General features: G+C 41.9%; 35 protein-coding genes (1 of these 35 running past the window's edge). 6 read left to right on the forward strand and 29 right to left on the reverse strand.

Annotation, left to right across the window (positions count from 1 at the left end):
* Both ABD930_RS16800 and ABD930_RS16805 read left to right on the forward strand, forming a co-directional pair.
* On the forward strand, positions 1-1501 hold a 1501-nt coding region (locus ABD930_RS16800; RefSeq protein WP_345233314.1), incomplete at its 5' end, for a methyltransferase RsmF C-terminal domain-like protein.
* Between the two features lie 35 nt (positions 1502-1536).
* The gene (locus tag ABD930_RS16805) at positions 1537-2622 is read left to right on the forward strand and encodes a LacI family DNA-binding transcriptional regulator (RefSeq protein WP_345233316.1); all 1086 of its coding nucleotides are present in this window, start codon (positions 1537-1539) and stop codon (positions 2620-2622) included.
* On the opposite strand, the gene uxaC is transcribed toward ABD930_RS16805, so the two are convergent.
* Genes uxaC through ABD930_RS16820 form a run of 3 tightly spaced genes read right to left on the reverse strand, consistent with a single transcriptional unit; the run spans position 2600 to position 6020 of the window.
* Positions 2600-4006, reverse strand: coding sequence for a glucuronate isomerase (gene uxaC / locus ABD930_RS16810; RefSeq protein ID WP_345233317.1), 1407 nt, complete (start codon positions 4004-4006; stop codon positions 2600-2602). The two genes, ABD930_RS16805 and uxaC, sit on opposite strands and share 23 nt — an antisense overlap.
* A gap of 2 nt (positions 4007-4008) precedes the next feature.
* Positions 4009-5181 carry a mannonate dehydratase gene (gene uxuA / locus ABD930_RS16815; RefSeq protein WP_345233318.1) on the reverse strand — a complete coding sequence of 391 codons (1173 nt, stop codon included), beginning with the start codon at positions 5179-5181 and terminating at the stop codon, positions 4009-4011.
* Positions 5182-5195: 14 nt separating this feature from the next.
* On the reverse strand, positions 5196-6020 hold the full coding sequence (locus tag ABD930_RS16820) for an SDR family oxidoreductase (RefSeq protein WP_345233320.1): 825 nt from the start codon (positions 6018-6020) through the stop codon (positions 5196-5198).
* A gap of 213 nt (positions 6021-6233) precedes the next feature.
* On the opposite strand from ABD930_RS16820, the gene ABD930_RS16825 reads away from it, so the two are divergent.
* Positions 6234-7241, forward strand: a complete 1008-nt coding sequence (locus ABD930_RS16825; RefSeq protein WP_345233322.1) for a PfkB family carbohydrate kinase — start codon at positions 6234-6236, stop codon at positions 7239-7241.
* A gap of 65 nt (positions 7242-7306) precedes the next feature.
* Positions 7307-7957 carry a beta/alpha barrel domain-containing protein gene (locus ABD930_RS16830; RefSeq protein WP_345233324.1) on the forward strand — a complete coding sequence of 217 codons (651 nt, stop codon included), beginning with the start codon at positions 7307-7309 and terminating at the stop codon, positions 7955-7957.
* On the opposite strand, the gene ABD930_RS16835 is transcribed toward ABD930_RS16830, so the two are convergent.
* The 3 genes from ABD930_RS16835 to ABD930_RS16845 are packed head-to-tail and all read right to left on the reverse strand — an operon-like array spanning position 7935 to position 13342.
* Positions 7935-9353: a Gfo/Idh/MocA family protein gene (locus ABD930_RS16835; RefSeq protein WP_345233326.1), complete on the reverse strand. Its 1419-nt coding sequence runs from the start codon at positions 9351-9353 to the stop codon at positions 7935-7937. The genes ABD930_RS16830 and ABD930_RS16835 overlap by 23 nt on opposite strands.
* A 31-nt stretch (positions 9354-9384) precedes the next feature.
* A complete protein-coding gene (locus ABD930_RS16840; protein WP_345233328.1) occupies positions 9385-10179 on the reverse strand; it encodes a response regulator transcription factor in 795 nt (264 codons plus the stop codon).
* On the reverse strand, positions 10172-13342 hold the full coding sequence (locus ABD930_RS16845; protein WP_345233330.1) for a ligand-binding sensor domain-containing protein: 3171 nt from the start codon (positions 13340-13342) through the stop codon (positions 10172-10174). The genes ABD930_RS16840 and ABD930_RS16845 overlap by 8 nt, the downstream gene beginning before the upstream one ends.
* Before the next feature lie 111 nt (positions 13343-13453).
* On the opposite strand from ABD930_RS16845, the gene ABD930_RS16850 reads away from it, so the two are divergent.
* Both ABD930_RS16850 and ABD930_RS16855 read left to right on the forward strand, forming a co-directional pair.
* Complete coding sequence (locus ABD930_RS16850; RefSeq protein WP_345233333.1) at positions 13454-15370, forward strand: family 43 glycosylhydrolase; 1917 nt, start codon at positions 13454-13456, stop codon at positions 15368-15370.
* 44 nt (positions 15371-15414) lie between these two features.
* Positions 15415-17298 carry a glycoside hydrolase family 127 protein gene (locus tag ABD930_RS16855; protein ID WP_345233335.1) on the forward strand — a complete coding sequence of 628 codons (1884 nt, stop codon included), beginning with the start codon at positions 15415-15417 and terminating at the stop codon, positions 17296-17298.
* Positions 17299-17448: 150 nt separating this feature from the next.
* Here ABD930_RS16855 and ABD930_RS16860 read toward each other — a convergent pair whose 3' ends face one another.
* The 23 genes from ABD930_RS16860 to ABD930_RS16970 all read right to left on the reverse strand — a co-directional run.
* The gene (locus ABD930_RS16860) at positions 17449-18603 is read right to left on the reverse strand and encodes an aldose epimerase family protein (protein WP_345233338.1); all 1155 of its coding nucleotides are present in this window, start codon (positions 18601-18603) and stop codon (positions 17449-17451) included.
* 7 nt (positions 18604-18610) lie between these two features.
* Complete coding sequence (locus ABD930_RS16865; RefSeq protein WP_345233339.1) at positions 18611-20458, reverse strand: glycoside hydrolase family 2 protein; 1848 nt, start codon at positions 20456-20458, stop codon at positions 18611-18613.
* A gap of 25 nt (positions 20459-20483) precedes the next feature.
* Positions 20484-21656 carry a cellulase family glycosylhydrolase gene (locus ABD930_RS16870; RefSeq protein ID WP_345233340.1) on the reverse strand — a complete coding sequence of 391 codons (1173 nt, stop codon included), beginning with the start codon at positions 21654-21656 and terminating at the stop codon, positions 20484-20486.
* A 502-nt stretch (positions 21657-22158) separates the two neighbouring features.
* Positions 22159-24672, reverse strand: a complete 2514-nt coding sequence (locus ABD930_RS16875; RefSeq protein ID WP_345233341.1) for a glutaminase family protein — start codon at positions 24670-24672, stop codon at positions 22159-22161.
* Between the two features lie 59 nt (positions 24673-24731).
* Positions 24732-26783, reverse strand: a complete 2052-nt coding sequence (locus ABD930_RS16880) for a beta-L-arabinofuranosidase domain-containing protein (RefSeq protein ID WP_345233343.1) — start codon at positions 26781-26783, stop codon at positions 24732-24734.
* A gap of 139 nt (positions 26784-26922) precedes the next feature.
* Entirely contained in the window at positions 26923-27600 is a 678-nt protein-coding gene (locus ABD930_RS16885) for a DUF3823 domain-containing protein (RefSeq protein WP_345233344.1), read from the reverse strand.
* Positions 27601-27619: 19 nt separating this feature from the next.
* Positions 27620-29506, reverse strand: coding sequence for a RagB/SusD family nutrient uptake outer membrane protein (locus ABD930_RS16890; RefSeq protein WP_345233346.1), 1887 nt, complete (start codon positions 29504-29506; stop codon positions 27620-27622).
* A 6-nt stretch (positions 29507-29512) separates the two neighbouring features.
* Complete coding sequence (locus ABD930_RS16895; RefSeq protein ID WP_345233348.1) at positions 29513-32713, reverse strand: SusC/RagA family TonB-linked outer membrane protein; 3201 nt, start codon at positions 32711-32713, stop codon at positions 29513-29515.
* A gap of 583 nt (positions 32714-33296) precedes the next feature.
* Entirely contained in the window at positions 33297-34697 is a 1401-nt protein-coding gene (locus ABD930_RS16900; RefSeq protein ID WP_345233350.1) for an alpha-L-fucosidase, read from the reverse strand.
* Positions 34698-34891: 194 nt separating this feature from the next.
* Positions 34892-36811: a glycoside hydrolase family 172 protein gene (locus ABD930_RS16905; protein WP_345233352.1), complete on the reverse strand. Its 1920-nt coding sequence runs from the start codon at positions 36809-36811 to the stop codon at positions 34892-34894.
* A gap of 12 nt (positions 36812-36823) precedes the next feature.
* On the reverse strand, positions 36824-37843 hold the full coding sequence (locus ABD930_RS16910) for a substrate-binding domain-containing protein (RefSeq protein ID WP_345233354.1): 1020 nt from the start codon (positions 37841-37843) through the stop codon (positions 36824-36826).
* 114 nt (positions 37844-37957) lie between these two features.
* Complete coding sequence (locus ABD930_RS16915) at positions 37958-40447, reverse strand: discoidin domain-containing protein (protein ID WP_345233356.1); 2490 nt, start codon at positions 40445-40447, stop codon at positions 37958-37960.
* Positions 40444-42912 carry a glycoside hydrolase family 2 TIM barrel-domain containing protein gene (locus tag ABD930_RS16920; protein WP_345233357.1) on the reverse strand — a complete coding sequence of 823 codons (2469 nt, stop codon included), beginning with the start codon at positions 42910-42912 and terminating at the stop codon, positions 40444-40446. The genes ABD930_RS16915 and ABD930_RS16920 overlap by 4 nt, the downstream gene beginning before the upstream one ends.
* 176 nt (positions 42913-43088) lie before the next feature.
* Positions 43089-44033 (reverse strand): BT_3987 domain-containing protein, encoded by a 945-nt coding sequence (locus ABD930_RS16925; RefSeq protein ID WP_345233359.1) that lies wholly within the window; start codon positions 44031-44033, stop codon positions 43089-43091.
* A gap of 48 nt (positions 44034-44081) precedes the next feature.
* Positions 44082-45935, reverse strand: coding sequence for a RagB/SusD family nutrient uptake outer membrane protein (locus ABD930_RS16930; RefSeq protein ID WP_345233362.1), 1854 nt, complete (start codon positions 45933-45935; stop codon positions 44082-44084).
* Between the two features lie 11 nt (positions 45936-45946).
* Positions 45947-49318: a TonB-dependent receptor gene (locus ABD930_RS16935; RefSeq protein ID WP_345233364.1), complete on the reverse strand. Its 3372-nt coding sequence runs from the start codon at positions 49316-49318 to the stop codon at positions 45947-45949.
* A gap of 114 nt (positions 49319-49432) precedes the next feature.
* Complete coding sequence (locus ABD930_RS16940) at positions 49433-50395, reverse strand: FecR family protein (protein WP_345233366.1); 963 nt, start codon at positions 50393-50395, stop codon at positions 49433-49435.
* Positions 50396-50463: 68 nt separating this feature from the next.
* The gene (locus ABD930_RS16945) at positions 50464-51006 is read right to left on the reverse strand and encodes an RNA polymerase sigma-70 factor (protein ID WP_345233367.1); all 543 of its coding nucleotides are present in this window, start codon (positions 51004-51006) and stop codon (positions 50464-50466) included.
* A gap of 174 nt (positions 51007-51180) precedes the next feature.
* Positions 51181-51492, reverse strand: coding sequence for a peptidylprolyl isomerase (locus ABD930_RS16950; protein ID WP_345233369.1), 312 nt, complete (start codon positions 51490-51492; stop codon positions 51181-51183).
* 38 nt (positions 51493-51530) lie between these two features.
* The gene (locus ABD930_RS16955) at positions 51531-52271 is read right to left on the reverse strand and encodes an MIP/aquaporin family protein (RefSeq protein WP_345233371.1); all 741 of its coding nucleotides are present in this window, start codon (positions 52269-52271) and stop codon (positions 51531-51533) included.
* A 29-nt stretch (positions 52272-52300) separates the two neighbouring features.
* Positions 52301-53386, reverse strand: coding sequence for a GTP-binding protein (locus ABD930_RS16960; RefSeq protein ID WP_345233374.1), 1086 nt, complete (start codon positions 53384-53386; stop codon positions 52301-52303).
* 9 nt (positions 53387-53395) lie between these two features.
* Positions 53396-56008, reverse strand: a complete 2613-nt coding sequence (locus tag ABD930_RS16965; protein WP_345233376.1) for a GH116 family glycosyl hydrolase — start codon at positions 56006-56008, stop codon at positions 53396-53398.
* 33 nt (positions 56009-56041) lie between these two features.
* A protein-coding gene (locus ABD930_RS16970) for a ribulokinase (protein ID WP_345233378.1) crosses the window boundary here: on the reverse strand, positions 56042-57671 show its 3' portion. The gene runs 41 nt beyond the window's last position; 1630 of the gene's 1671 nt are visible here — the last part of the coding sequence; its start codon lies off the right edge, out of view; it ends in the stop codon at positions 56042-56044.

Here is a 57671-nt window from a genome sequence, read left to right on the forward strand (position 1 = left end):
TGAGGTCCTATTGAATCCCCTATCATTATCCTATTATTTAATCCCTATTACTTACCTTGATCCCCTCTTGATTACACGCATACACTATAATAACTTGGATTTTTTTCTGGTATATCTGACAATTTCATCCTACGTTTGCGCTATGATGAGCAATTTCTTACCTTCCAGACTGGTCTCGGCCCTAAAAAATGATTTCAACATCAACGCAGAGGAATTTATCGCTAGCCACGAATTAGGTGAGCAAGTAACGTCTATTAGGATAAATCCATTCAAACCCACTGATCAGTTTAAAAATTTGGCACATATACCTTGGTGTAAAGAAGGGTATTACTTAAATACACGTCCTGTGTTCACATTAGATCCCTTGTTTCATGCAGGCACCTATTATGTGCAAGAGGCCTCTTCTATGTTTATTGCACACGTTATTCGTGCATTGGAAATTGATCAACACCCCCTTATAGCGCTCGATTTATGCGCCGCACCAGGGGGGAAAAGCACCTTGCTTAATAGCACTTTGCATGCAGACAGCTTATTAATTGCCAATGAAATTATTAAAACTCGTGTTCAAATACTTGCCAACAATCTAACGAAATGGGGAAATAGCAACACCATCGTTAGCCATAATGATCCAGCATCATTCAACCGATTACCTGGGTTCTTTGATCTCTTACTCGTTGATGCCCCCTGTTCAGGATCTGGTATGTTCAGAAAAGATCCACAAAGTATTACGGAATGGTCGGAAGATGCGGTTAAGCTTTGCAGCCAGCGCCAACAACGTATACTAGCCGACAGCTTATCCACATTAAAGGAAGAGGGAATCCTCATTTATTCTACCTGTTCTTATTCTATGGAAGAAAATGAAAACATAGCTGACTGGTTAATCGATCAGCATGGCTTGCAAAATATACCCATTCCGATAGATTCATCCTGGGGAATCGAAGAGACCAAATCATCTAAACACCATGCTTTAGGTTACCGTTTTTATCCCAGTAAAGTAAAAGGCGAAGGACTATATGTCAGTTGTTTCGTAAAAAAAAGCAACCAGCACACTTTCTCCAAAAAGAGAATAAAAACGGATACTATACGATTGGATAATTCATTGTTGAACGACTGGATAACCCCAAACGCCGCAATAGATACCATCCCCTTTAAAGACGATGTATTACTTATTCCCAAACAGTATTCAGTAGAATTCCAAAGTATAAAAAACGTATTATATTTAAAAAAAGCCGGAACAATCCTCGGAAAAATCAATCGTAATGCGCTATTACCTAACCACGAACTAGCCTTGAGCAATCTCAAAAGCGATAACATTCAACGGATCGAACTATCGCTTGAAGATGCTTTACAATACTTACGGAAAGCTGATATACCCAATAACACAACAAAAGCCGGATGGGCATTAGCTTGTTATCAGGACTACGCTCTTGGATGGGTAAAGGTTCTGGCCAATAGAATTAACAATTACTATCCAAAAGAGTGGCGTATCGTGAATCTTTAAAAAATTCGTATATTCCAAACATCAAATTGTAGGATATGGCTAACCAGAATATGACACTGCGTGATCTAGCGAAGGCTTTAAAACTCTCCACATCTACCGTATCAAAAGCCTTGCGTGATAGTTATGAAATCGGTGAAAAAACGAAGAAAAAGGTAACGAATTATGCCAAAAAAGTAGGTTATCGACCAAACACCTTGGCCAAGAGCTTAAAAGAAGGAAAAAGCAGAACTATTGGTGTTGTCATCTGCTCTATCGATAATACTTTCGTATCACAATTACTAAATGGGATAGATTATGCTTGCAATAACCGTGGTTATAGTATTATGATCATGCAAAGTAAAGAATCGCATAGCCAAGAAATCAAATGCATTGATCTACTGTATGGTCGCTCAATCGATGGCCTACTCATTTCTCCAGCCTGTGAAACGCCTGATTCAGACCATTTAACAAAATATCATAACCTAGGTTTACCCATTGTGCTTTTTGACCGCTATAGCGATGAATTGGATCTACCAAAAGTGAGCATTAATAATCTGGAAGCTTCTTATGATGCAACCTGTCATTTAATTGGGAACGGTTACACCAAAATTGCCATTCTACACAGCAATACTCGTTTAAATATTAACATTCAAAGGCTTCAAGGTTACAAAAATGCCTTAGAGGCGCATCATATACCGATAAATGAAGCTTATGTTAAACCTTGCGACTTTCATGACACGGAAATTCTAAAACAAAGCATAGAAACCGCCGTCAAGGAACTGATGGCCTTGTCTGATCCACCGACAGCTCTTTTAGCGACCAGTGATCAGATCAGTACGCAAAGCATATCCATTATTAAAAACCTTGGCTATCGTATTCCTCAAGATTTAGCACTAGTTGGCTTCACCAATACCACGCTTGCTGCCTCACTAGCTCCTCCATTAAGTACTGTATATCAACCAGCCAAAGAGATTGGCGAAATAGCAGCAAACAAATTATTAGATCTCATCGATGGTGTAGACAGGGATGACAAAAGTAGCGCAACCATATACCTCACCACTAACCTCATTGAACGTGCTTCCAGTAAACCTTTACCAAGTGCAAGCGAAAGAATAACCTTTAAAAGTCAAAATAATGCTTAGCGTTATAATAACAAATATCTTGAATGATTTTGCCTATCCAAGGGATATCTTTTGGAAGTAAACCATTATTGATATCATCTGCAAAAAGGTTGCATACCAATCTTCTAAAATATTCATGGCGTGAATACGAAAGGAAACTTCTAGAATCGGTCAGCATACCAACAAAACAAGAAATTAACCCGATATTCGATAAACTATTCAATTGATTAGTCATTCCCTGTAGCTGATCTAAAAACCACCATCCCGATCCAAATTGAATTTTACCTCGAACCCCTTCCAATTGAAAGTTTCCCGTCATAGCAGCAAAAACTTCATTGTCTGCCGGATTCAAATTATAAAGAATCGTTTTGGTTAAACTATTCTCTTGTTCCAACGCATTTAAGAAAGCAACTAGGCGTTGTCCCTGCTGAAAATCACCGATAGAATCATAACCGGTATCGGCTCCAAGCTCCTTTAATTTTCGTTCATTAGTATTACGAAGCGCTCCTAAATGAAATTGTTGTACCCATTGTTTTCTGTTATATAGCTTACATAGTTCTTGTAACACGAATCCGGTGAATGCGTCTTGTTGCTGCTGAGCATTCTGGTCCTCTTTATTAAGGATCACCTCTTTAAAGACTCGATTCAATTCACTACGATTAAAATTTATAGATGGCATGCAAGCTAACCCGTGGTCAGCTATTCGACAACCATGATCATGAAAATAATTCACGCGTTGCTGCAATGCCTCCAAAAGTGTATCTAAATCTTGTATTACGATTCCCGAAACTTCACTAAGGCTTTGTACATAAGCACGATAACTTTCCCCTTGCGCTAATGCAAATATTTTGTCTGGTCTAAAAGAAGGAAGCACCTTTGTCTCAAAACCTGAAGCTGCAATTCGTTGATGATCTTTTAAATCACTCGTAGGATCATCCGTTGTACCCACCATTTCTACATTAAAATGTCGTATTAATCCCTTTGTGGTAAAATGAGGTAACTGAAGTAAGTCTCCCGTTAGCGCATACACTTCATCAGCATTTGTCGATGAAAGCATTTTATGGTACCCAAAAGGATTTTTGAGCTCCATATGTGTCCAATGGTAAAGTGGATTCCTTACGGTATAGGGTACACATGCTGCCCATGTTTTAAATTTCTCCTCATCAGAAGCGTCACCCGTAATGTATCGTTCCTCTATTCCTAATACACGCTGTGCGCGCCATTTATAATGATCGCCTGCTAACCATAGTTGCGTAATATTTTCAAAAGTTTGATTACTCGCCAAAGTATCTGGCGGCAAATGCGAATGATAATCTATAATGGGTAGCTCTTTAGCGTACTGATGATACAACTCCTTGGCAATGGCAGATTGTAAAAGAAAATCTTCTCCGATAAAATTCTCCATAATTAACGACCTAAGATACCCAACTCTAATCCTCTCAACTCAGCTAGGCCTCTTAACCTGCCTATTGCAGAATATCCTGGATTAGAAACTTTAGTTAAATCATCCAACATTTGATGCCCATGATCTGGTCGGAATGGAATAGAGAAATCACGTAATTGATTTTCTTCCGTCAGCAATTTCATCACAGCATACATGTCTACATCGCCATCCAAATGATCAGCTTCATAAAAATTGCCATCTGTATCTTTCTTCACATTTCTCAAATGGGCAAAAAAGACCTTGTGCTTTACCGCTTCAAGTATATTAGGGACATCGTTTGCCATTCCTGCTCCTAAAGAGCCTGTACAGAAACAAATTCCATTAAAATCGCCTGATTCTTTTTCGATGATAAAGCATAAATCTTCTTTGGTACTCACAATACGTGGAAGTCCCAAAATTGGGTATGGAGGATCATCTGGGTGAATCGTCATATGAATTCCCTGTTCTTCACATACATCAGCAATAGCTCCTAGGAAACGTAAAAGATTATCCCTTAGGCCTTCCTTACCTATGGTGTTATAAATTGCTATACTATCTTGTAAATCTTTTATGCTAATCGGATCTTCTGAGGGAATCCCCATTAAAATCACCTCACTTAGACGTTCCAACTCCGTTTCAGTATACTGATTAAAACGTGTTTTTGCTTGCTCTACAATAGCCGTCGGATAATCAGATTCTGCTCCTTCCCGCTTTAGAATAAAGCAATCGAAAACCGCTAAATCTGTCCAATTAAAATAAAGTGCCTTTGAGCCATCCTTCATTACCAAATCAAGCTGCGTTCTCGTCCAGTCAAGCACCGGCATAAAATTGTAACAAATCGTTTTGATGCCACAAGCCCCTAAATTACTTAAGGTCTGCTTATAATTTTCTAGGTATGTGGCCGCATCGGCTCGATTCGTTTTAATTGCTTCATGTATGGGCACGCTTTCTACCACTGTCCAAACCAAGCCTTCACGCTCGATCAGCTCTTTCCGTAATTTTATTTCCTCAATAGGCCAAACTTCACCATGAGGAATGTGATGTAAAGCAGTCACAATCCCAGTAGCACCCGCTTGTTTCACGTCTTGCAAAGAAACAGGATCATTGGGGCCATACCAACGCCAGCTTTGCAGTAATTTTTTATTTTTTACTGTCATGATTTACTGTCCATTTAAACGCCACAATACGTATTAAAACCGCCATCTACTATAATACTGGTACCATTTACAAAGGCAGAAGCATCACTTAACAAATAGACTAAGGTTCCTTTAAGCTCCTCTGGGTTGCCTAATCGTCCATAAGGTGTTCCGCTAATGAATTTCTCCGCTCTACTGGTATAAGAGCCATCAGGATTGGTTAATAAGGTTCGATTTTGTTCGGTTAAAAATACGCCAGGCGAAATAGCGTTAACGCGTACGCCATCTCCATAACGCTGAGCCAACTCAACTGACATCCATTTGGTAAAGCCTTCAATAGCAGTTTTAGCCATCGTGTACCCTAATACCCGTGTTATCGGCCGATGTGCAGAAAGCGAGGAAATATTAACGATAGACCCTTTTCCTTTTTCAGCAATCACTTTGCCAAAGATAAACGTTGGAATAACGGTACCAAATAAATTTAAATCGACCGCTTTTTTGGTATCTTCGATTTTTGCATCGAAGAGATTCTGATCTGGCGAAATAGTAGCCCCTGGAATATTTCCTCCGGCTGCGTTGACTAAACCATCGATGGTACCAAATCTTTCTATTATCCTATCTTTTGCCTCCAGCAGTTGCACTTCGTCCATGGCATCTGCTAATACCGCGAGCGCTTCCCCTCCAATAGCTTCTATCTGTTCAACAACGGATACTGCTCGTTCTTTATTTCTACCCATGACCACTACCTTAGCCCCAGCTTCAGCCGCAGCTAAGGAAAAATGCTTCCCTAGAACGCCGGTAGCCCCAGTGATAACGATAACTTTATCCGTTAGGGAAAAAGGCGATTTACTACTACTCATGTATATTCTTCTTTAATTTGTTATTTTGATTCTTTGGTTCTTATTCAACAACGCTTTTGAAGCATAGATTATGTCTTCAATTTTAACAAATTAAATAGCTATTTCCATATTTTAGTGCAATTAATTTACGATATCGATTGCGTAATTTCTACAAAAGATATATTACTAAGAATAATAAAATAGTTATTTTCGACAAATAAAGTATCTCAACCAATGAATTTTAATCCCAATTTTAAAATTGCCGTTTTTGGTGAATTACTCCTGAGAGTAAGCACACAAACCGGGCATTTTATTAATAATAGTGAGGGTATTGCTGTATATACGGGTGGCTCAGAGGCTAATGTGGCCTCTTCCTTGGCTTGTATGGGTTCAGAAACGTCTTATATTAGCTGCATTCCTGATAATCAACTTAGTCGTCAGGCATTAGAGAGCTTAGCAGAACGGGGCGTTAATACTGATCGTTGTATAGTTGCGGGTGACCGACTTGGACTTTATTTTTTATTATCGGCAAATGGCCTTAGTAAGGGGGAAGTGGTGTATGATAGAAAGTATTCTTCTTTCAGTCAATTGCAACCCAGCACTATTGATTGGGATACGTTATTCGAAGGACATTCCTGGTTACATTGGACAGCTTTAACGCCAGCCCTAAACGAACGTATGCCCATCATTTGTGAAGAAGCCCTGAAAGCAGCAAAACGAATGGGGTTGATTATATCGGTAGATCTTAATTATCGTAATAAGTTATGGAACTATGGCAAATCACCCGTGGAGGTTATGCCACAATTCGTCGACTATTGTGATGTAATTATGGGAAATATTTGGGCAGCGCATACCATGCTTGGTACTGCAATAGATCAATCATTAAACAGAGAAACGCCTCAGAATATTTATGTTGAACAGGCCAGCGCTTCTGCAAAAGAGGTATTTGCGCGGTTTCCAGCATGTAAGCACCTAGCCTATACTTTCCGATTTATGGATAATCCTAATCATAATTTACTTTATGGCACCTATCATACCAAAGACGGCAACTATTTATCCAAAACGTATGAAACGCAAGATGTGGTGGATCGCATCGGTAGTGGTGATGCTTTTATGGGTGGATTGATACATGCATTGATCAATAACAAAACGGCGCAAGAAGTAATCGATATCGCAACTTCTGCCGGTTTCAAAAAACTCTTTGTAAAGGGTGATTTGGGTGATGGGAGTTATGAGTTGTGAGTTGTTAGTTACGAGTTATGCGTATTGCTTATAGCCTATAGCTTTTTTACTTTTTACTTTTTATAATGAAAACGATTCAACAAAGTATCGAACAAATAAAAAAATATCCGGTTATACCCGTATATTACCACGACAATCTCCAAACGTGTTTGGAAACTATTCAAGCCTGTTACCAAGGTGGAATCCGTGTATTTGAATTTGTAAGTAGAGGGGATCAGGCCTTAACGAATTTTAACGCATTAAAGGCTTTCCGGGATGCTCATTTACCTGAATTATATCTAGGAATTGGCACCATTAAATCGGCTAAACAGGCTGAGGATTATCTGGCTCTAGATGCTGATTTTATTGTAAGCCCTATAGTAAAGGCAGAACTTGCATCTATAACACTGAATGCTAATGTATTATGGATTCCAGGATGTATGTCCCCAACAGAAATCAATCTTGCGGAGGATCTCGGTGCACCGCTTGTCAAGCTCTTTCCGGGCAGCACTTTAGGGCCGGACTTTTTAAAAGCCATTAAGCCCCTATTTCCAGAAATGCTTTTTATGCCTACAGGAGGAGTAAATCCTGATCATGCCAGTATTTCCAAGTGGTTCGATGCCGGAGTGAGTGCGGTAGGTATGGGGTCTAAATTATTCGAAAAACCAGCAGCAGCAACAGATTACCAGTGGCTAGTGGATCGATGCAAACAAGTTATACAGTTTGTAACGGCTTAATCCCTTCTGGATCCCATTCCACAATTCGTTTTTCTTGCTGACTGATATTGGCAGCCAAAGCAGGGCCCGCTGTGCGCATAGCAAATTCGGGCCCTTCAACAGCAGTTGTTCCGGTTCGGATTGCCTGAAACCAATTATCAAAATGATCCACTCGCATGTCATATCCTTTTGGTGCCTCAAAAATAGTTTCACCAACAGGTATCACCGTCTGTTTACTATCTTTATATTGCTGATCGTAGACCGCGATAAATTCTTCTTGTATTTTTTTTGGAAAGGTCCCAAAGGTATCCCATCCGCCATAACCTGGTGCTTTTGGTAGTTGCTTATTTCGGATCGTGACTCGATTCCCTTCTAAAACCATCTCGCCTTCATTTCCTACCAAACGCATGCTATCTCCCCCACCCGATCCATCTACAAAATTCACCCTTAGCGATAAATTAAATGCCGGATGTGTCGATGTTTCGGGATAATCGAATAAACCCAACATGAGATCAGGTACGTCTCTTCCGTCTTTCCAATAATTCAGTCCACCAGTGGCGTAAATGCGATTTGGACCTTTTGCACTTGTAATGGTATGTAACCGCGTGAACAAGTGCACAAATAAATCCCCTGCCATGCCTGTGCCATAAGCCTTATAATTTCTCCAGCGAAAAAAACGTATGGGGTCAAAAGGCAAATCGGTCGCTCCTCCCTGAAAGGTATTCCAATCACAGGTATCCGTAGATGCATCTGGCGGGACAGAGTACTGCCAAGCGCCTTTTGCATCAAATCGGTCGGTATACACCTCCACAAAATTAAGCCGACCAATAGCTCCAGCTTCATAAAGTTCTTTAGCCTTCTGCATGACAATAGAACTTGCCCATTGGCTCCCCACTTGAAAAGGGATTTTCGTCTTACGATGCATTTGGATGAGCGCATCTCCCTCTTCTATTTTATGGACCAAAGGTTTCTCACAATATACGGCTTTACCCTTTTGCATGGCTGCTAGTGCTTGCCGTGCATGCCAATGATCCGGCGTGGAAATGATGACTGCATCAACGGAAGGATCGCCTAAGATTTCCTCATCATGACGTGTAGTTTTAATGTGAGCACCATATAGTTCTTTTATTTTTTGCAGATGGCCATCATAGCAATCCGCACCACCTACCAACTCTACACCTTCATCTAGCAATGCAGCCTTTAAATTACCAAACCCCATAATGCCCAAACCAATAGCTGCAATGGCGATTCGATCATTTGCTGGCACGCTGCTTCGCCTTTTTAGTATCTGTATCTTTTTGTCTTTTATGGTAACGGCTTCCGTAATCCCTGTAGGGGATGCAACAGCCAATAAAGCAGATCCACTAAGTTTTTTGATAAATCCTCTTCGTGAATGATCAATTATTTTTTTGGTCATAATCAAAAGGTTAGGTATTAAACGTATATCATTAAGAGGTTTTTTTAAGGCCTTCCATGTAATCCGAAGGAGACATCCCGAATTGTTTATGAAAGTTTCTGCCAAAATGCGTTTGCGAGCTATAACCTACCATCTCCGCAATCTCATAAATCTTAAGACCACCTCCGGCCAATAGGGAAGCAGCTTTTTTTAAGCGAGCAATATTAATCAATTCATTTGGCGTCAGATCAGATATGGCTTTGATCTTTCGATATAATGTAGGTCTACTCATACACATCGCATCAGCCAGATGTTCTACATCCAAACCTGGATTATCCAGTTTCTCTTGAATAAGATCGTTTAATTTATCAAGGAACAGTTCATCTGATTTAGAGTGTGCCATGGTTTTGATATGCGCAAGCGGAGAAGATGCAAAATATTCCCGTAACTTGTTTCGGTTTGTGAGTAAGTTAGCGATTTGAACCTGTAAATATTCAGGAGAAAAGGGTTTTTCCACGTAGGCATCGGCGCCCACCTCAAGGCCAACGATTTTAGATTGGAGGGTGTTTTTTGCCGTTAACAGAATAATAGGAATATGACAATACTCCAAATTGGATTTAACTGCTTTGCATAACGCATATCCATCCATACCGGGCATCATAATATCACTTACAATAAGTTGAATTCGCTCATCAACAAGCCGTTCCAATGCTTCTCGCCCGTCAGAAGCGGTAACGATTTGGTACTGCTCTTGCAGATCATCAACTAAAAAATCCAGTATTTCACTATGATCATCTACGAGCAGTATACAAGGTTTAGCATGAGGCGGTGTCGTTATCCTAGTCATTATCAAATCCTTCCTGGTTAAGCGGCAATGTTAACACAAAAGTATTAAAGTTTTCTTGATTTTGCGTATCTAACACTAAAGTTCCGCCATGCATTTCGGTTAAGGACCGAGCCAAAGCCAAACCTAAACCCGTACCCATATACCGTTCATGGCCACGAACCCTATAAAACGATTCGAATATTTTTTCTTTTAAATGACCAGGAATCAGATCGCCATCGCTAGCTACTTCTATCCTGATGATTTTATCTTGCGCTTTGAGGTTGATCATTATTTTTCCTGCTGCATATTTAAGCGCATTGTTCAGTAAATTACTGACAATCTTTTCCAGCGTTTCGATATCAACAGAAGCGAAAAGGAGTTCTTTAGGCAAATCGATTTTTATCTTTAGCTTTCTTTCCAGTGCTGTTGGTCTTATACGGTCTATTTGATCCCTTAAAAATTTAGTGATGTCAGTCAGTTGGTAATTCAGCTTATACCCTTTGACCTCTGTTTTTCTAAAATCCAATAGCTGACCTGAAAGTTCCAACAGTCGATCCGTATTTTTTTCCATGATTAATAGGTTCTTACGAATTTTGGGCACTTCGTCTACCTGTTTAATGATTTTTTCCATAGGCCCTTTTATTAAGGTTAATGGTGTTCTAATTTCATGGGCTACTTGCGTAAAAAATTCAATTTTAGATCGATACATTTCTTCCTCTTTTCGATGTGCAATTTGTACCAATTTAATCCGATTCTTTTCCTTCACCCATCGATGGTATGTCCGAACAAGCAACCATATAATACCAATCAAGAGTAAAAAATATAAGGTATAAGCTAAGGGGCTTGCCCAGTATGGCGGTAAAATTCTAATCCATAACGTTGCCTCCTTTCCGATTCGTTTTCCTTCACTATTAACGCTACTTACTTTGAAGGTATAAACCCCTGGGGGCAACTCGGTAAAATACGCTTTCCGATTGGTTTGCAAATACGTCCAATTCGGTTCCAACCCTTCCATTTTATACGTATACTCTGTCATATCTGGAGAGATATAACTGAGTGCAGCAAAATCAATACTAAAAGAAGACTGGTTATAATTTAACACTAATGAGTCTGTAAATGCAATCGATTTTTTCAACGGAGAGCCATTGCCATTGATCTCGAGGTCTTTATCATATAATTGGAACCCGGTGATATAAATCGGGGGCACGACCACTTTATCTTGCAGCTTATCTGGTTGAAAACGTATTAACCCTTTTACAGAACCAAAATACAGCATGCCATTCTTTGCTTTATACGCCGAATTATAATTAAATTGATCGCTTAATAAACCGTTAGCAATGGTGAATTTGCGTGTATATCCTGTGGTAAGGTTGTACAAAATTAGCCCTCTAGAAGTGCTGATCCAAACGTTGTGACGATCGTCTTCCAAAAACGCCAGTACAAGAACTCCCTGTCCGGGAATGGCATGTTGAAAATTTAAGCGTTCAAAACGATTGTTTTTCCGATCTAACCGACCTATACCCTCTTCAGTTGCCGCCCAAAGTTGATGATCACTCGTTTCCATAATATGCGTTATGCGGTTGCTTGGCAAACTATGTATATTTTGTTGATCGTAATAATAAACGCCTCTTTTTTTGGTAGATGGATTATAAAAATACAGTCCATCTCTCCATGTCCCCACCCATATGGTCCCTTCACTATCTTCAAATAGGCAGGTATAAAATATATATTCCGGAAATTCTTCTAATAGCTTAAATTTCTTTTTATCAAAAAGATACTCATATATGCCATGATCGGTTGCAAACAATATTCTACCTGAATGCGTTCGTAACATCGTATAGATAAAATTGCTTTTTAAACCGTTCTTTTCTTCATCAGCATAATAATGCTTAAAAACCTCACCTGTGGAAATGCGCATGAGGTTCAGTCCTTGATGAAAAGTCCCGACCCAAAGAGTATCTCCTGTTACTAATAAGCCGTGTATGTTTAAGCCAGAAATAGCATTACGGCTTCCATCGGGCTTAAAGTGTTCAATAGACATATCGTGAATAGCGAGCTTGTTCAATCCACCATTCTCCGTTCCAATCCATAAATTATGATCATTGTCTTCGCAAATTTCCCGAACCGCATTTCCAGAGAGACTAGTTGCGGTATTTAAGGGGAAGAATTTTTCAAAAAACCGCTGCTTTTCATGATAATAACTAATTCCTCCAAACCATGAGCCGATCCAAACACCTCCTTCATTATCCTGACAGATCGAGTAATTCGCATTATCGCTTAAAGACCATCTATTGTCATCCTGTTTTTTTAATTGTATAAATTGGCGGCTTTGATCTGAATAGATATACACTCCTGATTCTGTAGCAAACCAATATTGATCCGTACCGATTTTTTTGATATCGCGAACAAAGATTTCTTGTCCGTCGTCAGCCGTACTCATCAGATCCTCATAACGTGCATCTTTTGGAAAAAACCGTTTGATTCCTTGTTTACTAGTACCAATCCATAGTCGTTGATGGTTTTCATCCCATAACAGACTCGTAATGGCCTTATCCCGAATTGGCGATGAAGCGTTAAAAACATCGTAAGGGATGGTCTTCTCCAATTCAGGATCAAATAATTTTAGCTCTCCCGTTCCAGAGCCAAGCCAAATTCCTTTAGGGGATAATGCAAGTGCGTCAATGGAACTCAATCCTAAGTTATCATAATAATGTACCTGCTTGGTTTTTAAATTATACCGTACGAGTGTTCGATAATCGGCGGTATACCACATGTTACCTGCCGTATCGGAACGAATATTAATAATGGGTGCATTCTTGTTATATGGAAAAGCGGAAAACCCTTCGGTTAGCGGATCATAGATGTAAATACCAAAATCAGTACCTGCCCAAATTCTACCCGTGGCATCTTCACATAAAGACTGAATAAAGTTATGGCCTAAACCTGCCATATCCGCAGTATCCAATATATTGTGCCGAAATACCTTGAACGTATAACCGTCAAAACGATTAAGACCATCACGGGTTCCAAACCACATAAAACCTTTACTATCCTGTAAACTGCAAATAACGGCATTATTGGAAAGCCCATTCTCTACTTGATAATGCTTAAAATAGTACGGCTGACTATTTGCAAGTTTTATCAAAAAGCAGATGAGGCACGTTAAGGTTAGCTTTCTTATCATCTTTTACATATGGAAGGTCAAACTTAGAGAAAATACGCGGAAAAAATGAAACAAAATCAAGAGGTGGTATCCATCGCGTTTTTTTATTTTGGCTAGATACTATTTCCAGTCATGAACATGATAAACCGTTTATTTCTTTTTCTCCTTTTTCTATCGACCTACTTTTTGTCAGTTGCACAAAAAGCACCTATCATAACACCTATAAAAAACCCTATTATTAACAAAGATTTTCCAGATCCCACTGTTATTAATGTCGATGGTATTTTTTATGCTTACGCAACGAATAGTACGATCAATGGTAAACCAGCGCATATTCAGGTAGCACGTTCCGAAAATTTACAAGATTGGACACTTATCGGTGATGCCCTACCGGAACAACCCGTTTGGGCGGATCATGATTTTTGGGCACCCCATGTGTTATATGATTCCGATATCAAACAGTACGTACTCTTTTATTCGGGTGAATCGGGACATGGAAAATGTTTAGGCATTGCCTATGCCGATGCTCCACAAGGTCCTTTCCGAGATTCAGGCGCTCCTTTAGTCTGCGGCGAGGGCTTTGTCAACATTGATCCAATGGCTTTCATTGATCCACAAAGCAAAAAGAAATACCTGTATTGGGGTTCTGATCACCAGCCCATTAAGGTACAAGAAATGAAAGACGATTGGTCAGGATTTAAACCAAACACCACGCCCATTCCGGTTATGGAGGCCGGACAAGAAAAGGAATATGACCGACTTATCGAAGGAGCTTGGGTGGATTACCACCAAGGGTATTATTACCTTTACTATTCGGGAGATAACTGTTGTGGACCCAATGCCAGCTATGCCGTGTTAGTTGCCCGATCCAAACAGCCAACGGGTCCGTTTGAACGTTTAGGTACGGCGAACCGGTCTAATCGCAGTGTCTTTCTGGAAAAAGACAGTCTTTGGCTTGCTCCAGGCCATAATTCTATTTTTCGTGATGACCATGGCCAGGCCTACATCGCCTATCATGCCATCCCAGTAAATCCAACAACAGGCAAGCCCGATCATTATGGGCGTGTTGCCCTTATTCAACCCATTCGCTATCAAAATGGATGGCCAACGCTTTTAAGCAGCCAAACGACAACTCCTACAGATACGATCACGTTAGCTGATCCAACTATTTTTTACGACAAGGGAACTTACTATTTATATGGAACGGGAGCCCCCGATGGTTTCATTGTGTACACCTCAACCGACTTAAAAACGTGGCATGGCCCTTCCGGTGCAAACGACGGATATGCACTTCATAAAAAAGATAGTTTTGGATCCTCAGGTTTTTGGGCACCGCAGCTGTTTAAACACCATAAGCAATACTACATGATCTATACTGCCAACGAACAACTAGCGATTGCCACCAGCACCAGTCCGTTAGGACCATTTAAGCAGTCTACGAAACGAGCATTAAACGGTAACACCAAGCAAATTGATCCTTTTGTTTTTTTCGACAAGGGCAAGCCCTACCTGTACTTTGTACGTCTAACCGACGGAAATCGAATCTTTGTAGCCGAATTAAATGCTACCTTGGATAGTATAAAAGAATCGACAATCACACCTTGTATTGCAGCAACCGAAGCTTGGGAAAATACCGAAAATGCCCCTTGGCCGGTAGCCGAAGGACCAACCGTTATCAAAAAGGACAATATGTATTACCTATTGTACTCAGCAAATGATTTCAGAAATCCAGCATATGCTATTGGTTATGCCACTGCTGACCATCCTTTAGGCCCCTGGAAGAAATACACCGAGAATCCGATCATCAACAAAGATATATTGGGTCATAACGGTACCGGGCACGGCGATATCTTTAAAGCGAAAGATGGTCAAATCTATTATGTGTTGCATACCCATAACAGCAACCAAAAAGTTGCTCCAAGAAAAACAGCACTCGTAAAATTGCAATTTGAAAAGCGTAAAAATGAAACTGTTTTAAAGTTGTTAACGAATGAACTGGAATTTATAATCCAACCTATATCCATGATAGTACGGGATGCTTCGCAATAAAATAACCTTATATTTACGATTGAATTCAAATAAAGACCTCAATTATGCGTAAATCTACCGGATCCATCATCCTGTTTTTCGCGTTCTTACATGTTTATACCCAAGCACAAGAGCTGCGGAATAAGGCTGTAGCAGATCAATTTTTGCCTGCCCAGCAGGCAGTCTTGAACGGCTATATTGGCAAGAAGCTCGACCAGTCTTACGAAAACCGAATCCTAGCACAATCAGTCAGCAGCCTGATCGAACCCTTCCATCATCGCACAGAAAATCACCTTTGGCAAAGTGAATTTTGGGGTAAATGGTTCACTTCGGCGGTTTTGGCTTATCGTTATCGTCCAGAAGATCGCTTGAAAGAGGTCTTAAAAAAGGCTGTAGATAGCCTAATAGCCACCCAGACGGCCGACGGTTATATTGGTAACTACGCACCAACGAGCCATTTACAAGAATGGGATATATGGGGCCGGAAATATACGTTACTGGGTTTATTGGATTATCATGCCTTAATGGGCGACAAAAAAAGTCTTCAGGCAGCAAAGAAACTAGCTGATCATCTGATTCAGGAAATTGAAGCTGCTGATGGCTTAATCGTGAATAAAGGAAATTACCGCGGCATGGCAGCTTCTTCCATATTGGAGCCCATGGTACTCCTTTATCGCGCTACGGGTGACCCAAAATACCTCGATTTTTCAAAAACAATTGTACAACAATGGGAAAGTCTACAAGGTCCGAAACTCATCAGCAAGGCGACAATAGATGTTAGCAAACGATTCCCGACACCAAAAAATTGGTACAGTTATGAGCAAGGCCAAAAAGCTTACGAGATGATGTCTTGTTACGAAGGGTTATTGGAACTTTACCGAGTAACCGGAAATGAACAATATAAACAAGCGGTTATCCAGACTTGGCAAAATATAAAAGATACGGAAATAAATATTGCCGGATCTGGTGCGTCAGAAGAAATGTGGTTTGGTGGGGAAGCGCTACAAACGTCACCGGTTACGCATTACCAAGAGACCTGTGTTACCGTCACCTGGATCAAGCTAAACCAACAACTCCTTCGTCTTACTGGCGAAGCAAAATATGCAGACGAAATTGAGCGTGCTTATTACAATGCCTTACTGGGCTCTCTAAATCAAGATGGCTCAGATTGGGCGAAATATACGCCATTAAACGGGCAACGCCTTCCAGGAAGTGGACAATGTGGCATGGATATTAATTGCTGCGTTGCCAATGGCCCTCGCGGACAATTCACCTTACCATTTACGGCAGTCATGGCCATGTCTGATGGCCTTTCCGTCAATTTCTATACTGAAGGTGCCTACAAGATTCGTTCACCTCACGGAAAGACGATCACTTTAATACAAAAGACAAGCTATCCGGTAAGCGATAAAATTAATCTCACCTTAGCTATGCCAAGCTCAGAGGAAATGACGATACAGGTTCGCATTCCCTATTGGAGCGACGAAAGTAAAGTATGGATAAATGACGAAGAAATACCAGTCAAGCAAAGCGGTGAGTTCTTAAAAATACATCGAAAATGGTCTTCAGAAGACCGTATTACTTTAGCGTTAGACCTACGCGGAAAAGTAGTGATCCAACAGCGCAACCAAAGAAAGTTTGCTGCTATTACCAGGGGACCCATTGTGTTAGCCCGTGATTCACGCTTCGGCGGACCCGATTTAATCACCGTCAATACGCCGGTATTATCAGATAAAGACCAGCATATTACCCTTCATCCGATAAACAATACAACCAGCGATAATACGTGGATGCTATACCAAGCCTCTTTCCTTCCGGAATCCTATACAGAAAAAGGAGCATCGCCAATCGACTTTACGTTATGCGATTATGCTTCAGCCGGTAATGGAAAAATAGCCTCGACCTTTGCTGTTTGGTTGGCACAATTGTATAGTGGTAGGGAACATTGAAAGTGTTTCCAAAGGTTTATAACTCCTTCTTTTGCGCGTTTGTTATAACGTTTGGTACAAAAAAACCGACTTTAGCGCATCCCACACCGTGAGCTATACTAAAATCGGTCGAATATTAGATGTATAAGGCGGGATAATGATGCGCCCCTACTATTTCTTTATAGCAAAAATATATTCAGAACTTGATTTATACGTTTGTCCCGGGTCGAGAATAATCGAAGGGAAGCTAGGCTGATTAACTGCATCTGGAAAATGTTGTGTTTCCAAGGCAATTGCTGTTCGATAATCGTCCTTTACTCCATTTTTTAAGCTATTCTTGCCCGCCATAAAATTACCTCCATAAAACTGTAAACCCGGCTGATCGGTATAAATTCTCATCTCAATCCCGCTCTTATCTCCAACAGCGGAAGCCGCCAAACCGTAGGTATTACCTTTACGTAATACAAAGTTATGGTCATAACCACCACCAAACTTCAACTGCTCATTATCTTCTTTAACACGTTTGCCGATAGCCGTAAATTTCGTAAAATCAAAAGGAGTATTTGCCACGGGTTGGTTTTTACCCAAAGGAATTAATGTGCTATCTACAGGCGTATATTGATCTGCTTCTATCTGCAACAAATGGTCATTGATCGTGCCACTCCCCTCTCCATTTAAGTTGAAGAATGCATGGTTAGTCAAATTCACCGGTGTACGTTTATCGGTCTTCGCTTCATAGTCGAAACGAATCCCGTTATTAGCCGTTGCTGTAAAGGTTACTTTCACGTCTAAGTTTCCCGGGAAGTTCTCTTCACCGTCTGGCGAATGATAGGTGAAGACCAAGGAGGAGTCGCTCAATTGTTCTGCATCCCAAACCACATCTTGAAACCCTTTTTTACCGCCATGCAGTGCATTTTGCCCATTATTGGTGAAGATGGTATATTGCTTTCCATCCAACGTAAATTTACCTTTGGCGATCCGATTACCAACACGGCCAATTGTTGCACCATAATAGGGTTCTGTTGATGCCTTATACGCATCAGCCGTAGTAAATCCCAAAACTACATCGGTTGGTTTTCCATCTTTATCAGGCACAACCAAACTCACAAGCCTACCACCATAATTGGTTAACTTAGCCGTTAATCCTTTGTTATTAGTAATGGTAAAAAGTTTAACCGCCTTGCCGTCAATTTCTCCACCAAAGTCATTCGTGTCTGCTGGAGTTTCTGTAGTGGTTGCAGTTTCTTCTTTTGGGCGATTATTGTTGCAAGCGGAAAGTAAAATACCTCCCGTCAACATCAGTCCGATACATTGTTTAACGTTCATATGCTTTTTATTGGATCGTTTGTTTGTATAAAGCTTGATGAATTTGATTAAGCTTTTCCGCAGGAATTTTCATTACCTTCCGATCGTACGTCATCATTCCATTTGTTTCCACTTCCACATCGGTGGTTTGCGTATATACGCCTGCTGAAAGACCCAAAGGTATTAAATTTTTCAGATCATCTATCAGTTTCATATAACGTTGTGTCAATTCGTCTTGATTTTTGAAGCTTTGGTATCCCCAATTATTCTTCTGTTGCCATGTATGTCCTTCTATTGGCAAACCTAGTCCGCCAAATTCGCCCAATACGATGGCCTGTTTGGCTCCAAAAATCTCCGGATCGGGCATATTAGGATCAGGATAATTATGCAAATCCAGAATATGTCCCGTTTTTAAGAAATTTCCTCCACTGGCGCTGTTCACTAAACGCGATGGATCATAGTTCATGGTCCATTCGGTGATTTCTTTCGTCTTGAACTGCCCCCATGCTTCATTAAATGGTACCCATACGACGATGCTTGGAAAGTTATGTAGCGCATCCATAATGGCTTTCCATTCTTTGCGATGGTAGCCTTCCGACTCTGCCGTACGCTCCTTATCTAAATTTTTCCCTGAAATTTGCCCTGGATGGTTATCCCACCTATTACCACCTAAATCACCACTAGGCATGTCTTGCCATACTAGAATACCAACGCTATCGCAATAGTGATACCAACGTGCAGGCTCTACTTTAATATGTTTACGAATCATGTTAAAGCCCATTTCTTTTGTCTTCACAATATCAAACAGCAGCGCTTCATCCGTAGGTGCAGTATATAAACCATCTGGCCACCAACCTTGATCTAGTGGTCCATATTGAAATGTAAATTGATTGTTTAGAAATAAACGTTGAACCCCTTTGCTATCTTTTTGCATGGAAATTTTCCGCATGGCAAAATAGCTGCTTACTTGGTCTAGTACTTTTCCTTTTCGTAGTAACGAAACTTGTAGATTATAACGATAAGGGTTCGTTGTTGACCATAATTTTGCATTCGGAATGGACAAGCTAGCTTCAGCATCAACCGCTATTGTCTGTTCACTTACTACTTGATCGCCATCCAAGGCAACTACTTTCAGCTGGTCGCCAGCTTGACTACCTTCTACAGCCGCAGAAAATTTAAGGGATTGCTGATCGACATCAGGTGTTTGCTTGGTATGAGCGATATATGTTTTTGGTACGCTTTCCAACCACACCGTTTGCCAAATACCGGTAACTGGGGTGTACCAGATCCCTTCCGGGCTTTTTACCTGTTTCCCACGAGGTTGTGGACCGTCATCTGTCGGATCCCATACGCTAAGCGTAATCTCTTGTTTTTTTCCTTTTTTCAGTTGTTTGGTAATGTCAAAAGAGAAGGGATCAAATCCACCCTCATGTGTACCTACCTTTTCACCATTCACATAAACCGTACACCGCCAATCTACCGCACCAAAGTGCAATAACACTTGATCCTTGCTAACCGCTTTACTTAATTCGATACTTGTTTTATACCAAAGTAATTGATCTTTCCCAACTGTTTTGCCCACACCAGATAAAGCCGATTCAATGGCAAAGGGCACTAAAATTTGCCCATCAAAAGTACTGGGAACTTGTGTTTGGTTTGCAGATGTGAGTGCATATTGCCAAAGTCCATTTAAATTTTGCCAATTTTTGCGAACTAACTGCGGTCTTGGATATTCCTGAAGTGTTTTTGCCGGGTCGACCTTTTTGGCCCAAGGCGACATAATTTTCCCTTCAACGGGTTTCCATGATGTACTTTGTGCATTTGCCAACTGAAAAGAGGCTAATAAAGCCGCTATCACTAATGGTTTACGTATCATACTATACTATTATAAAGAGTTAATTTTAATTTTTTGTTGTTAATGATTTGATAAATGCAACTTCTTTTTCGCTATACGGCTTGCCATTTCTGCGTAGAATGTCATGAAACCAGACTTTTGGTTCGGCAGTATAGGTTTTACCCCAACTGTCCCATGCATAAATCGTTTGTGTTTTTCCATCCACAAATCCCCAATTATAGACAGCCACCTTATATTGCTTGGCAATAGGCAAGGTACCTTCGAACGTACTTTTATTTGGTCTGGCCATATACTCCGTACACAATAAAGGTTTACCGTATTTTTGTAACTGTTTAATCCGATTTTCGAAAGAAGAAGGTTCTTCATAGTTATGGAAAGAAAGCACATCCGATTCTTCCAATTGCACCTTTTGGATAGGAGATAAAGAGGCTTCGTCCGACCAATCCCCTCCATCCCATAAACCGGATGTGAGTGGTTGTTCGGGACTGACTGCTCTAGCCCAAACAAATGTCTTTTGCAATAACGGTAATACCCGTTCATTTTTATCTTTTAACTCCACTTTACCATATGAACTCGTATTTGGGTTATTGGGTTCGTTCCATACATCCCAACCTAAAATACGGTCGTCTGTCGCAAAATGGCTTACGACACCTTTGACATAGCGTTCTAATCTGGGATACTGGGTACTATCTTTCAGGACGTCTGCGCCGGGGCTTTGTACCCAACCGGAGTTGTGGACATGCGGTTTTGGATCACGTTGTTTTCCCAATTTAGGGTACGGATCCCAACACGAGTCAAATAACACAAACAATGGCTTAATATGATGCGCTGATGCTAATTTCAAGAACGTATCCATGCGTCCTAAAAATCCAGTACTATCTTGTTCGTAAACGAGATCATGCAGATAAACCCTAACCGTATTGAAACCAAGATCAGCTGCCCAGCCAAGCTCTCGATTTATAGTTGTTGTATCAAAGCTTTCGGCCTGCCACATTTCCAATTGGTTGATTGCGGTACTTGGACTAAAATTACAACCCACTAGCCAAGGTTGCTTTTCATACCAAGCATTCGCCTCTTCTTTTGACCAGATAGATCGTTGATCAGCAGTAGTGGTCGTATCTTGCTGTTGATCATTTTTATTTCCCGTTGTAGGCCCGCAAGCCATTAACCAAACACTCCATAGTATCAGGCAACTCCATTTAAATGTACTTGTATTCATGGTATCTTATTTATTTTTCGTATCCAATGTTAAACCCGGCTGCCGGGTTAAAATCGTCAGCTCGCTCCAAAACGTTGCAAACAACGCCTATGTTGGGAGAACTAGCCATCAACGATTTTCAGGTAAACAGTTCTAATTGATTGTTTTCTTTCGGACAGCAGTATTCATTCCAGCTGTCCAACATTTTCATTTTCAAAGAAAAGAATTTTCGTGAAGAAGTAGGACTATCCTTGTGTCAATCTTTCTTTATATTGTCTCATTTGGTGTTAATTCTTCCGCAGACCACGATTAGCTTGGATATCTTTAAAAGCAAATGCATCATGAAAAAACCAAAACCGAGGGGTTGGCTAACTCCTCGGTTTTATCTGCTGGCAGAGGTTCTTCGTTCCACTTAACATCCGCCTTAGATTTTGCGACTTGTAGTGGGAGGCACTTGCATTGTAGCAAAATCTACAGCGGGAGCTTTTGCGTCACTTTTTGCGGTAAAAAGTGACACCAAATTTTATTTATTCATTGTTTTATCCAGCAGCTTTATAAAATATCCACCAACTACCGCACGAGCTCTAAAGCCCACGGATTTGCCATCCGTCGTTTCATGCCAATCGCTCAAAGGAATACGATCAGCAGTTTCATTAGCATATTTCCATACAGGGTCGACGAATGTTTGGAAATCCGCATCACTTCCTAAAGTAGCTGTCCACAAAATCCAATCCGATTTAGTATAGGTTTTACGGCTATCCAAAGGTAAGCCATACGCTTGCTGTTTACCTTTATAATAAGCCAATTCCTTGTCTACCACTTCCTTCGGGAAGATATTCAACTTTAATAACTTATCCCAAATCAAATTATATTTTTGACTCCAAGTATCTGCCTGACCAAATGCTAATGCATAATGATCACCATCTGCTGCTAATTCCATCCATTTTTTAGCCAGATCTCTTGCCAATGCAAAATTTTCTTTTGCTTCTTGGTCTTTATGCAGCATTTCGGCCAACTTTGCATAAGCAGCAATACCCATAATAGCCTTTATTGAAAGATTGGCATTACGTGCCAGATGCCCTGCAAAATCGTCTGTACATAATTGATTAGCCGGATCGAAGCCTTCCTTTTTCAGGTAGTTCGTCCAGGTAGTCAACGTTTCCCAATGCTGCTCAGCAAAATCTGCCTTTCCATCGCGCACCGCAATCGCAGCTGTTACCGTCAGCATGTTACCCGCCTCTTCTACCGGCATATCTTCACCGTAAGTTTGGCCGTTTGCTAATGGATAAGTACCCACATCATGTGATGGAAATGGTTTGGTCCACCGCCCACTTTCACTATACTCAAAAATGAAACGTAATAAACCTTTCGCTAGTTCGGTATTATATAACAGATACAAAGGTGCTGAAGGGTACGTTATATCGACCGTACCAATAGATCCATTAGAAAAATTCTCTTTAGAGAAAAACAATAATTCGCCATTGGTATTAGCGACCACCTTATGTGCAGCGATGGACTGTCTATACGCCAATTCACATAACTGTGCGTATTTTTCGCCGCCGGCTTGTTTTGCATCAGTAGCCAAAGTCTCGTCAAACTTGTTACAAGCAGCCATTAATTGGCTATAGTCGTTCTCTGCCAATTTCAACATATCCAAAGCAGTTGTTTTGCCGTCTCTGCGCCACCAAGCACGTAAATTTTTACCAAAATACTGTATCGCATACTCATCGTCATAAGCAACAATCACATGTTTATTCGTTGCATCAGCTACTTTTCCTAAATCCATTTGTACACCGATGAGCATATCGGCGGCGGCACCATCAACAGATTCTGTCGATACATTCCCCTTATCGTTGATGGTATTTGCCATATCCTGTACACGACCAAGAATACCTTGAGTAGTTTCTCCTGCTTCAGCGGCCAAATACGCCTTACCCCAGTCAATGCGGACATTATCTCCCTTTTTACCCAATACCTGTTGGCTCTTTGTACCTACTGCTAGTACCACTTGTCCATTTGCCTGTTCATGCGAAGCCTTAACTTCCTGATTGGGTTTATCCGTACTTAGGGTACCTGATAACGCAAACCATACCTTCACGTCATGCGATTTGCCGTCGGACGGTCGGACGTTAAAAGTAACATAAGAAGCAGGACGTGCCAGCACTTCCAACTGATCCATCAGTAATGGAGAAGTAAAGGTTAAATCGATATTCACCGCTCCAGCAGCAAAGTGATATGCCGTTTGCGTTGCCGTCAATTTAACCGATTGCTGTTGAGCAGGACGAGCCTCCAATAAACGCTTTTCGTTAACTAAACCCACATCAATAAAGGCGCCTCCGCGGTCATTTCGACAATGTACGGCTAATACATTTTTCCCTTGTTTTAACGCCTTCAAGACATTAGCAGGGATAGGTTTTTGTGCATAATCCAAGATAAAGTTATCATCTTTATAGAGCAACTCACCATTCAAAAATACCTCAACTGCATCATCATGGCTGATCAACAATTTTAAGTTATCCTTATTCTGCCCATCGAAATCAAATTCTCGGCGATACCAAATTTCTTTATCATATAAACTTGCTGGTTTCATAGGATTATCGCCCGAATTATCGCCAAAAGGAGCGGCACCCTGCTTCCAGGATTGATCAGCAAAACCCGTTGTTTCCCATCCCGCTGCGGGTTTTTCATAGCTATACCGTACCGTATAGGGCTTTTTTTGTGCAGTTGGCACGACATCTTCTATCACCGAAAGGGATTTTCCCGCTAATTGATAAACCTCCCCGTCTACTTTAGCCAAAGCATATAGCGGTTGGTCTATACCCGTCCAGTGCTTCGTTTGCTGGATATTTAAGGTATCGCCAAAAGACCATACACTTAAATAGGGATCATGCGTAATTAAAGGATAAGCGGGGGGCCGAAGCGCTTTTCCTGTATCTTCTTTCGTCGTCGCCGTTCGCTGTTCTGACGATGGGTTATTGCAAGCAGCGAACAAGCTTGCCCCAAGCAGTAAGCTACAAAAAATAGTGTTTTTCTTCATTGTTGTACTATTTGTTTTATGATATGACTTCTTTTGATGCGGTTGCTGTTCTAAAAGCGTTAAGGAGCTATCGTTGGAAAGGAAGTAATCCGTAAACGTGCTGCCCCCATCGGAATCAATTCTATATTTTCCGCTTTACTATCTACTTTGACTGGACTTGCCGGTAACACTGCCGTTAACCCAAATTCATCAATCTTCCACTCAGGGATACGTTGCCCTTTGGTCTTCATTACGATAGGCGCATCTTCCGGTGTAAATGGGAAATCATTCCTTGGCCAGTCTTTTTTCACTACCTGAAAAGCCTTTACAGGATCTTTCAACGCTTCACCGCTCAATCCATAATTCCACGCTGAAGCGGGTAGAATTTCAAATGAAGGCCACTTTTCAGGATCAGCTGTTTTCTGCCATTTCGAGTCGCCTATGGCTGAAGCCTTACTATCTTTTTTCACATAGTTTTCCTGAATTTTCAATGAATAGGTTAGTGGTCCACGATTAACACTTACGCTATGCTTATTACCTTCCCATGTTTTAAGCTCAACGTTCATGGGTAATATCAAGATGACTTCATCGCCATCCTTCCACGTTCTAGCCAATTTCGCATAGGTTCCACCTTTAACTATTCCGGGTTGTTCCTCGCCATTAATCGTCAGCTTTGCCGCCTTGCACCATGTCGGTATTCGTAAATAATAAGGAAAAAAAACACTTTCTTGCGTATGTATGGTAAATTTCACTTGCTCTTCAAAAGGGTAATGTGTTGCAGCGCTAATATGCACCATTTTCCCATCGCCAACTTTAGCCTCCACGTCGGCATCACTATATAATAGCGCAGCCAAACCATTATCTGGTGTCGCCATAAACAAATGTTCAGCATAATACGGCCAGCCTTGCGCATGATTATGCTGGCAACAGCGTGAGCTAAATGGGTTCATCATTAAAAAAGGGCCGCTATTATCAATTCCCGGATGATGGTTTTTGCTATCGCTGATGGACATATTCGGACTGGTGATATAGCGAAGGCCTTTAAAATCAGGCATAACCGCAGCTGGGTAGGTATTAAAGGCCACCTCTTCTGCGTGATCTGCCCAAAAAGGATCACCCGTGATGCCCATTAACAATTCGTCGGAAGCCATTTGTTCTACCATACCGCAGGTTTCTACGCCCTGCCGTGGATCGCTATATCCTTCTCGCGCATTTTCATCCGCACCAAACATGCCCCCTGGTACTTGCCCATATTTCTCTCGAATCAACTGAAAATCACGATAGGTAGCTTCCAAATCTTTTAGGTCACCCGTTTGCATATAATAAGTAGCTGGTTCTCTAAAACACTGTGCAATATTCACATTATGCCAATTGGGTAAATTATTTGGCTGTCGCCAATCTGCCGTATTGCGGTGAATTTTCTTTGCTAAATCGAGCAGCCATGCATTTTTTCCGTCGGTTTGGTTGTATAACCAATATACGCTGTATAAGTTATCGCCTCCCCGGCTATTTTCCCAATAATCCTTTAAGAATAAGCTATCGGGTAGTTGATTTTCCCATTGGAAATATTTTTCCATAAAAGGTAAAACCCGCTCGTCTTTACTATAGTCATAATACGATTGGAGACACCAAAGCATAATCATGTTTCCCCAAAGATCTGGTTTTCCATTTTTCATGACTTCCGGTCCGAAATACCCATCTTCGCGTTGGCTTTCCAACGCTGCATTTAACCAAACTTTGGCTTCTTTGATCATCTTTTCATCCTTCAGCAAATAAGCTAGATCACCGTAACCCTTTAGCCAGTAGGGCACTTCTTCCCAGCCATGATCCCCTTTCCCATCCTTGCTCAACCAAGCATTATCTTCTTTCGCTAACCATGCGCTGATTTCACCGAGATGACCAGTGAGGCCATTCTTCTGGAGCTCAAGGTATTTTAACAACCAGCCTTTAGGTTGGATAGATCCAATAGGAAGTTTAATAAAGTTTAATGCTTTTAGTGGCTTTTCGTTACCCTTATAATTTACATTCATTATAGTGGTATCCGGACGATTCACATTAGTGATCTCCTCCTGTTGTTTGGTGCAAGCTAGTAAACTGGCTGCCAAAAGTACTCCAATTCCTGTACGTATCATGATTTGCTAAAAAGTAAAACCCTCACCAGCTGGCGGGTTCATTGATACCTTTAAAAATAAACGAGATATCAATAATTCAAAAGTAAAAAGTAAAACCCCAAAGGGGTTCTACGCATAACCAATAATGGGTAACCAGTAACTACCTTAAACGCACAACTGGAGAATAAATTCCCTGATCGGCACCATTTGCCTGTACACATACCCTTCCAAATAATGCCGAAGCATTCTTCACCTTTTCATTATCCGAAAAATCTAGACTAAAATTCACTTTTCCAACCTTCAGATCCTCGGTAATTTCTTTCTTCGCTGCGCTGTACCCCTCATCCACAAAAGAAGTTGTATTCAATAATAAAAACACCCTACCTATCGTCGCACTTTCAACAACTTGATTGATGGTAAAGGAAGCATCCATCACTGTTTCATTTAACGAAATAGTTGCGTCAGCGATAGTAAAAAAGGGTGTTACTTCAAAATCATGCGTGGTATTACCGTGAACCTCAATCACCGTTGTGTCCCGGCTATTTACCCAAGGACCATTTCCGTCCTTAGTAACCGCTTTATATGTTCCGTCAAACAACTTTGCAGTAAAGCTGCCATCTTGTGTAATAAAAACGTCTATGGGATCATGTTTCGCATAACCATCCTGATAAAATTGTAATCTGACCTGCTCATCTGTTCCACGCACTTGCAATGCTTGCCCCTGGTATACCACATGTCCAGTCAGTACAGATTCTGGCTCATCATAATTATCCTTTCCGCAGCCTGCAATCAGGACCAGTAACACCATAAAAGCACTATATACTATTTTCTTGTTCATTGTAATCGATCTAAAAGAATTATTGATAAGGATTCTTCACCAGTTTCGGATTATTGTTCAGCCAGCTATTATCTAGTTCGCTATAATAATGCCTTGGTTGAAAATTTAATGCATTTGGATAAATAAAATTCATGTTCTGCACTTCAAAAGTCCATTTGCCATCATTCGGGTTGCCTGGTGCCACCACTCGGTAAGGCCATAAGCCGCGGCGAGATGCTGCTTCATTACTTTGATTTCCAGTCCACGTTTTATCTGCCAAGCGCCAGCGCATCATGTCCCAATAACGATGATCTTCAAAAGCGAATTCCACACGGCGCTCATGGACGATATTAGCAAAAGTAACCGTTTTTAACGGCTGTACTCCGGCTCTAGCACGTACTGCGTTGATGTTCTCTAGTGATACCGCATTACTTCCTCCATTGAGTTCAAAAGCTGCTTCTGCAGCGATTAAGTAAGCTTCCGCAATGCGGAAACGTGGTTCCCACATTTCGGATCCCCTACCTATCGTACCTGCCTGAGGAGTTTCATCTAAAAATTTACGTATACCAAACCCTGTTTTGTTCACTAAACGAAGCGAAGAATTATATACCGGCCCATTGGGAGAAGTGATCAAGTTACCGTTTTTATCTGTTGAATTAGCTTCTCCCTGCTTTTTCACCCATTTTCCATCTTGAAAATTAAGCTGTCCCGCTTGATACACCACCGTACTACCGGCAAATGTAGCTCCCGGATAAATCACCGTTCCACCTAAACGGGGATCTCTGTCTTTGAACAGCTCATCAGCTGTTTCATAAAATTTTGGTGTGCCATTAAAAGAGCCCACATCAAACTTACTTCCCTGTCCTGGAGTAGGTGTATTAATGGGTTCAAACTCTTCCGCCAGATTTAACAATACCGATAGAAAACTGGAATTCGCATCCTGTGCTAACGTTGTAGGTAAATTATCTTTGGTAAAGGCAATTGTCTGTCCTGGAAAGTAATAGTCCCGAGCCCAGATCACTTCTGTATTACCATCTTTCACACAAACCGCCTCATAGAAATTCCGTGCTCTATCTTCCGGCTTCTTATCCTGCAATACGTAAGGGCCATGCTGAATCACATCCAAGGCTGCGTCTAATGCTTTCTGGTAATAGGCATTCGCTTTGCCAGCATCAATTCCTACCTCTCCACCAACGGTTTTCACCGGAGCAGCCATCTGGTTATTATATTTAGCCAAGGAAGCCGCATAAAGTGCTGCACGAGCCTCCAACATTTTTGCCGTCCACTTATTCGCACGGGCCGAATGCGTGGTTGGTCTATCGCTCATCATATCGGCTATAGCCTCACATTCGCTGATGATGTAATCGTACATTTCCGCCTCCGTAGCGCGTGGATACTGCAAGGGGCTGATATCCATACCTGGTGTATAATCAAACACCTCATCCCCTACAATAGGCATTCCGCCCAAGCTTCTGCAACTGTTAAAATAGTACCAAGCGCGGATTAACCGTGCTTCACCAATAAGTGGCGTTTTGGATGTTTCCGTAATTGCTGTGCTTTCTTTCAAGCCCTTCAAAAACTGGTTAATGTTCCGTACCAATTCATAATCGTACACCCGCCAAAGATTGCGATCAAACTGATTGACATTGTCAAAGTCATAACGGATTGCTTCATCGACACGTGTAAAGTCATTGTTATCTCCTCCCGCACGTTGCCCCCAGTTGTAGTATTGGTCTGTAGTATTCGGCTTTAATCCTCGACTGATACGATCATAAAAATTTGCCAACACTGATCGAATTAGATTGGAATCACCATATACCTGATCTTCTGTCAAAATTGTATCCGGCTGTTGTTCCAAAAAGTCCTTACAACTGCTTACGAATAAAATCGTTATTAAGCCTACTATATAAAAATATCTTGTCCTCATTGTCTGTTAAAATTTAAGGTTTAAGCCAAAGTTGTACATGCGCATGGTAGGAAAGCCTAAACCATTTTCGTCCTGCTGTTCTGGATCTACGCCCTGCACATTACTGATGGCAAATAAATTCTGTCCGGAAAAATACACGCGCACAGCAGATATTTTCGCTTTGCTTAACCATTTGTTGGGTAGATTATAACCAAACATTAGGTTACGCAGTTTCACATAGGTAACATTGTGTTTCCAAAATGTGCTGTTCCAATAATTGGAATGATCACCCATATTGAGGCGCGCAACCGGATATTTACCCGGGATCAGCTCGCTATTAGCATCCCATACATCGGCTAAATGCCAAGCATCATCGAAAACCTCTTTGGGATTGTTACCATTGTTCTGGAAAGGTATTGCTTGTTCGTAACGTTGATAGTAGCTGGAAAAAGCCGTACCACTAAAGTCAAACGCCAAATCAAAGTTCCGCCAATTGAATGCGAAATTTAATCCAAAATTTAAGATTGGCGTAGCATCCTGCCGGTAGCCAATTGGGCGTTCATCCAAACTGTTAATCACCTTATCACCGTTAACATCTTTATATTTAATATCGCCAGGCATTAAGGTTGTATTTCCTTTACGGTCGTTGTCTATGGGATAATTGGCAATTTCATCCCAACTTTCAAATTGTCCGATAGCCTCCAAGCCCCAATTAATATATCCTACCCGATGGTAGATGCTGTTTCGATACTCATCCAAAGAATTGCTTCTGCGGGTATCGTATTGTTCCCAATCGTAAAAGCGTGCATATGTAAAGTTGCCGCCGACACTGTAATTTAGCTCACCGATTTTATCTGCCCACCGGATGGCCGCATCCATACCTCTATTAACATCTGAATTTAGATTTTCGTTCGGTAATCCAAAACCAATTTCCGAAGGTAAGAGCACATCGTAGCGGGCTGCGGGAAGACCTGTGCGATGGCGATTGAAATAATCAATTTGCGCTGTTAGACGATTATTCAGGAAAGACATATCCAAGCCAATATCTAAAATTTTGGCTTTTATCCATGATAACGTTGTTACCGGAAGGCCTCTTGGCCGTGAACCAATAACATATTTACCATCGATCACTGATCCACCATTTTTATAGTCATAACCCGGCATATACCCAAATGCACTATAGCCATCCACGTTATCGTCTCCAACTAAACCATAGGATCCACGGAGTTTGACGTCGTCAAATACATTCGTCCAATCACTTTCCTTCCAGAAACTTTCTTCTGAGATACGCCAGCCCACAGAGCCAGACGGGAAGAATCCCCAACGATGATCAGGTGGAAACTTCCATGAACCATCGTAACGTCCAGACAATTCGATTAAATATTTTCCTTCGTAATTGTAATTAAAGCGGCCCATCCAGCCCAAACGTGCCTGTGTATTTTCACCTGTATCGTTAAAGTTCCGTAACTCTTCTAAATTAATCAGGTGCAAATTGTTCGCCGTTGGTCTACTGACTACTTGTTCACTGGGCTCCTTCCGCTGAATACTCTCCAGGCCGACAATAGCGTTCAGGGTATGTCCACCAAATTGCTTGTCGTATGCCAATTGCAAATTGGATGTGATTTCTTCCACATGTGCATTGACGCGTTCCCGATAGGGGTCGGACATGGTGTAATCTACCTTATACTCGCCTGTTTGCTCATCATAACTGTATAGGTTATACGGGTTTTCTTGATTATTAAATAAGCGATTGGCATAATAATAACCACCCAAAGCTTTAGCTTTCAATCCTTTGGTAATCTCATATTCGGCATTGGCCTGTAATTGCAACACCCGCCAAGTTTCTTTCATCCTTCCGGAGATGTCATAATTGAGCACGGCGAAATTAGTTTGTGGATCATCACCTGCTTTTTGCGGATATAAGGGATTGCCATTAGCATAAGGACCTTTGGTTGGTAAATTACGGAGCACAGCAAAACGGGGCAACCAATAATCATCGCCGCCGGGGACTCCTGGATTTTCTCGCTCCTCAATACGGCCATTCATATTAAAACCTACCTTTAACCGTTCGTTCACCCGCGTTTCCAAATTCATTTGCGCATTAGTCCGTTCAAATCCTCCATAATTACGGATGGTAGCATCTTGTTTTAAACGACCGACAGAGACGTAGTAATTGGATTTATCAGACCCACCGCTTACATTTAGATTGACATAGGTTTGCGGGGAACTTTTCCAGATATAATCTAACCAATTGAAGCCTTCATAACCCGGTTCGGTTCCAGCCATCCATTTATCGTATTCTTCGCGGCTGTACTGTCTTCCTTCGCCACGCAGTGTTTCCCCTTGCACATAGTTCTTCACATAGGTTTTAGCATCGGTAGGATCGACAAACTTAAAATTGTTCTGAATACCATAATAAGAATTCAGCGAAACGATATTTTGGGAATTGGTACTTCCTTTCTTTGTAGTTACCACAATAACACCATTTGCGGCCCGCACACCATAGATAGAAGCAGATGCATCCTTTAACACCGAAATGGATTCAATGTCATTAAAATCCAAGTTGTTAAACTGGCCTGCATCCGATTGGATACCATCGATCACATAAAGCGGATCGCCCATGTTACGAATCCTGATTTGTGTTGACGACCCGGGACGGCCATCCGTTTGACGTGTATTTAACCCCGCTATTTTACCCACCAAAGCGCCTGAAGACGTTGAGGCAGACGACCGGGAGACATCCTCAGAACCGATGGTTGAAATAGCACCAGTTAACGTTGCTTTTTTCTGCTTCAATCCAAAACCCGTGACCACGACTTCCTCCAAAGATTGATTATCCGGTTTCATAGTCACACGCACTTCGTTACTTTCTCCCAATGCAATAGTTTGAGCTACATAACCGATATAACTAATTTCAAGTGATGCTTTTTCACTTACCGTAATGCTAAAAGCACCTTTCTCATTGGTAGTAGCACCATTAGTTGTACCTTTTTCTTTAACACTGGCGCCTATGATGGGCTGGTTAGCCTCATCATATACAATACCCGTGATCTTGCGTCCATTCTGAATCGGAGAAACGATGGACGTGCTAGTGACGACCTTCATGTCGGCATAAGTCATTTGCTGCAATAGGAGGCCTATGGACACTAAGAACGTTAATCGTGATTGACCAAAGGTACACCAACGACAGTCCACACTCCTTAAAAAACTGAGTCTTTTTTTCTTCATAAAAATCTGTTACATTGACTTGGCTTTAAATCTTAATCAGTTAGTTTTCCATTCATAACATGGAAAAAATTGGATTAGCTCAACACCTCATCAGTTTACATTCTAGTTAGCACATCTAAACGCTACAAAAAAACGATTTAGCAAAACGTATAACAACGCAATTTGTATCAAATATTCGCCAATTTGTATCACCTGTAAGCTACTAAAATCAATAAATACCTCGATAAACGTAGGTATTGTTAGTAGATTGTCCGCTGTTTGTTGTTTATTTGTTAGGCTTAGGCAGGGCTTAAATAGGGCTTAAGAAGGAAGTTTATTGGGTCGTCCTAGTGTTATTGTTAGGTTGTTCTTGTGCCGTTGTTAGGTCATTCTTGTGCCATTGTTAGGTCATTCTTGTGCGGTTCTTGAATAATTGTTGTGTCATCCTTAGGTGATCGTTGTTCGGGGTTCTATCCTATGGTTCAAATAATAAAGTTGATTATCTGTGTGTATGGAAAAGTTGGTAATACAGGTATCTGACAAAAAAATTTCTCTAGTCCAAAAATTGCTAGCCAGCGTTATGAGCCATAAGCTTGCCATCTCCCTACTCCAATATCAACTCAATAACCGGAATCTCTACATTGGGCTTGACCACCGGCAAATCGACAATCAAATCTCCTTCACCCGCTGTAACGGTAGTATGCGCGCCTGCAGCAGCAGAAGAGCGGGAAGTATATTTTATTTCCGAACCATCGTGTAAAAATTGTGCATATTTCACTTTTCCTTTATAACCTGGCAAGTAAAGGGTTTTAAAAGGCCACTGCAGCACATGTACATACAATCTCTTAGTTTCTGGGTTATACGTTAAAAAACAATTATCCGGCTTTTGAAATTCTTCTGGGGCGGCGGTACAACCATAAATAGATCGACTATTGTATTTCATCCATTGACCCATCCCTTCCAAGCGATTCATGGCACGATCATCAAAATAACCTCTTGCAGTAGGACCAACGTTAAGCAATAAATTCCCGCCTTTACTAACGGTTTCAATCAACATCGCAATGAGCTGATTCGTGCTCTTCCAGGTATTTTCATCGCGGTAATAACCCCATGAACCGGAGAAGGTTTGGCATGTTTCCCACGGCACTTGCTTACCATTTACCTCTGGCCATTTATTAGGCATAAACTGCTCCGGCGTTTTATAATCCCAACCCCACTCCGTATCGTTTAAATCCAATCGGTCATTCACAATAATATCGGGCTGTAGCTTCCGCGTTAACTTTAACAAACCTTCACTGTCCCAATCCTCATGTCCTTTCCCGTCTTTACCGGGATAAGAAAAATCGTAAAATAAGAGATCAATTTTCCCATAATTGGTTAGCAGTTCTGTCACTTGATCTTTCATAAACTGCCGATATTTATTCATGTCGCGTTTACTGTTTGATGCACGAGCTTCCTCATTATTGCGTAATGCATGTGTGCCGTCCACTATAAAATCGGGGTGATGCCAATCCAATAGCGAATAATAAAAGCCAACCTTCAAACCCGCCTCTCGGCAAGCTTCTACAAAAGGTTTGATGAGGTCACGCGCCGCAGGTGTATTTGGCGCTTTATAATCACTTGCTTTGGTATCCCACAAACTAAAGCCTTCATGGTGCCTAGCCGTTAATACTATGTATTTCATACCGGCTTGTTTTGCGGCTGCAGCCCATTCTTTGGGATTATATAAATCGGGATTAAATAGATCAAAATACTTCGCCTTATATTCTTCTGTACTCAGCTGTTCATGCTGTTGTACCCATTCATGCCGTGCTGGCACCGCATATAAACCCCAATGGATAAACATCCCAAAACGATCGTGCCTCCACCAAGCCATACGTTGGGCCTTATGTTCTGGCGTTTCTTTTGCCCAATCAGGAGTAGCTGTCGTCTGCTGCTGGGCCCAAGTTTGGCCAAAACCGATATACGTGATTAAAAGCAAGCAAATAAGTGATGTTCTCATCATAATAAAATTTTTCTTTTAATGGCGATGAAACTCCTATAGACTACGTAATTTTTATCTTCGATAAATGGTAATGCATACAGGTCTCATAACGCGATCATTGGTTTATGCATAGTTACAGAAGCCTTAAGAAATTTCATTGAGCTATTTTGGCTTTGTATGCTGTTATTTTGACTCATATAGGATATTTATGTTGACTAGTGATCTTGCCGCACGAGGATTAAGCGATTGACATATATTTTTGATCGGGTATCATCCTTTTTGAAATGTAAGGTAATCGCATCCTTGAATTTATCCAACTTGATTGGACAGATCGGTTCCCAAGCTAGGTGTTCTCGTTTCTGTGCATAAAAGGAAATGGCTTCGCTTACCTGCTTCTGTCGTTGCCAAACGGTTACTTCAGCACCATCTGGAGCCCTCTCCATGGTAGCAAACAGCTGATACGTTCCTGCTGGAAGCTCGCTTAAATCGATTTTTATTTGCCCTCCATTTTTTGACTCCCACACATTGCCATTAATGATCACATTTCCGCTAATACTATATTTTATTAGTTGCGGATATACCATTAACGTATCTGGCAGATAAACGTCGGTTAGCGCATTGGTCGGTTGGATTTCGGTATCAGTGGTGATAGCATGGTCGGCATAGTACAAGGCTACTGATGTATAATTGCCCCGTTTATTATTATTCTCGGGCCCATGCTCGATGGTATGTAAAATCTCTTCATTAAAAGGCATCTTGTCTGATAGGAACAAACGATAACCGCCCGTACGGGCAAAGGGTAATGAATAATCGAGACAACCATGCAAAGGTAAACTCATAGCACGATCCCATCGATCAAGCAGCGCATACCATCCACCATTAAAGTAATCTTCAGATCCTGTACCATGCAAGCGCAGTTCACCATCAATTCGTGTACTATCATCGCCTTCAAAGAAAAGGGTCATCCCCGGTTCCAGTCCTTGAGCCTGTAACAGCGTTCCTACATAATGACCTTTTCCTTTACCCGACAGCAAAACATGGGGTTTTCCTAAAGCGGTATTCCGATCAGGATGCCAATACGCGTAAAATTTTCCTTCACGGGCAGCATCATGCGGCTCATCTGTTACATAAATGGTCGATTTAATCCGAATAGGTTCCGTATTGGAACGATCCTCCGCTACGCGGTACACCAGTTCAATTTTTGCTTCCTTCGCAAAAGGCATCGGAAAATAGCAATAAGCTCCCCGATTATCGGTTCCTAACAATAAACTCTGCATGGATGTTTTACCAAACGCATAACCAAAGAAGTCGGCTACCGGCATATACACAGCGGGCTTATCTTCGCCGTCCCAAGTCATGCGGATGTCTACCTGTTTGTGTAAACCGGCAAAAGCTTCTGCAGGAGACAATCGTAAGCCAACAATTCTTCCACCTTGTTTAATGGCGGCTAATGTTATGGTATTTCCCGGTGCCAATAGGGTGTCTTGTTCAATGGCCTTGCTCCCCTTCGTCACTTGGTCAACTTGCATCCAACGCTGCGCAATCACATGCAATGCATTCTCCAGTGCGGTATTCTTCTCCAGACGAAAATCTTCTACTGGATAGGTTGATGGATATGACTGGTATTGAATTTGGTAAAACTGCATTTTTTTCCCTCGAGAAACGATGGTGCAGCCATTACTATACGGAATAGGAACATAGCTATAGTAGCCCCCTAACTCATTTCCAGTCAATGGTGCAACAAAGGGAAAAACCTGACCGGAAAAAAGATCTGAAAACCGAATAGAGAAGCTAGGCTTTTTTGATTTATCTAAATAAAAATCAAGCGTATCATCCGTTGGTGTTGGTGTCCATATCCGATTGATAAGCCCTTTTCCTTTTGCTTCAAAAATAACCAACGAACTATCCGGATTGCGTCGGATAAAAGAATATTTTCCACTAAAGCCATCATCATTATTGCCTGTAGTATCATAAGACGATTGTTGCAGTAGCTTGGTATCATTTACGTACGTCGGCAACTCGTGGAAGGATGCCAATCTTTTCAGTTCCGTCAATGTATTTACCGTTTGCTGTTGTGCATACGAAGGGATCAATAGCACACATAACAATACCATTCCGATCATTATCTTTCTCATGATGATATAAAATTAAGGATGACTACTTGAGGCTTTCACCACCAAACTTGATGTCAATAATACTTGCTCTTCTGTTTCACGTATGGGTTGATTAATTCGGTCGATCAATATCGTAACCGCCTGCTGGGCTACTTCTACTAGTGGTTGTTTCACATAAGTTAACGGACAGTAAAAAAAGTCAAATGCATCGCTTTCATCAAAACAAACTACAGCGACGTCTTCGGGAACCTTAAAGTGCTTACTATTTAAATATTTGAGCCCATGAATAGATAAGGTATTCGTTGCAAAAAGTAAGGCGTCAATAGGTTGCTTAGCAGCCAACATTTTACCTATTTTTTCTTGGATATCCGAACCTACACTGCTATAATTCACTTCCTGTACAATAGGCTTCAAGGCACCATTTTCCTTTATGGCAGTCCGATATCCATCGATCCGTTCGCGCATATGAATTAACTTGCTTTTATAAGCAATCATGGCAATTCGCTTAAATCCGTTTGCAATTAGGTGTCGTGTCGCTTGAGAGGCAGCCTGAAAATTAGCTGTTGCTACATAATTTGTTTGAATGGAGGGGAAATAACGGTCTATCAATACAAAAGGAATATTGGAGCGTTTAAGGTAATTAATCTGTTCTTCCGATCCTTCAGTTGGTGCAATAATAAAGCCATCGACCTGTCGTTTCACTAAGACTTCAATTAAGTCCAATGATTTTTCGGCGTTCTCATCCGAACTGCCAAAGATTACCGTATAATTATTTTTTTTAGCTTCGTCTTCTATCGTGCGCGCAATATTGGCAAAAAAAGGATTGGATATATCTGCAACAATCAATCCGATGGTAAACGATTTTCCACTCTTTAAACTTTTGGCTAATTGATTGGGTTGATAATGTAGCTCTACTGCTTTTTTTCGAATAACCGCTGCAATATCTTTCCCCACCCTTGCTTCTTTTTCTTTATTATTCAGGACATAGGAGACCAAAGCCGTAGAAACTCCAACCGCCTTCGCAATATCTTTTAGTGAAACTTTTTTACTCATGTTTTGATTGAATCGTTCAGATGTTCCTGTTTATCGGAATAGTTTATGCCTGCAATATAGTGTTTAAACGATTAAGTAAAAAATTTATAACACGTTTAATCCGAATTTCCCCTATCATTTACCGATAATTTGCAGTTCACCAATACTTGCCGATCCGTTGACTCCATCTGTTGCTTCGAATTTGACGAATCGAACATTTTTAACACGCGGCCATTTCACTAAACGTGTTGTAGAGCTTTTAGGCCATTTACCCTTAGCCACTGCTTCATAGCTCTTCCCGTCTGTACTAAGATAAACGTTATAGCCTGTAATCACCCCGTTAATATTCGAGGCTAATTTGGGTTGGCAAATGAGTCCATTGACTTCGTATGCTTTACCCAAATCCAGTGTAAGCGTATGCGGAAGCTTAGCTTTAGGTTCCCACTCGGTGTTCCAAGCCGTCTCCGGCCGACCATCCACAGCATTAGCCGCCGCATAGGTATAGCCTTGTGTAAAGGCTGCATGTTCACTGCTAGCGTGGATAACTCGGATGTTTTGCTGCGGAATAAATTCCGGTACTTTAGCGGTAGGCGTAATACGGAAATTGTCAAATTCGGCACGATGCCAAGGGCTAACCAATATACCTGCCTGTCCCGTTAAGTGATAATTATCCTGAATATCACCTACCTGTTTCCCGTCGATTATGATGTCAATTTTGTCGCCCTTCATATCCAGCTTGAGTTGATGCCAGACTTTAGGGTCTATTTGAACTTTTCCCGAATCGAGTACGAAATGATTTCGTTCGAAGGGTGTTCCGGAAGACAGCATGACATCTGAACCCTTCGCAAAATCATGGCTATATAGTTTCCACTGTCCTGTTCTGTTCAGTTGCAGGTGATACCCGACGATACTTGTACCGGCCTGTGCAGATACTCGGGCCAGTAACTCCACGTATTCGGCATCGTGTAGCAAGGCATCAACGCTGACCGCGTAATCACCCCACCACTGCGGGTCGCCCATCAAGGTAGCCGGAGCCATGGTGCCATGCCACCAACTGACCGGCTGTTGGGTAACCATTTGCCTATAGGTATATCCTTTCCGACCACCGCCTGCTGCGACGATTTCAAAAGCACCATTCACATCTGCAAAATAACGTGCTAATTTTGCAGCACCATATTTTTCAAAATCTTCGGAATACGGGAGTTTCATGCGTTTACTTAGTCTGTTCTTGGCTTGTGCGGTTCCCTTATGCTGTCCAGTAGTTGTAGATATGGTATACAAAAAACCCGGCTCCAAGGTTAATTCCACATGACCATTATGCGTTGGTAAGGTCCCCCGATTAATAAAATATCCGTTGGCTTCGCTGCTGTTCATATCGGTAACCCAGCAATATACCGTCTTATCCTTTAATGCTGCTGGCAAATCTACGGTAAGCTTTTGCGATGCTTGAGCATCGATGGTTTCGATAATCATGGAATATTGATCATTGGCGGGCGACTTCAACGATACATAACTTGCACCGGTAGGGAGGTAACCACAAGCCCCATCCAGGTATTGCCAACCGGGCCGCACAAATTGTGTCGTATGAGCATGTGCCCAAATGCTTTTGGCCACACTATAGTAGCCTGACCAAGGCCATTCGGCCAGCAGTAGACCCGTATCACCAATCGGATAACTGGCATACCAAGCCGATACTAAAGCCCAAGATAAGTTACCCGTCACGCGGCCATCAATATATAAACGGTTAAAAGCCCGAGCCAAAGGTTTGGCACCTACATCATGCCCCATGGAACTGTGTTCACTATTCCATAAAGGCTTTTGCAAACTCCGCGCATCATCTGGAGTACCACAATAGGTATAAGGAGTGCGCCAACCACAGGCACTATGCTCGCCAACAATATCGACCGCATCGCGAAGCGCTTGGTTCTTGGTCATTTCGGTAGCGATTGCCCAAGGTTTGTGTACGGCATCTGCTCCCACCAAACGGATATTAGGATATTTAGCTTTTAAGCGTTTATTGAATCGGATATACCAATCGGCATCAAAGCCCCGCTCATTCCAACCTCCAATATAATCCATCTTAAATCCTTTTTTCGTAGCCAGATCTAACCATGCCAACAGATAGTCCATTGTCTTATCCGACCAAAATTCGCCCACCCAGCCAGGTGCTCCCCAAGCCAAAGCATAAAGCTTAATATCTGGATTACGCTTTTTCGCTTCCGCCATGAGCCACCATTCATATCCACGGTCGCCATTGAGCTCATCCGGTGTACGCATATGACTCGCTTCTGACCCATCGGTAGAATTCATATCGCTTCCAATTTCTACCTTTAAGAGCTGCAAAGCCGCACCATAATTGGGTTTAAACAAATAATCCAAAATCTGGCTGCGTTCTGGCTCAGGATAATCATACAATAAACGGGAAGAAGCGCCAGCGCTAATAGCCCCTATACCATCGAATGTGAGCCCTTGATCAGCTAAATTTAACCGAATGGTGGTATCTGCTGCGTGGATGACCTTTGATGTTGCTTCTACTAAATGATTTGGCTTGTGTTGTGTATAACTCCATCCTGTCAAAAGGCATCCTATTGTTAAAGCAAGTATATGATTTATTTTTACGTTCATCTCTTCTTATTTTTTACGGTAAACTTCATAGTAGCAGGAGTTAATCCTACCGCGGTAGCCTTCACTTCAACAAGTCCAGGCTGATCAGTAGCCTGTAGCATCAACAGCGCTTTCCCCATAAATGTCTTGCGCCAATTGACCTGCTGCGGACTCATATCCAAGATATCGCCATTCTCTACCCCCAACAAGCGATAAGGCCCTTTTATTTCAAAATGCACCGTATCCCCGCTACGATCAGGGACTAGGCGGTTTTGCGTATCGGTTACATCAATGGTAATAAATACTACATCCCTTCTATTGGCTGTCAATTGCGTGCGATTGGCGCTAAGGTGCAATTGTTTAGCATCACCTGTGGTCTCAACGGTATCTCTAGCAATCTCTTGCCCATTTTTGTAGGCTACAGCTTCCAACCTACCTGGGGTGTAAGGCACTTGCCAAAGCAATTGTAACTGATCTGTGTTGAGCGCTTGTTTACCTAAGGATTTTCCATTCAGGAATAACTCTGCCGCGTCACCGTTCGTGTATGCAACTACCGGAATAGGTATACCGGCTTTATTTGGGTGGTTCCAATGTGGTAACAGGTGTATCATGGGTTTGTCTGTCCATAGGCTTTGGTAAAGGTAGTAGTCATCTTTAGGAAACCCCGCTAAATCGATGACTCCGTAATTATTGGTACGTGATGGCCATCCCCAGGCCTCGCCTAGGTAATCAAAGCCTGTCCATCGGAATTGCCCGATATAAAAGTTATTATCCCGAACCAGTTTCCAGGCATCGCGCACACTGATTTTACGGGTCTGATTATCGTATCCTGAAGCATAACGCGCATCATATTCCGGAAAGACCTCTTCTTCAGATAAATCGGGAATAGGGTATAGTTTGGCTACATTAGCTGCAGAAGCCTCGTGACCACTTTTATCCGGTTTATCCCATGGATTGTAAGAAGTTTTCGTACGGTATACCCCACGCGTTTGTCGCGTATGAGGAAACTCGGTACCGATAGCCACCTGATTTGGGTGCTCTCGATGAAAACGGGCAATATCGTCTTTTCCTTCACCGTTGGCATTGAAACCTACTATATCCAGGTAGGTATGCGTTGCCCAAGCCTGTGTGGTAGGACGTGTTGGATCCAAGCGATGGTATAGATCATAAATGGCCTTCTGCACATCTAAATGCTTATCAAAGCCCCAAACTTCATTTCCCTGACACCAGATTACGATAGAGGGGTGATTTCGGTCGCGCTTCACCAATTCTTCCAGATCCTGGGCCCACCATTCCTGAAAATAAGCTCCATAATCCCATTTGGCCTTACCAAAACCTGGCCAGTGTAACCAGCCATCAAAAATTTCGTCCATCACCATAAAACCCATGGTATCGCACATGTTGTAAAACTCGTCAGGAAAGGGATGATGTCCTACACGAATGGCATTGCATCCCATTTCTTTTAATATTTTCAACTTGCGGTGCAAGGCATCTGCCGGAATAGCAGCACCTAGTCCTCCCATACTTTCATGTTCGCATACTCCCTTAAATTTAGTCGGTTTCCCATTCAGACGAAATCCGTGTGTGGCATCAAATTCCAGCTTACGCACGCCGAAAACAGTGGTGTAATGATCTACCTGCTTATTGCCTATCTGGATATCCGTTTCCAATTGATAGGTATGTGGTGTTTCAGGGCTCCATAATAAAGGTTTGTTTAAGGTGAACTGCTGGGTCAATTGCGTACTATCCACGTTTAATTGAATTGCATTTTCTTGCCTTGCAACCACTTTACCGTTTTTATCCCGTATGTTGGAAATGACTTTTGCCGCTGTTACCTTACCCAAACGATTTACCAAATGAAGGTCTGCCGCCACCATTGCTTCCGTTGAACGCACTGTTGGTGTTCGCACGAATGTACCATGGCGGGCTACATGTACCGGATGAGTAATGATTAAATCAACGTGGCGAAAAATTCCCGAACCGCTATACCAGCGTGCACTAGGAATTTGGGAATTGTCTACACGAACGGCAATTTTATTCTTTCCCGGTTTAAGATAAGATGCAATATCATAACCAAAGCTGATGTAACCAAAAGGTCTTTTGCCCAAGCGATTTCCATTGATCCAAACTTCACTGTTCATAAACACCCCGTCAAAATTGAGCAGTACTTCTTTACCTTTCCAGCGTTTATCCCACTCCAATGTTTTCCGGTACCAACCAATACCTCCGGGAAGAAAGCCGTTACCCCCTGGATTGTCTTTCGAGAAAGGTTGTTCAATGCTCCAATCGTGAGGCACATCGACTTTCCGCCAATCGGAGTCATCAAAATCTGCCAATGAAGCTTCCGATACATCCCCTAAATGAAATCGCCAATCAAAATCAATATGCTGTTTCATTCGCCCTTCCTGTCCTAAACTTAGCCAGGGTAAACTCCATAAAAACAGGATAAGTAAAATTTTTCTTCGTTCTTTCCAATTTTTTTTCATCTATTTATTTTCTTGTTAATGGTCGCTGAGAGCTCGATGTAAATAATCATTTCCCTTTGTATCAATAGTATTTACATCTCGGTTTCATCCGTATAGACTTTTTTTATTTTTTTAAGATGCTTATTGGAAACATAAACACCAGTACTTGTCTGTCTGTCATATCAGTCCTATTTTATTTAAAAAACGTTTAATTCAGCAAGTGAACATGTGATATTACCATAAGCTTCATCAATCCATATTCGAATATATCGTCCTTCCATGTTACTCGCTAAGTAAACGGTATTTTCCAAAGCGTTGGCCAACTCAAAGCTACCGGCTAATTGCCAGTTTTGGCCATCTTGGCTTAATTCTACACGAACACGCTTAAATTGACCATTTGCTGCATTTCGCCGTGCCGAAAAAGAGACACCGTGCACTTGTTGCAGCTTATTCATATCAAAAGTTAGGAAATGTGGTGGACCTGGGCGATCACCCTGATATTGAGAATGCCAAAACGTATTAATATCTCCGTCTAGGGCATTTTCCACACGCTCATTGGCGCTTCCCTCCTGTCCATTTTGTGTAGAAAAATCGACTATTTTCCATGCCGACCGGTCAAAACGTTTGTATTCTCCCCGTATTAAGAAATAGCTGGTTTGCAAGGTTGGGTTGATGGTCAAGTTGTCTCCAGCCTGTACCAAACTCAATGGCAACAAGTAATTAACCAGTGGTTCTAGGGCTCCTATCGTCTTTATTTGTAAATGTAGCGGTGCGGAATTATCCTTTCCAGCAGGAATAATGGCCGATGATTGAAAGGTATAACTATCCGCCGGAAGCACCTTATAGTCGGTACCATGTTGTGCATTAAAGTCGGCCACCTTATCCGGTTTTGCCTGAAACGTTACGGTAATGTCTGTCGCTGGATAAGTTGTTCCTGCATAAGCTGCACCATACACAATGGATTGTGCACTGTCTCGCATAACTAAGGGATGCTCGACAGGGTTATTGATTGCCTGTGGCATATAGAGCTTCACCCAATCGGCTGGGTTGTAGCGCAATTCTTCTTTATTGCAGGAAACACACAGGGCAGCGAAGCCAAGGATAAAGCACCACGCCCCTATAAACATATTTATTCTTTGCATGATTGTTAATTAATAACAGCAGTAAATTTTTTAGATACCTCTTATTTATTAGCGCTCCCATCCTGGATTTTGAACCAACTGCAGTCCGCGGTCGATTTGATTTTGTCCGATGGGATACCAATAATGTTTATGTTGAAACACACGTCGCTCAAACACCGTTCGCTTGTAAAAAGCGGGATCATTTACACTGTTACCCGCATCGATATTCATCCCATAATAGGGACCACTATTGGTCTGTTCTGCTATTCCCCAACGTTGGGTATCAAACCAGCGCAGTGATTCGAACACCAATTCGATACGCCGTTCGTGACGAATTTTTTCCCGCATTTCGTTTTGGCTCAAACCCACGGGAATACCAGGAATACCAGCACGTTCCCGAATACGATTCAGGTAAGTCAAAATATCCGGATTTCCGGGGTCGTATTCATTCAGCGCTTCTGCGTAATTCAAGTAGATTTCGCCCAGACGAAAATAGACCAGTGGGCGCCTGCTAAATATGCCCACACGTGGGTTACCGGTGGGGTGCACATTTTTACGTGGGAGGTAACCTGTTCTTGAAAAATTATCGGTTCCCTCACGGCCTGAATTACCATAACGAAAGGTTTCAATATATTTTACGCCTTCCGTCTTATTCATCCATTCAGCACCATTGTAAACAATAGAAGCATAAAAACGAGGTTCACGGTTGACCCACATATTGAATGTGCCAGCTCTGGTATATTGGCCGGCTTCGGTAGAAAATCCCGTTTCGGTATAACCAGACTCCGGGTTAATGATGGGTGACCCATTACTATTATAGCCCAATATTGGCTGCTCGCCATTGGCCATAGCATAATCATCCACAAGCTGCTGTGTTGGGCCAATCTCACTATAACCGCCAGCAAAGCGAGGAGAACAATGCCGCTCCCACTCGACTAAAGAATTGGCTGGTCGTGCCCAAATAACTTCTGAATTCCAAGGTTCTAAAAATAGGTTTTGATAAGAAAGAAAAGGATCATACGACCCATTTTGATTGACTTTATATAAGGAGAAACGACCCAAATCAATTACAGCCTTGGCCGCAGCCGCAGCATTTTCCCATTTTTCCTGACTGTACTGTTGGCTCATTAAAGGCTGCCCATCTTGATTTTTAAAATTGGTATAGTCGGGATTACCATTAAACTGAGGACTAGCGGCATACAAGAGTAACCGTGAGCGCAATGCTAATACGAAGGCGCCAGTGATCCGACCATAATCTTGGTCGCCTCCATACCATTGGGGCAAATCCTGCAAAGCGATTTCTAGTTCTTGATTAATAAAATTCACACAGTCATCATAGGATGAGCGAGGTAATTGCATGTCTTCAAATGTAGCATCAGGGGGCAATACATCATCGGGAGGCAGGAGCACACAAGGACCGAACTGCCGTAAGATGCAAAAATAAAAGTATGCCCGTAACGCTCGAGCTTCAGCAGTATATTGCTTAATCAGACGTTCACCTTCGGCACCTAGACGTAATATTTCCTCGTTTCCTCCAACATGCATGATAAAGTAGGTAGCCGAACGAATACCATTATAATAATGCGGCCAGAAGTCATAATAATAGGAGCTCTGATCCCAGGTGCCAATATTCATATAGGCGGTGGGATGTGTGTTACGAACATAGGTAATATCACCTTCATCAGAGGTGCCCAACCAAGGATTACTCACATTGTTCCACTGCATGGATTCATCCCGGATATAATTGTAAACATTTGCCAAATATTCTTCCGTAAGCTGTCGCCGCTGAAATACCTGTTCAATCGTTAATCGATCGTCGGGCACTTGATCCAAAAATCCTTTCTGACAAGACGAAAGCAGTCCGCTTGCCATAAGCAATGTATATCCTATCCACAGTTGATATATCGTTTTCATTTTTTGCATGAGTTAGTGGTTTAAAATTTAAAATCGAGCCCTAAACTGAAGTTCTTGAGTTGGGGATAGACTGTTCCCCTTCCGTCACCCAATTCAACATCCCATAACTTAAAAGGACTAAGAGTAAGCACATTATACCCCAATAGGTAGATTCGGGCATTTTTAATTCCGTATCGCTTAAACCAACTTTCAGGAACGGTATAAGACAATTCCAATGTTTTAAGACGCAAATATCTCCCATTTTTAACCCACCAAGTACTGGTACGATAGTTATACGTTTCATCCCCTTCGGCAAGTCTTGGATAAAAGGCATTTGGATTCGGATTTTCTGGTGTCCACCGATCCGTAATTTCACTTAATAAATTACCCCTGCTCACACCCTGTTGAAAGGGTACAAAACCTTCTCCATTGAGTAGAATGTCTACATTACTGATTCCTTGGAAAAAGGCGCCAACAGAAAATCCTTTATAACCTGCGGTAAAGCCAAAGCCATAAACCATTTCAGGCACCGAACCATAGCCGATAGGCATTTCATCGGCCAAGTTAATCTGCCCATCACCATTAATATCTTTAAATTTGATATCACCAGGCTTTTCGTTACCCGATTGGACGGCACTATTTTCAATTTCTTCTTCACTGGTAAACAGGCCTTCGGCGATGTAACCGAAACGCTTACCAATACGTAAGCCTTTACGATCTCGCCAAGGATATTCGTAAGGCGGAAGATCATCTTCGATAATCTTGCTGGAGGCATACGTAAAGGTACCTCGTATACCGATATCAAAATCATTGAGATGCTTATTAAAATCCATGCTAAAATCAATACCATGATTCTCGGTGATACCCAAATTTCCATAAGGCGCAGTACGTATACCGGCATAGCCAGGCACTGCTTGCCGCCGAACAAAAATGCCACTACGGCGCTCTTTGAAAAAATCAACCTGTAGGTTTAAGCTGTTTTTCAAGGTCCATAAATCAACACCTAAGTTGGTCTTTTTTGATTCTTCCCAAGTTACATCCACCGCATATTCTCCTATATCCCGACCGCCATAAACATTACTATAATCCTTTCCAAAAGTAAATCCCGTATCTTTGTCGCCAACGACAGTACCGATATAGGCAAAGCGGCGATTATTATCCGGATCAATATTACTGTTTCCAACGATGCCATGGGAGAACCTGAATTTCAACAACTGAAACACATTTTCCAAAGGCTTAAAAAACGGTTCTTTAGAAGCTACCCAACCTAAACCAATCGATGGGAAAAATCCATATCTTCTAGCTGGCACAAAGTTTTCCGATCCATTGTAACCAAAATTAAATTCCAATAGATATTTTTCTTGGTAAGCATAAGTTGAGCGTCCGGCTAGGCCCCTACTGCGATAAGGTAGTGATAGAATGAAATCGTCTTCAAAGCCGTTGATGCGGTCGCTTTGATTGTAAAGCAGCATCGCTGCAACGTCATGGTCGCCAAAAGTCCGATTATAATTAATAGCCGTTTCGGTATAAAATTGACGATTACCCCCATTGGTTCGCTGATAATTCAGAAATTCACTACCAATCATGGTTTGTTCATATACTAATTCGCCCTTTTCGTCACGCCTATGGGCAATCCACATATCGGGTGTTTTAGTACGGTTAACAATATGCTCGTTATAGGCATCAAAAGAAAACATACCGGTAGCAGACAAACCTGGCAACAAAAAATCCAGTTCCTGCCGCACCCGGATGTTAGACATTAACTGGTTTTTCCATTGAGTAGAATAACCAGTTTGCGTCAATTCAGCGTAAGGGTTGTTTACGCCCGATTGTTCTTTAGCAATCCGACCATCAGGATATTTAATAGGAAAGATAATGGGTGATGCCAGCATTACGGCCCCAAAAATATCGTTCGTCTTCCGCCCAGGATAATTACCATTGGTAATGAAACCTTGTATACCTAATTCCAACTTGGTCGTTTTGGTTGCATTGAGATTCAAATTACTCGTGAAATTGTATCGATCAAATTTCATCTTTGAATTATAGTTCGCCAATTCATCCGTCTTCATCAAACCTGTTTCTGTATAATATGCTGCAGACACGTAATAATTGGCATTCTCCGATCCGCCATTAATGTTGAGATTAACTCTGGAATTATTCCCCTGCTTATTAAAAATCTGATCCATCCAATCTACATTGGGGTAGAGATAAGGATCTTCCCCCGTTTTGGTCTTTTGGATGGCTTCTTCGGAATAACGTGGTGTTTTACCTCTCGTGGTTAACGCTTCGTTGGCCATCTCCATAAACGTAATCCCGTCGACAAATTTTGGAAGCCGCACAAAACTTGATACACCGCTATTTAAGCCCAAACCGATCTGTGGCTTACCTACTTTGCCGTGCTTGGTATTAATCAATATCACTCCATTGGCCCCTCGTACCCCATAAACTGCCGTTGCAGAAGCATCCTTTAAAATGGAAAAACTCTCGATATCTTCTGGATCGATATTAGCCATAGGCCGCTGTACCCCATCAATTAATATAAGAGGACTGCTACCGGCAGCATTAAAAGTGGAAATACCGCGTACCCAGATATTGGCGTCGTCGTATCCCGGTTCTCCACTACGCTGTACCGCCACAATTCCAGCTAAGCGTCCCGCCAATAAATTGGTTAAATTGCGTACCGGTTGCTTAAGTTCTTTTACATCGACAGTCGATTGGGCCCCAATAACAGTCAGTTTTTTCTGTTCACCAAAGCCTACCACAACAACCTCTTCAAGGCTTCCCTGATCGGCTTGCATCGTTACATTGACCACTGAGCGACTATTCAGTGGAACTTCCTGTCGGATATATCCCACGAAACTAAATACTAGTGTCGCGCCTTCTGGAACATCCAGTACATAACGTCCGTTACTGTCCGTTATCGTTCCAATGGTAGTTTGGTCCTTTACCTGTACCGAAACACCTGGTATCGTCACTCCGGCCGAGTCCGTGACAGTGCCAGTTACCTGTCGATTTTGTACAGCCTTTTGATTGCGTGATGGGTTCTGTCTATTCAAGACAATTACATCGTCCATAACTTTGTAGCTAAGCTTTCGCGATGGAAGTAGTTGGTCTAAAACCGATATCAATGATTGATTATTGACTACCATTGTTACCGGATCTGCGTCCTTTAAAAGTGCATCAGAATAAGCAAATTTTATGGTCGTTTTATCGGTTATTGCTTTTAGTACATTCGCTAATGGTTGGTTTTGCCAATTCGCACTAAGCGAGGCCTTAGCTACGGGCCCTAATGGTTGCCCTTCAGCTGAAACCACGTGGAATGTAGCTAAGAACAGCCAACAGCACAGCAGAAATACGTTGCTCCTTCTTCTAAAACAACGTTTCCATACATGATGAGGTAAAAACTTTATCATTTGTCAAGTTTATTATTGGTTATTAAAGGGTTTAATTATTGCTCCATCTGTTCCGCTTAGGCCATAGTAATCCCCTGCCACTTATCTGTAGCCTCCTGATGGCTTTAAAATTTATTAATTACAGTGTTTTCCGGTTAGTTTGTAGATTCCTGATTCATAAACTACATCTCCTTCTATGGTACTGGCTAATATGGTTAGTATTTTAGTTAACGGATCATCGTCAAATGTGGCTGTTATCGGACAATCAAGCAGCGCTTGATTAGCACTTATGTGGACATCAAACCTACGTTCTAAATCACTTATTATCAAGCGGAGCGGTACTGCCTGATAGTGCAACATACCCGTTCTCCAGTGATTGACATCAAAAGTGGCTAGGTGTTTCACAGTACCGAATTTTCTTTCCCTAATGTGATAAGCCAATTGCTCTTGTGCATGCAACTGAATACGTTCTTGCTGGTGATTCATCGACTGTTGAGTAGAAACAGCTACGCTACCCGACTGTACACTTACCAACATCATCGGTTCGCTCCGATGTGCCCTAATATTAAAGTTCGTTCCTAGGACTTCCACCAGCATATCTCCACTTTGCACGCTAAACGGTTTATGCACGTTGCCTGCTATCTCAAAGTAGGCTTCACCATGAAGTTGTATTTTTCTTTCCTTTCTATCTTCCATATAGGCTAGCTTACTTGCGTTATTTAACCAAATACGTGTACCATCAGCTAATGTTATATTTTTTACTTCTCCTACTCCTGCTACAAATTCTTGTCGAACTGTTCCTGACCGGTTATAAATCTGTTGGCCAATCCCCACACCAAGCAAAAGGATTACACCTACAGCAGCTACCCGAAGCCAAAATTGTCTACGTTCAATTACTTCCCGTTTTTGAACCACGCTTGTTTGGATATGTCGATAAATACGACGATGCTGCTCATCTGTCCATACGTGCTGATCCACTTGTTCGAAATCATTGCCCCGCTCCATCTGTTCAAAATACTGAACAATCCGACGCTCATCAACGGTGTTTTTCCGCCGATGCGAACGGCGAAAAAACCGCAATATCTTTTTCAAATACATGATGTATATTTTATGATGCAAAATAAAGAGATAGCCCCCAAGAAAAAATTCATTTTTTTGAAGGTAATTTATAGAAATTCTTTAAAAACGAGTTTTAAGCGTTGTAAAGCTAGGGTTATTTGATTTTCAACTGTTTTTACCGAAATATTTAGATGATCGGCTATTTCCTTATTGCTTAACTGCTCCTTCCGACTCATATGAAAAATCTGACGGCAACGGTATGGCAATCCTTCGATCTGCTGATGCAATAAGCTATTAATTTCTTTCAGACCGATTTCCTCATCTGCTTTTTGCGTTGTTGCTATATCTTCCGCTAAATCAATTGCTAAATGTGTTCTTCCTTTGCGTAAAGCCATGAGTACGCTATTCCTAATCGATTGATAGAGGTATGAGCGGACATTTTTTATATCCAGTTGCTGGCGCTTAAGCCAGATATGTACAAATAGTTCTTGTAAAAGATCTTCGCATACTTCCCGGTCATGTAAAAGACGATATGCCGCTGCATATAATTTAGCCGCGTATCGATCGTAAATAATAGCATAGGCTTTCTCTTGGCCTTGCTTGGCCAATAAAAAAAGTTCTTCATCGGTTGCTGTTGTGAGAAGCTTCATGACTTAAGCGCTTGGTTTATTATCTACCTGACCTTTTTTCCGAAGTACTTTTGCCAACGTTTTCTTCAGTCAATCTCCATTTTTCGGAAAATTACGATAAGATTTCAAATCCGCCAATAGATTATCTTCTGACAAAATCTTTATTTATAAGATGGCAAAGTCACATCAGCATGGCTATTGATTGTATACACGATCATAACAAATACAATCTTCATCACATATTTCGCCAACAACTTGCTGGCTTATCCCATTTGAAAGCTCTTCCTCAGAGGCAATCCTAACGTCATCAATGACCACTTCCAGTTCCAAATCATCGTCTAATCCTGGATAATCAGCCTTGCAAAGGTTGATATACTTGTATTCTCCTACAGCTAATCCTGTTAGCTGCCTTTCTAAACCGGGCAAAATTTTCCCATCACCATGAAGATAGCTGATAGCCGGTCCATTCATCATATTTTCCAATACTTCGCCTTTACTGTTCTGCATACAATATCGCAGCTTTACGACACATTGTTCCTGAATCTTCATCGTAACTCTTCTTCTAATATAGGTTCATACACTGATTCCGAAGGAGTGTCCTGTTTTGGATGAAAAAATCTCGCAACAGGCACCGCCAATGCAGCACCCAATGTCGGTGCTAGCAAGTAAATCCATAAGTCGCCCAACTGACCTGACACAACAGCTGGACCGAATGACCGTGCAGGGTTCATAGAGGCACCACTGATAGGTCCAGCAAATAAGGCCTCTAGCCCAACTACTGCTCCTACAACAACACCAATTAGCCCGCTTTCCACGGAAAATTTCTGATAAACTAAATGTAAAACAGTTAACATCAAAAAGAAGGTTAAGATGATTTCCAACAGAAACGATTGCATGGCACTTCCATGAGGTAGGGTAGCCCCTAATACCAAATTTGAAGGAAACAATAGCTTTAGCGTAATACTCGCAACAAAAGCTCCGAATAGTTGGCTACCGATGTATCGCAGTAATTGCCCCTTTTGCAGCCTTCTTGCTAAAACAAATGCAATACTAACTGCTGGATTCATGTGTGCTCCCGAAATTGTTCCAAAAGCATAAATCAAGCACATGACTACTAGCCCAAAAGTCATCGCAACACCTACATGAGTAACCCCTCCTTGCGTTTGCTGATCAATTATTATAGCTCCAGTACCACAAAAGACCAAGATAAAAGTGGCTATAAATTCTCCTAGAATCGCCTTTGTAAATGTCTTGGTCTTGGTTATTGGTCTATTTTTTGTTTTCATCTTATGCCCTTGTTCAAATGTACCTTTGGTTAGATCGTTTCTTCCAGGATACGATGACTTGGTTTCGGGAAACCGGGCATAAAAGCCTCTTGGCCGAGTACCGCTATGGCGCAATCAAATGCCTGCTCTGCCTCTTCAATCGCACGATGAACGAGTTGTTGAAGATGTACCGGGCTCGTTTGTACACGTGCGTTAATCAATAAGTCTACTGCTTGGCCGCTGGTATCAGGTATAGTCCTTACTTCCTGCCCTGTAGCATGGCCACTGGTGAAACTGATTTTCTCTTGTCGATCGCTATCTTGATACAAAAATTTCAAATGTCCAACCACAAGCTGCTCTGCTAGAATTGACTGATAAAGGTGATTGATCAGCTGTTTGGCTATTCGAGCAGCTTGTCCCTTTTCATTACTTATGCTGAGCTGCTGATTTAACCAAGCTAGCTCGGCTTCACCCGCTCCATATTGTGCATAGTCTATCGTTAAGGCTTTGCGCCAGCTTTGTTGTACCATACTTGCTGTTTGCAGCCACCGTCGGATATGCGCTTCATCATATGAATTTTGAAACAGTACCATCTTATCGGGGTAGTGCTTAGTTAGCACCTCTTCCAGTTGCCGACGCTGATGTCCAGAAAGCCGATCGCATTTGCTCAGTATCAACAGATCCGCTTCTTCTAATTGTTTCTTATAAATATAATTCACGCTATCTTTAAAAAGGCTAGATCCGACTACTAAAACAGGAAAAACCTCAGCATCAGCAAAAACCGATAATACCACTCGCTGCGTTGGATGGAACCGTTGTAAAGGCCGTATAATCGTTGCAACTAAATCGGTACAGGAACCAACCGATTCGGCAAACAAGATATCTGGCTTATCCCGTTCATCCAGCTGCATCATATGGTTTTCGAAAGCCGGATAATTGCAACAAAAACAACTGCCAACCACTTCTTCTGTAGGAATAGCCGCACCTTTTAAAAAATGAGTATCAACCAACTGCGTACCCTGATCGTTCGTAATGACCCCAACACGTCTTTCTTCCTTACGCAATACGCTACACGCTTGCTGGATAGCGGTCGTTTTACCACCTCCTAAAAATCCGCCGATTAAATGAATAAGCATATTGATGTCTTATACTGTTGCTAATTTTGCTGTTTTGCCCGACACCTTAACTTGCGCTATCGGTATCTCTCCCTGTATAACCTCCAAGCGAGGTTGATTTTGCGTAAAATGTACTACGCCAAATCCTCCTGCTGTAGCGATAAACGATTTAAAATCACCAACCTTTGAGTCCATGTAAAGTGTTTTATCTACGGCATCGTAACGGAGTCCTGTCAAACCTTGAATTAAGCCATAGCTTGATAAAGCACGACCATACCAGCTACCACATTCGTATTCATTAAAGGGGTTTCGCACACGCCCATCATACCTATCGCGGCAGAGACGTACTACTTCCAACCCTTCATTCACGGCTCCCATGCATAATAAGTGCGAAGCCACTTGATATTCAATACCGGTCCACACTTCATCGCTATACACGAAAGGTAGCGAAAGTTTTCCGCCTTTTGGCCACGTACATAACAATAAACCACCTTCTTTTCCTGCTGCATAAGATGGCCGTTGGGGATTGGGATGGTCTGACAGATCTTTTTTTAGGTTATAACGATGTACCGCCTGCAAGTGGCTTTTAATCTTTTGGGTATCAACAGGGTCAGGAAGGCCACACATTGTAGCTATCCAAGCCCCTAAAATACCATCTGATAAGCATCCCTTACCATACTGATATTTAGGCCCTTCTTTTTCCAATAAGGCCTGTGCTTCGGGCGAGTAGCTTCCGCCAAAAGATTGTGCCGTCGCGGGATTTGGTGCATGAAGATCTTTATACTTAATTTCCTGAATAAAATATTCGCCGTCGTACAGTTTTGTTTCCATATACTCCCGCCCTTTCTGATAAAGCTTCTTATACTGGCTGACATTTTCCTTGAGGTATTTGCCCATTTCCTGCATGGCTAAAAGTGCACCTAAATAAAAACTCGTGCACATACCATCAGGACCCCAAAACTCGATATCATAGGTATTGTGATGTGGTTCCTCAACAACGCCTTTCCCTTCAGGATCCCATGTTTTAATGCAGTAATCCATACTGCGCTTTACTAGCGGAAAAATATCTTTAAGCCATCCGATGTCGCCGCTGATACGCCAATCACGGTAAACCTTCATGATTCCTCCCAATTGGCCGTCTGCAGCCGCATGAAAATCATGCTTTGCCGGACTAATGGGTGTATTTGCGCGGAAATTTTGATGTCCTTCGGCGTTTTGGTTTTCACAGAATTCGGTATGCCGTAAACTTCGCTCTAGGCGAGGGAAAAGATGCGGTATCGCTTGTGCATAGTTCCAAACATGGGTACACGAGCCATGACAACAACCATCATCATCACCACAGCCTTCCCAATTCCACATTTTGCCATCATGCTGGCGCATTACCGTTGGTGATTTTAAAATACTCAAGTTAGCCGTCACAGCCTCCATTACTTCAGGAGGGAATGTACTAGCAAACAAGGCATCTCGGAATAAGGCCGACTCTTGTTGAAGTCTATCATATTGTTGTCGCCAATAGTTGCTTATTGCTGTGATACCATCGAACTTACTGCTATACCATGGACGGTAATAATAGGCCGTGCTGTCTTTATCTGCTGTATACGGTTCTTTGCTGTCGCAAAGAGGCATGGCCTCGCTTGGCGAAGCCATGTCGCCAATATGCAACTTGGTAAAAGGCACATACCAAGCAAAATGAAGACGAATCGTTTTCTGCTCTCCGGCACCTAACGAAAATGGAATAAAAAGCGACGCGCCTGGTGCATCTTTTTCTATTGGCGGGGTATCCCTCGTTTTGCCGGCACTCACGGTATTCCATGCAATTGTCAAAGGATCCCACCAACCACCCTTAAACCAGCAATGATCCACTACAGTATTCTCCTGATCGGTAAAAATGGCCAGCTCTGCCTGTTCCTCTGGCCGTTCAGTAGATTTTGGTTGTGTTAAGATAAAGCCATTTTCCAAGGGCTTAATAGCCGATTGATCATTTAATCCAACAAAATTTTTAGCATTATAAGAGAAAACAGCTTCAATTGGCTGGCTTTGTGTATTATGGAAATGGTATGCTATGGCTCCTACAGGAAGACTAGAATCATCCTCATTATTGGGAATAAACGGACTCCAACCAGTCATCTCCACTTTCAACGGTATTTCTTCATCTGCAAGATGAATCGTACAAAATGGAAATTTAGCCTCAAAACTGGTTTTACTAAAACGTGGTAAGCCATAGGTAGATCCCGCGGCTCCATTGCCCGTACCCCGTTGACCAAACAGCTTCCATTCAGGAACCGATCCTTCGAGCACTTTAGCTCCGTTTTTAATTCCTTGAACCGCAATTGCTGCAAAGACAGCAGGTTCATGAAAAAGTTGCGGTTTATTTCGAATCGACATATGAGAAAGTGCACCCACTCCTTCTATGCAGAACATACCAGCCCCAATTCCCCCTATGGGAAAGGCAATACGGTTTAAATTGGCCTCTGCATAAGCACTATTATAGCGTCGTTTTCCGATTTCTTTCGATGTTGCCGATTGGGTTTGTGTTTTCGCCTTTTCTGAAGCAAGCGTGAGCTGTCCAGGTATTGCCGAAACAGCTAATCCACCTACCGTCAACTTTTTGAGAAATAATCTTCGGGAATCCTTTTTATCCATAGCATTTATTGATTAGTATCAAGTACATTGTACCTATAGAAAGTGATGTTCTATACACTGGCCCATCTTTAAATACCATTGATAACGCTTATCATATAAGGCAACTTTTGTTGCATCTGGGCGATATTCACGATCAAAACCGCGTCCCATAGCCTGCATAGCATCTTCAACCGTAGGATAAATGCCGGCGACCACAGCCGCGAACATGGCCGCCCCTAAAGCACAAGTTTGTTCAGATTTATGAATTTTTAAGGGCATCCGGAGAACATCAGCTAGCATTTGCATCACAAAAGGTGATTTTTGCGCAATCCCTCCAACACCAATTAAACCCTTTACGGGAACCTGTTCCTCTTGAAAACGCTCTACGATTTTACGAGCACCAAAACAGGTTGACTCTACTAAGGCGCGGAAGATGCCAGGCGCGTGACTGCCTAGACTTAGGCCGCCAATCATGCCGGTTAACGCTTGATTGGCATCAGGTGTACGTCTTCCGTTTAGCCAGTCAATAGCTAGCTCATGCTGTTCACTTAACGGTAAGGCATCAGCTTGTTTGCTTAGCTCGTGTAATAAATGATTATTGATGTCAGCAATAAGCAATTTTGCCGTTTCCACATCGATTTTGTCTGACTGTACAAGCATATGCTGCAAAGGCCAAGAGAGTAATTGCTTAAACCAGGCATATACGTCGCCAAAAGCCGACTGGCCTGCTTCGAGACCAATCATACCGGGTATAATAGAGCCGTCTACTTGGCCACAGATTCCACTGACTATTTTATTACCAAATTCATGTTTGGGTACCACCAGCATGTCGCAGGTCGACGTTCCCATCACTTTACTGAGATAATAGGGTTCAATTTGTCCGCCTACCGCTCCCATATGGGCATCCATTGCGCCAATACCAATAAGCACATCTGCAGGTAATCCCAACCGGTCAGACCACTCCTTACTGATCTGTCCAGCGGATTGATCTGCGGTATATACCTTGTTAGGATAGCTGTCTACTAGCTTTTCCAATCGCTCATCGAGTGTAGAAAAAAAAACTTTGGGTGGTAAGCCACCAAAATCATCAGACCATAGCCCCTTATGGCCTGCGGTACAAACACTACGTTTCATCGTTTCTACCTGTTGCCCTCCGGTTAGCAAAAAAGGAATCCAGTCGCTATGTTCTACCCAGCTGTAAGTTGCTTGACGTACTTTTTCATCTGTTCTTAAAATATGCAATGCCTTGGCCCAATACCATTCGGAGGAATAAATACCACCAACATACCGCAAATAACTTTCTTCGAAAGTGGCGGCATGTACATTGATTTCCTCAGCCTCCTTAACAGCCGTATGATCCTTCCACAGAATAAACATCGCATTCGGGTTGTTGGCAAAAGCAGGTAATAAAGCGAGTGGTGTACCCGACTCATTAACGGCCACTGGTGTAGAACCTGTGGTATCTACGGAGATAGCGCGTATATTGGACTTTACCACATTCCCACCTTGTACCAAACATTTCCTGATGGTTTGCTCCAAACCCTCGATATAGTCCAAGGGGTGTTGTCTAAATTGATTTTTGGCTGGCTGACAGTATAACCCATCTCGCCAACGCGGATAAAAATGTACCGCCGAAGCTACTTCCTCTCCGGTATCTGCACCTACAATAATAGATCGCACCGAA

Origin of the sequence: Olivibacter ginsenosidimutans (assembly GCF_039542865.1) — a bacterium.
Lineage (GTDB): Bacteria > Bacteroidota > Bacteroidia > Sphingobacteriales > Sphingobacteriaceae > Olivibacter > Olivibacter ginsenosidimutans.

Bases quoted from the DNA above. Each gene is read 5' to 3' on its own strand.
- ABD930_RS16805 (WP_345233316.1), top strand. From the start codon at position 1,537: ATGGCTAACCAGAATATGACACTGCGTGATCTAGCGAAGGCTTTAAAA.
- uxaC (WP_345233317.1), bottom strand. From the start codon at position 4,006: ATGGAGAATTTTATCGGAGAAGATTTTCTTTTACAATCTGCCATTGCC.
- uxuA (WP_345233318.1), bottom strand. From the start codon at position 5,181: ATGACAGTAAAAAATAAAAAATTACTGCAAAGCTGGCGTTGGTATGGC.
- ABD930_RS16820 (WP_345233320.1), bottom strand. From the start codon at position 6,020: ATGAGTAGTAGTAAATCGCCTTTTTCCCTAACGGATAAAGTTATCGTT.
- ABD930_RS16825 (WP_345233322.1), top strand. From the start codon at position 6,234: ATGAATTTTAATCCCAATTTTAAAATTGCCGTTTTTGGTGAATTACTC.
- ABD930_RS16830 (WP_345233324.1), top strand. From the start codon at position 7,307: ATGAAAACGATTCAACAAAGTATCGAACAAATAAAAAAATATCCGGTT.
- ABD930_RS16835 (WP_345233326.1), bottom strand. From the start codon at position 9,353: ATGACCAAAAAAATAATTGATCATTCACGAAGAGGATTTATCAAAAAA.
- ABD930_RS16840 (WP_345233328.1), bottom strand. From the start codon at position 10,179: ATGACTAGGATAACGACACCGCCTCATGCTAAACCTTGTATACTGCTC.
- ABD930_RS16845 (WP_345233330.1), bottom strand. From the start codon at position 13,342: ATGATAAGAAAGCTAACCTTAACGTGCCTCATCTGCTTTTTGATAAAA.
- ABD930_RS16850 (WP_345233333.1), top strand. From the start codon at position 13,454: ATGAACATGATAAACCGTTTATTTCTTTTTCTCCTTTTTCTATCGACC.
- ABD930_RS16855 (WP_345233335.1), top strand. From the start codon at position 15,415: ATGCGTAAATCTACCGGATCCATCATCCTGTTTTTCGCGTTCTTACAT.
- ABD930_RS16860 (WP_345233338.1), bottom strand. From the start codon at position 18,603: ATGAACGTTAAACAATGTATCGGACTGATGTTGACGGGAGGTATTTTA.
- ABD930_RS16865 (WP_345233339.1), bottom strand. From the start codon at position 20,458: ATGATACGTAAACCATTAGTGATAGCGGCTTTATTAGCCTCTTTTCAG.
- ABD930_RS16870 (WP_345233340.1), bottom strand. From the start codon at position 21,656: ATGAATACAAGTACATTTAAATGGAGTTGCCTGATACTATGGAGTGTT.
- ABD930_RS16875 (WP_345233341.1), bottom strand. From the start codon at position 24,672: ATGAAGAAAAACACTATTTTTTGTAGCTTACTGCTTGGGGCAAGCTTG.
- ABD930_RS16880 (WP_345233343.1), bottom strand. From the start codon at position 26,783: ATGATACGTACAGGAATTGGAGTACTTTTGGCAGCCAGTTTACTAGCT.
- ABD930_RS16885 (WP_345233344.1), bottom strand. From the start codon at position 27,600: ATGAACAAGAAAATAGTATATAGTGCTTTTATGGTGTTACTGGTCCTG.
- ABD930_RS16890 (WP_345233346.1), bottom strand. From the start codon at position 29,506: ATGAGGACAAGATATTTTTATATAGTAGGCTTAATAACGATTTTATTC.
- ABD930_RS16895 (WP_345233348.1), bottom strand. From the start codon at position 32,713: ATGAAGAAAAAAAGACTCAGTTTTTTAAGGAGTGTGGACTGTCGTTGG.
- ABD930_RS16900 (WP_345233350.1), bottom strand. From the start codon at position 34,697: ATGATGAGAACATCACTTATTTGCTTGCTTTTAATCACGTATATCGGT.
- ABD930_RS16905 (WP_345233352.1), bottom strand. From the start codon at position 36,811: ATGAGAAAGATAATGATCGGAATGGTATTGTTATGTGTGCTATTGATC.
- ABD930_RS16910 (WP_345233354.1), bottom strand. From the start codon at position 37,843: ATGAGTAAAAAAGTTTCACTAAAAGATATTGCGAAGGCGGTTGGAGTT.
- ABD930_RS16915 (WP_345233356.1), bottom strand. From the start codon at position 40,447: ATGAACGTAAAAATAAATCATATACTTGCTTTAACAATAGGATGCCTT.
- ABD930_RS16920 (WP_345233357.1), bottom strand. From the start codon at position 42,912: ATGAAAAAAAATTGGAAAGAACGAAGAAAAATTTTACTTATCCTGTTT.
- ABD930_RS16925 (WP_345233359.1), bottom strand. From the start codon at position 44,033: ATGCAAAGAATAAATATGTTTATAGGGGCGTGGTGCTTTATCCTTGGC.
- ABD930_RS16930 (WP_345233362.1), bottom strand. From the start codon at position 45,935: ATGCAAAAAATGAAAACGATATATCAACTGTGGATAGGATATACATTG.
- ABD930_RS16935 (WP_345233364.1), bottom strand. From the start codon at position 49,318: ATGATAAAGTTTTTACCTCATCATGTATGGAAACGTTGTTTTAGAAGA.
- ABD930_RS16940 (WP_345233366.1), bottom strand. From the start codon at position 50,395: ATGTATTTGAAAAAGATATTGCGGTTTTTTCGCCGTTCGCATCGGCGG.
- ABD930_RS16945 (WP_345233367.1), bottom strand. From the start codon at position 51,006: ATGAAGCTTCTCACAACAGCAACCGATGAAGAACTTTTTTTATTGGCC.
- ABD930_RS16950 (WP_345233369.1), bottom strand. From the start codon at position 51,492: ATGCAGAACAGTAAAGGCGAAGTATTGGAAAATATGATGAATGGACCG.
- ABD930_RS16955 (WP_345233371.1), bottom strand. From the start codon at position 52,271: ATGAAAACAAAAAATAGACCAATAACCAAGACCAAGACATTTACAAAG.
- ABD930_RS16960 (WP_345233374.1), bottom strand. From the start codon at position 53,386: ATGCTTATTCATTTAATCGGCGGATTTTTAGGAGGTGGTAAAACGACC.
- ABD930_RS16965 (WP_345233376.1), bottom strand. From the start codon at position 56,008: ATGGATAAAAAGGATTCCCGAAGATTATTTCTCAAAAAGTTGACGGTA.